The 57,671-nt window shown below is 38.1% G+C and carries 41 protein-coding genes, 1 tRNA gene and 4 pseudogenes (1 of these 46 only partly in view); 25 read left to right on the top strand and 21 right to left on the bottom strand.

Features of this window, described 5'->3' with window-relative positions:
- The 4 genes and pseudogenes from I6852_RS01060 to I6852_RS01045 all read left to right on the top strand — a co-directional run.
- Positions 1-2,317 carry the 3' portion of a TonB-dependent receptor gene (locus I6852_RS01060; protein ID WP_197291640.1) on the top strand. It extends 275 nt beyond the left edge of the window, so only the last 2,317 of its 2,592 coding nucleotides appear in the window; the start codon falls outside the window, past its left edge; it ends in the stop codon at positions 2,315-2,317.
- Between the two features lie 226 nt (positions 2,318-2,543).
- Positions 2,544-3,716 carry an aminotransferase class V-fold PLP-dependent enzyme gene (locus I6852_RS01055; protein WP_197291641.1) on the top strand — a complete coding sequence of 391 codons (1,173 nt, stop codon included), beginning with the start codon at positions 2,544-2,546 and terminating at the stop codon, positions 3,714-3,716.
- A gap of 93 nt (positions 3,717-3,809) precedes the next feature.
- Complete coding sequence (gene nusA, locus I6852_RS01050; RefSeq protein ID WP_197291642.1) at positions 3,810-4,997, top strand: transcription termination factor NusA; 1,188 nt, start codon at positions 3,810-3,812, stop codon at positions 4,995-4,997.
- 56 nt (positions 4,998-5,053) lie between these two features.
- Positions 5,054-5,739 (top strand): annotated as a pseudogene (locus I6852_RS01045) (CAAX protease).
- 871 nt (positions 5,740-6,610) lie between these two features.
- Here I6852_RS01045 and I6852_RS01040 read toward each other — a convergent pair.
- The 6 genes from I6852_RS01040 to recG form a co-directional block, all read right to left on the bottom strand.
- Positions 6,611-7,150 (bottom strand): hypothetical protein, encoded by a 540-nt coding sequence (locus tag I6852_RS01040; RefSeq protein ID WP_197291643.1) that lies wholly within the window; start codon positions 7,148-7,150, stop codon positions 6,611-6,613.
- Positions 7,151-10,723 (bottom strand): type IIG restriction enzyme/methyltransferase, encoded by a 3,573-nt coding sequence (locus I6852_RS01035; RefSeq protein ID WP_197291644.1) that lies wholly within the window; start codon positions 10,721-10,723, stop codon positions 7,151-7,153.
- A 118-nt stretch (positions 10,724-10,841) separates the two neighbouring features.
- Positions 10,842-13,751: a restriction endonuclease gene (locus I6852_RS01030; protein ID WP_197291645.1), complete on the bottom strand. Its 2,910-nt coding sequence runs from the start codon at positions 13,749-13,751 to the stop codon at positions 10,842-10,844.
- A 2-nt stretch (positions 13,752-13,753) separates the two neighbouring features.
- Positions 13,754-14,335, bottom strand: coding sequence for a site-specific DNA-methyltransferase (locus tag I6852_RS07930; RefSeq protein WP_231626075.1), 582 nt, complete (start codon positions 14,333-14,335; stop codon positions 13,754-13,756).
- Positions 14,332-15,795 (bottom strand): site-specific DNA-methyltransferase, encoded by a 1,464-nt coding sequence (locus I6852_RS01025; protein ID WP_231626074.1) that lies wholly within the window; start codon positions 15,793-15,795, stop codon positions 14,332-14,334. The genes I6852_RS07930 and I6852_RS01025 overlap by 4 nt, the downstream gene beginning before the upstream one ends.
- A gap of 43 nt (positions 15,796-15,838) precedes the next feature.
- Positions 15,839-17,710: an ATP-dependent DNA helicase RecG gene (gene recG / locus I6852_RS01020; RefSeq protein WP_197291646.1), complete on the bottom strand. Its 1,872-nt coding sequence runs from the start codon at positions 17,708-17,710 to the stop codon at positions 15,839-15,841.
- A gap of 76 nt (positions 17,711-17,786) precedes the next feature.
- On the opposite strand from recG, the gene I6852_RS01015 reads away from it, so the two are divergent.
- Together I6852_RS01015 and I6852_RS01010 are read left to right on the top strand one after the other, a co-directional pair.
- On the top strand, positions 17,787-18,134 hold the full coding sequence (locus I6852_RS01015) for a hypothetical protein (protein WP_150246371.1): 348 nt from the start codon (positions 17,787-17,789) through the stop codon (positions 18,132-18,134).
- 3 nt (positions 18,135-18,137) lie between these two features.
- Positions 18,138-18,776 carry an outer membrane protein gene (locus I6852_RS01010; protein ID WP_197291647.1) on the top strand — a complete coding sequence of 213 codons (639 nt, stop codon included), beginning with the start codon at positions 18,138-18,140 and terminating at the stop codon, positions 18,774-18,776.
- Here I6852_RS01010 and I6852_RS01005 read toward each other — a convergent pair.
- Positions 18,773-19,525, bottom strand: coding sequence for an exodeoxyribonuclease III (locus I6852_RS01005; protein ID WP_078215287.1), 753 nt, complete (start codon positions 19,523-19,525; stop codon positions 18,773-18,775). The genes I6852_RS01010 and I6852_RS01005 overlap by 4 nt on opposite strands.
- Before the next feature lie 101 nt (positions 19,526-19,626).
- Here I6852_RS01005 and I6852_RS01000 point away from each other — a divergent pair.
- Positions 19,627-19,702 (top strand) — tRNA-Phe (locus tag I6852_RS01000).
- Position 19,703: 1 nt separating this feature from the next.
- Here the strand turns inward: I6852_RS01000 and I6852_RS00995 are convergent.
- Positions 19,704-21,143, bottom strand: coding sequence for a competence protein (locus I6852_RS00995; protein ID WP_197291648.1), 1,440 nt, complete (start codon positions 21,141-21,143; stop codon positions 19,704-19,706).
- Between the two features lie 220 nt (positions 21,144-21,363).
- Positions 21,364-22,737 (bottom strand): chromosomal replication initiator protein DnaA, encoded by a 1,374-nt coding sequence (gene dnaA / locus I6852_RS00990; RefSeq protein ID WP_197291649.1) that lies wholly within the window; start codon positions 22,735-22,737, stop codon positions 21,364-21,366.
- Positions 22,738-22,889: 152 nt separating this feature from the next.
- On the opposite strand from dnaA, the gene I6852_RS00985 reads away from it, so the two are divergent.
- The 4 genes from I6852_RS00985 to thyX are packed head-to-tail and all read left to right on the top strand — an operon-like array spanning position 22,890 to position 26,156.
- Complete coding sequence (locus tag I6852_RS00985) at positions 22,890-23,432, top strand: nucleoside phosphorylase-I family protein (protein WP_197291650.1); 543 nt, start codon at positions 22,890-22,892, stop codon at positions 23,430-23,432.
- Positions 23,433-23,474: 42 nt separating this feature from the next.
- Positions 23,475-23,714, top strand: a complete 240-nt coding sequence (locus I6852_RS00980; protein WP_000461837.1) for a DUF2443 domain-containing protein — start codon at positions 23,475-23,477, stop codon at positions 23,712-23,714.
- Entirely contained in the window at positions 23,715-25,508 is a 1,794-nt protein-coding gene (gene glmS / locus I6852_RS00975; protein ID WP_197291651.1) for a glutamine--fructose-6-phosphate transaminase (isomerizing), read from the top strand.
- Between the two features lie 21 nt (positions 25,509-25,529).
- Positions 25,530-26,156, top strand: a complete 627-nt coding sequence (gene thyX / locus I6852_RS00970) for an FAD-dependent thymidylate synthase (protein WP_000451943.1) — start codon at positions 25,530-25,532, stop codon at positions 26,154-26,156.
- A 33-nt stretch (positions 26,157-26,189) separates the two neighbouring features.
- Here the strand turns inward: thyX and I6852_RS08145 are convergent.
- From I6852_RS08145 to I6852_RS00955, 3 genes and pseudogenes are all read right to left on the bottom strand, one after another.
- A pseudogene (locus tag I6852_RS08145) lies at positions 26,190-26,352 on the bottom strand (cag pathogenicity island protein).
- A gap of 397 nt (positions 26,353-26,749) precedes the next feature.
- On the bottom strand, positions 26,750-27,976 hold the full coding sequence (locus I6852_RS00960) for a restriction endonuclease subunit S (RefSeq protein WP_197291652.1): 1,227 nt from the start codon (positions 27,974-27,976) through the stop codon (positions 26,750-26,752).
- 8 nt (positions 27,977-27,984) lie between these two features.
- A complete protein-coding gene (locus tag I6852_RS00955; protein ID WP_197291653.1) occupies positions 27,985-30,432 on the bottom strand; it encodes a type I restriction-modification system subunit M in 2,448 nt (815 codons plus the stop codon).
- A gap of 69 nt (positions 30,433-30,501) precedes the next feature.
- On the opposite strand from I6852_RS00955, the gene I6852_RS00950 reads away from it, so the two are divergent.
- Both I6852_RS00950 and I6852_RS00945 read left to right on the top strand, forming a co-directional pair.
- Positions 30,502-33,477, top strand: a complete 2,976-nt coding sequence (locus tag I6852_RS00950) for a type I restriction endonuclease subunit R (protein ID WP_197291654.1) — start codon at positions 30,502-30,504, stop codon at positions 33,475-33,477.
- Positions 33,477-34,184, top strand: coding sequence for a YgjP family zinc-dependent metalloprotease (locus I6852_RS00945; protein ID WP_197291655.1), 708 nt, complete (start codon positions 33,477-33,479; stop codon positions 34,182-34,184). The genes I6852_RS00950 and I6852_RS00945 overlap by 1 nt, the downstream gene beginning before the upstream one ends.
- Before the next feature lie 98 nt (positions 34,185-34,282).
- Here I6852_RS00945 and I6852_RS00940 read toward each other — a convergent pair.
- From I6852_RS00940 to I6852_RS00930, 3 genes and pseudogenes are all read right to left on the bottom strand, one after another.
- Positions 34,283-36,808 (bottom strand): annotated as a pseudogene (locus I6852_RS00940) (TonB-dependent receptor family protein).
- A gap of 517 nt (positions 36,809-37,325) precedes the next feature.
- Complete coding sequence (rocF, locus tag I6852_RS00935; protein WP_197291656.1) at positions 37,326-38,294, bottom strand: arginase; 969 nt, start codon at positions 38,292-38,294, stop codon at positions 37,326-37,328.
- A gap of 12 nt (positions 38,295-38,306) precedes the next feature.
- Positions 38,307-39,734: an amino acid permease gene (locus I6852_RS00930; RefSeq protein WP_097639458.1), complete on the bottom strand. Its 1,428-nt coding sequence runs from the start codon at positions 39,732-39,734 to the stop codon at positions 38,307-38,309.
- A gap of 198 nt (positions 39,735-39,932) precedes the next feature.
- Here I6852_RS00930 and I6852_RS00925 point away from each other — a divergent pair, with 198 nt between their 5' ends.
- The 3 genes and pseudogenes from I6852_RS00925 to I6852_RS00915 all read left to right on the top strand — a co-directional run bounded on the left by I6852_RS00925 (position 39,933) and on the right by I6852_RS00915 (position 44,312).
- Positions 39,933-41,075, top strand: coding sequence for an alanine dehydrogenase (locus I6852_RS00925; RefSeq protein ID WP_197291657.1), 1,143 nt, complete (start codon positions 39,933-39,935; stop codon positions 41,073-41,075).
- Positions 41,076-41,344: 269 nt separating this feature from the next.
- Complete coding sequence (locus I6852_RS00920) at positions 41,345-42,442, top strand: NAD(P)-dependent alcohol dehydrogenase (protein WP_197291658.1); 1,098 nt, start codon at positions 41,345-41,347, stop codon at positions 42,440-42,442.
- Positions 42,443-42,587: 145 nt separating this feature from the next.
- Positions 42,588-44,312: pseudogene (locus tag I6852_RS00915) on the top strand (DUF262 domain-containing protein).
- Between the two features lie 10 nt (positions 44,313-44,322).
- Here I6852_RS00915 and I6852_RS00910 read toward each other — a convergent pair.
- Positions 44,323-45,051 carry an outer membrane protein gene (locus I6852_RS00910; protein WP_197291122.1) on the bottom strand — a complete coding sequence of 243 codons (729 nt, stop codon included), beginning with the start codon at positions 45,049-45,051 and terminating at the stop codon, positions 44,323-44,325.
- A gap of 153 nt (positions 45,052-45,204) precedes the next feature.
- Between I6852_RS00910 and I6852_RS00905 the strand changes: the two genes are divergently transcribed.
- From I6852_RS00905 to hcpG, 5 genes are all read left to right on the top strand, one after another.
- Positions 45,205-46,089, top strand: coding sequence for an NAD(+)/NADH kinase (locus tag I6852_RS00905; protein WP_197291229.1), 885 nt, complete (start codon positions 45,205-45,207; stop codon positions 46,087-46,089).
- Positions 46,090-46,110: 21 nt separating this feature from the next.
- Positions 46,111-47,679, top strand: coding sequence for a DNA repair protein RecN (locus I6852_RS00900; RefSeq protein WP_197291123.1), 1,569 nt, complete (start codon positions 46,111-46,113; stop codon positions 47,677-47,679).
- A 2-nt stretch (positions 47,680-47,681) separates the two neighbouring features.
- Positions 47,682-48,989, top strand: coding sequence for an NFACT family protein (locus I6852_RS00895; protein ID WP_197291124.1), 1,308 nt, complete (start codon positions 47,682-47,684; stop codon positions 48,987-48,989).
- Between the two features lie 18 nt (positions 48,990-49,007).
- Positions 49,008-49,304 carry a hypothetical protein gene (locus tag I6852_RS00890; protein WP_000539095.1) on the top strand — a complete coding sequence of 99 codons (297 nt, stop codon included), beginning with the start codon at positions 49,008-49,010 and terminating at the stop codon, positions 49,302-49,304.
- Between the two features lie 137 nt (positions 49,305-49,441).
- Positions 49,442-50,419 carry a Sel1-like repeat protein HcpG gene (gene hcpG, locus I6852_RS00885; protein ID WP_197291125.1) on the top strand — a complete coding sequence of 326 codons (978 nt, stop codon included), beginning with the start codon at positions 49,442-49,444 and terminating at the stop codon, positions 50,417-50,419.
- Between the two features lie 38 nt (positions 50,420-50,457).
- Here hcpG and I6852_RS00880 read toward each other — a convergent pair whose 3' ends face one another.
- Positions 50,458-51,321 carry a 3'-5' exonuclease gene (locus tag I6852_RS00880; protein ID WP_197291126.1) on the bottom strand — a complete coding sequence of 288 codons (864 nt, stop codon included), beginning with the start codon at positions 51,319-51,321 and terminating at the stop codon, positions 50,458-50,460.
- Positions 51,299-51,952 (bottom strand): ribulose-phosphate 3-epimerase, encoded by a 654-nt coding sequence (rpe, locus tag I6852_RS00875; RefSeq protein WP_197291127.1) that lies wholly within the window; start codon positions 51,950-51,952, stop codon positions 51,299-51,301. Before rpe ends, I6852_RS00880 begins: the two co-directional genes overlap by 23 nt.
- A gap of 70 nt (positions 51,953-52,022) precedes the next feature.
- Between rpe and I6852_RS00870 the strand changes: the two genes are divergently transcribed.
- Genes I6852_RS00870 through I6852_RS00855 form a run of 4 tightly spaced genes read left to right on the top strand, consistent with a single transcriptional unit; the run spans position 52,023 to position 54,740 of the window.
- Positions 52,023-52,895, top strand: a complete 873-nt coding sequence (locus tag I6852_RS00870) for a class 1 fructose-bisphosphatase (RefSeq protein ID WP_197291128.1) — start codon at positions 52,023-52,025, stop codon at positions 52,893-52,895.
- Positions 52,895-53,098, top strand: coding sequence for a hypothetical protein (locus I6852_RS00865; protein WP_001882985.1), 204 nt, complete (start codon positions 52,895-52,897; stop codon positions 53,096-53,098). The genes I6852_RS00870 and I6852_RS00865 overlap by 1 nt, the downstream gene beginning before the upstream one ends.
- Before the next feature lie 12 nt (positions 53,099-53,110).
- Positions 53,111-54,016, top strand: a complete 906-nt coding sequence (locus I6852_RS00860; protein ID WP_143425321.1) for an SAM-dependent methyltransferase — start codon at positions 53,111-53,113, stop codon at positions 54,014-54,016.
- The gene (locus tag I6852_RS00855; protein WP_143425320.1) at positions 54,009-54,740 is read left to right on the top strand and encodes a type II restriction endonuclease; all 732 of its coding nucleotides are present in this window, start codon (positions 54,009-54,011) and stop codon (positions 54,738-54,740) included. The genes I6852_RS00860 and I6852_RS00855 overlap by 8 nt, the downstream gene beginning before the upstream one ends.
- Positions 54,741-55,023: 283 nt before the next feature.
- On the opposite strand, the gene I6852_RS00850 is transcribed toward I6852_RS00855, so the two are convergent.
- Genes I6852_RS00850 through I6852_RS00840 form a run of 3 tightly spaced genes read right to left on the bottom strand, consistent with a single transcriptional unit; the run spans position 55,024 to position 57,630 of the window.
- Positions 55,024-55,881 carry a cytochrome c1 gene (locus I6852_RS00850; RefSeq protein WP_197291129.1) on the bottom strand — a complete coding sequence of 286 codons (858 nt, stop codon included), beginning with the start codon at positions 55,879-55,881 and terminating at the stop codon, positions 55,024-55,026.
- Entirely contained in the window at positions 55,878-57,116 is a 1,239-nt protein-coding gene (locus tag I6852_RS00845; protein ID WP_197291130.1) for a cytochrome b, read from the bottom strand. The genes I6852_RS00850 and I6852_RS00845 overlap by 4 nt, the downstream gene beginning before the upstream one ends.
- A 10-nt stretch (positions 57,117-57,126) precedes the next feature.
- The gene (locus I6852_RS00840; protein WP_000763652.1) at positions 57,127-57,630 is read right to left on the bottom strand and encodes a ubiquinol-cytochrome c reductase iron-sulfur subunit; all 504 of its coding nucleotides are present in this window, start codon (positions 57,628-57,630) and stop codon (positions 57,127-57,129) included.
- Between the last annotated feature and the right edge of the window lie 41 nt (positions 57,631-57,671).

Genomic DNA, 57,671 nt, shown 5'->3' with positions numbered 1-57,671 from the left:
AAGGGTAACGATAGATGGCGTCGCTCAAAATGGTAACATTTTCCACCATGACGCTAACACCGTGATCGATCCTAATATGATTAAAGAAGTGGAAGTGATTAAGGGGGCGGCGAACGCTTCAGCAGGACCAGGTGCGGTTGCGGGTAAATTGTCTTTCACCACGATTGACGCTAACGACTTCTTAAGAAAGAATCAAACTTATGGGGCTAAAGCGGAAGCGGGCTTTTATACCAACTTTGGGTATCGCATGAACGCCACTGCGGCTTACCGGGGTAAAAATTGGGACATACTCGCTTATTACAACCATCAAAATATTTTTTATTACAGAGACGGGAACAACGCTTTTAGGGATCTCTTCCACCCTACTTTTGACTTGCAAGATCCGAGCAATAGCGACATTGGCGTAGGGACTCCGAGTGAAGTCAATAGCGTTTTAGGTAAAGTCAATGGCTATATCAACGACACGGATACCATCAGCTTAAGCTACAACATGACAAGGGAAAATTCCACCAGGCTTTTACGCCCTAACACCACTTCAGCCCTCTCCAAAGCCAATGACCCAGGAAGCCAGCCAGCGCCTTTTGTGATTGACTTTGGGAAAGAATTAGCCCATACGATCAACTTCAACCACAATTTGAGCCTGAAATACAAGCATGATGGAGGCACTAGTTTTAGTCAGCCGCGCGTTGAATCCACTGCCTTTTTAGGGGTAAGGGGGGGCGATTATAACCCTGTGGTGAATCCTTTCGCTTACAATTCTAATGAGCCAGCCAACCCGGATTATATCCCTGAAGTGAAAGAGTGGTGTAACAATCCGGATAATATCAGCCAATGCACGCAAGGGGCTATCAGGCCTTCTAATGGAGGCTATCAAATAGGCTATGGGCAGCCGGGTTCGATCAATTGGCAAGGCGCTTCTGCAATTTCCACAGGATCTAGTATTTACCATGGGCTTGTCCCTAAAAATCCTGATTATGACATGACCCCCCCTAACGCTCAAAACCCTAGTGCAAACGATTGGACTTTAGGGAATGCGGACGCTGAGGGGACTTTAGCCAGAAGGATTTTCTTAATCAACTCAGGCGTTAATTTTAAAGTAACCCACCCCATTAGCGAAGATTATGGGAATGTGTTTGAATACGGCATGATTTATCAAAACCTGAGCGTTTTCTCTGGACTGGATAAAGGCAAAAACGGCTATTATAAAAACAATATTGACCCTAACGACCCTAATGGGCCGGGCTTGCCTTACCGCCATTACTACACCGATCAAAGCTCTCAATACCCTCAAAATCTAAACACGCCTAACCCGCTCTATCGTAACATGCCCCAAAATTCGCATGCGATCGGTAATATCATCGGAGGGTTTATGCAAGCGAACTACAATATTTTAAGCAATGTGATCGTGGGTGCGGGAACTCGTTATGATATTTACACCTTGCTAGATAAAAACGGCCGCACGCATGTAACTTCTGGTTTCTCGCCTTCTGCAACCGTGCTTTATAACCCCATTGAAAGCATTGGCTTGAAAGTGAGTTATGCGTATGTAACTAAGGGGGCTTTGCCTGGCGATGGCGTTTTGATGCGCGATCCTACGGTGATTTATCAAAGGAACTTGCGCCCTGCGATCGGTCAAAATGTGGAATTCAATGTGGATTACAACAGCAAGTATTTCAATGTGCGCGGGGCAGCGTTCTATCAAGTCATCAATAACTTCATCAACAGCTACGGGCAAGACACTTCTAAAAATGGTGGGGGTAACGCGACTGCAAAAAACATGTCAGGGAATTTACCCGAAACCATTAATATTTATGGTTATGAAGTTTCAGGGAATGTGCAATATAAAAATTTCGTAGGGACTTTCTCAGTAGCTCGCTCTTGGCCGACAGCTAGGGGGCATTTATTAGCCGATACTTACGCTTTAGCCGCCACGACTGGGAATGTGTTTATCTTAAAAGCCGATTACAATATCCACAAATGGGGGCTTACTTTAACTTGGCTCTCACGCTTTGTAACCAATATGTTCTATGAAGGCTATTCTATCTACTACCCCCAATACGGCTTGATGAAAATCCATAAACCCGGGTATGGCGTGCATAATGTCTTTATCAACTGGACCCCCACTTCTAAAAAATGGCAGGGTTTAAGGATTTCAGCCGTGTTTAACAATATCTTAAATAAGCAATATGTCAGCCAGGCTTCCGTGTGGCAAGCGAGCGCGGACGCTCCAGCGAGCGATATGATCCCTAAAAATAAACGCATGGCGCTCCCAGCCCCTGGATTTAACGCGCGTTTTGAGGTATCCTATCAGTTCTAAAATTAAAGAAATCTTAGGATTTCTTTTTGAATTTTGAACATGGAAACAAACATGAAAAAGCCCTATAGAAACCGCCAAACTCTATGGAAAAAATTCCGCTCGCTCAACAAACTCATTAAGACGCTCTTAAGGATTTTAAAAAAGTAGTTTTATCAAAAATTTAGCGGGTTTAGATTAAAATAACGCTTTATTTTAACTCTCAAAAAAGGAACCAAACGCGCTTATTATGGCTAATATCACGACTAAAGAAACGCTCCTAATAACCCCGGATCTTTTGAAAAGCCCTTATCAAAAAATCATCAACGCGAGCGCGAGCGTTTTTGATGAAAAACATGGGCGATCGTTTTTTAGCCCGCAATTTTATGAAAAAATTGAACCTTATTTAAAAGAAGTTTTAACCCAACCCATTGATTTAGAATGCGATCTCAACACCGCTAAAAAAACGAACCGCTTAACCCCCTTAAAACAGCTTTTTAAGGCGTGTTTTAACGCTGAAGAGGTTTTGATTGTGAATAACAACACCAGTGCGGTATTTCTCATCGCTAACGCTTTAGCGCAAGAAAAAGAAATCATTGTTTCTTATGGCGAATTAGTGGGGGGGGATTTTAACCTTAAAGATATTTTATTGAGTAGTGGGGCTAGGCTGCATTTAGTGGGGAATATTAATCGCACTTATTTAAGGGATTACCGCTTGGCCTTGAATGAAAACAGCAAAATGCTCTTTAAAACCCACAACCCCGCTTTTCAAAAAGACACGCCCTTTAAAGATTTGCAAGCCCTGGCTAAAGAGCATGATTTGATTGATTATTACAATTTAGGGGATGTGGATTTATTAAATAGAACGGCTTTAGAAGAGGTTTTAGCCCTAAAACCATCGCTTTTAAGCTTTAGCGCGGATAAATGCTTTAACAGCGTTCAAGCCGGCATTATTATGGGGCAAAAAGAATGGGTTGAAATGTTAAAAAACCACCCCCTTTATAGAGCCTTGAGAGCGGATAAGATCACGCTCACCTTGCTTTTTTGCAGCCTAAAAGCATGGGTCAATCATCAAGAAGAAATTGCAATCCATGCGTTATTAAACCAAACTAAAGACGCCTTATTGCAAAAAGCCCTCAAACTCTACGCCCTTTTAAAGCCTTTAGAATTGAATGTGAGCATAGCCTCTAGCTTTTCTAAAATAGGGAATTTGCCCGATAGAGAATTAGAATCCTTTTGCGTGAAAATCCAGCCCAAAAACACCCGCGCTTTAAATAGTGAGAAACTTTATTTAAAGCTTTTTCAAAAAGGCGTTATTACAAGAATTTCATGCGAATTTGTGTGCTTTGAAGTCTTTAGCCTGAATGAAAAAGATTTGGAAAAAATCGCTCTGGTTTTAAAAGAAATCCTTAACAAGGCTTAAAAATTCGCTATAATAGAATTTCTTTTAAACGCGCCGCTCCCCCACAACAGAATGACAGAAAACGACAGAACATCAATTTAAAGGAACTTAAGAATGGAAAAAATCAGCGATCTTATAGAATGCATTGCGTATGAAAAAAATTTGCCTAAAGAGATGATTTCAAAAGTGATTCAAGACTGTTTGTTAAAAATGGCGCAAAATGAGTTAGACCCCCTAGCGCGCTACTTGGTGGTTGAAGAAAACAAGCAGCTCCAGCTTATCCAGTTGGTGGAAGTTTTAGAAGATGATGATGAAAGGTTAATTAACGATCCTTCTAAATACATCAGCCTGTCTAAAGCCAAAGAAATGGATCCAAGCGTTAAGATTAAAGACGAATTGTCTTACAGCTTGAGTTTGGAGAGCATGAAACAAGGAGCGATCAACCGCCTTTTTAAAGATTTGCAATACCAGTTAGAAAAAGCGTTAGAAGACAGCCACTTTGAAGCGTTTCAAAAGCGTCTCAACAGCGTTTTAATGGGGCGAGTGATTTTAGTGGATCACAATCAAAACACCTTTGTTGAGATTGAGCAGCAATTTCAGGGCGTTCTTTCCATGCGCCATCGCATTAAGGGCGAGAGTTTTAAAGTGGGCGATAGCATTAAAGCGGTTTTAACGCAAGTCAAACGCACAAAAAAAGGCTTACTATTAGAGCTGAGCCGCACCACCCCTAAAATGCTTGAAGCTTTGTTGGAATTAGAAGTCCCTGAAATTAAAGATAAAGAAATTGAAATCATCCATTGCACGCGAATCCCAGGCAACAGAGCGAAAGTGAGCTTTTTTTCCCATAACGCTAGGATTGATCCCATAGGTGCGGCGGTGGGGGTTAAGGGCGTGCGCATTAATGCGATCAGTAACGAATTGAATAAAGAAAACATTGATTGCATAGAGTATTCTAATGTGCCTGAAATTTATATCACTCTCGCACTCGCTCCAGCCAAAATTTTAAGCGTTGAAATTAAAAAAATCCCTATAGAAGAATTGAGTGCTGAAGAAAAAGAATCCATTCAAGAGCGTTTTATCGTCAATAACCATTTGCAAAGGGCTAAAGTGCGCTTGTTAGACGTTGAAAAATCTAAGGCTATCGGTAAAGGCGGGGTGAATGTGTGCTTAGCGTCCATGCTTACAGGCTATCACATAGAGTTTGAAACCATTCCTAGCGTGAAAGAAAACGCAGAAAATGAAAGCGAAAAAGAAACGCAAAAAGTAGGGGTAGAAGCTTTAGAGTCTTTGTTTAAGAATTAAAATGATTTCTGTGAAACTTATTGAGTCCTTAATCAAAAGGACTTTAAGAAAATACTATGCAAGATTTACAAGATTTTAAAAATAATATTACGCTCATTCTATCTGAAGAAAGATTAGCCGCTTATGACAGCCTAGAGCAATACAAAGAAAATTTAAAACTCATTTCTTTCATCACGCCTAAAATTTCTAATTTAGAGATTTATTTACGCAACGCTTTAGACTATTGCTTGACTCAAATGAAAGGGAGCGAATGGGTGTTTAATGAAAATTCTTTAACAGATTTAATTAACGAACAAAAAGAAAAGAAAAAAGAAATCACGCATTCTTTGATTTTATCTAAAATGTCTTTAGGGGCAGTGATCAGGCTTATTTTTTGTTATACATTAGAGAGGGTAATATTAGATTTGAGAGCGTATCGTTTTAGAGCTTATTATCACGAAAATAAAGATACCTTGCTTATTAAAGGCAAAAAACGCCTTCTTTACAATTATATTAAAGCCCATATTGCTTTAAACTTGTTATGGACGATTAGAAATCGCGCGTATCATTGGGAAAACTTACTCAAAATCCAACCGAACAACCGCCCACGAATAACCCCACACCATTCAATGGAAAAACAGAAAACATTCCAATGGACAAAATTTTAGTGATTGGTGTTGAGCCTAATAAAATTACCTTATTTCTAGATGACTTGATCAAAAGCATTGGGAACAAAGATTTTGAAAATCTAAGTAGTTTGTAAAAAGTGGGCTACTGAAGCCCTTATAATGTAGGTGCATTATAACTCAAAAATCAAAATAAATCAAATTTCTTAAAAGCTTACTCGCTTTTTTCATTTTTTAACAATCCTTTTAACACAAGAGCCACTTTTTTATTTAATTCTTCCACTAACATTACTCTCTTTTTGAAAGTTTTCCTGTTGCCAATATACAGATTCAAAAGCGATTTTATCGTATTTTTTAGTTTTTAAGGCGTTTGCTTTAAACACCACGCCCCCCACTATTCTTTATATGGTTTTATTCCAAAGCCATGCGTTAGAAAAAGCTTTTTTAATCTTTAAATGGCGTTTGATTGTTCTTGCTTGTTTTAAGGGTTAGGATAAAATAATGTTCACCCCCTAATTTTTATTCCACTAGAGATTAGGGGGTAAATTACCTTCAAAGGATTACTATGTCCAAAAAACATGGTAAAAAGCCCTTGTATTATACTTAAAAATACTTTTTTTAAGTATAGGGTTAAAATCGTTGTTAAAAAAACCCATTAAGCCAAAGGTTTCCCCTATTTAAGGGGTTTCCTTTAAGGTAAAGCGTTTTTTATTTCTTGTGAAGTTTTTTAATATGATTTTAAATTAGTGATTTAAAGCTTTTATAAAAATCGTTTTTGTAAGATTAGGATAAAATAACGCTCACCCCCTAGTTTTTATTTTGCTAGAGATTAGGGGGTAAAGTTTGTCTAGGAGACTTCTATGAGAAAAAATCATAGTAAATACTCAAACATTATACCTAAAAATCAGTTTTTTAGGGTTTTGTTTGGAATTAAAAATCAAACGATAGTTTTTCAAGAGTCCCCCTTTTTTAAAGGGGGGTGTTTCTTAGACAAAGAACAAGTGCTTTTTATTTGTTCTGTTGCCAATAGATAGATTTAAAAGCAATTTCATGGTATTTTTTTATAGCCCTTAAAACATCTGGTTTGACAATATAATCGCTTTCTGTTGGTTCAAAAAAATTTCTCAACTTAAAAAAACCTATTAAATCAAGACGACCTATCAAACGATCAAGCTCATCTGTTCTAGGAATTTTATTTTGTTTTTTAGAATAACATTCATAAAGTTCTTTTTTTATCTTATCAGGGAATTGATGAATTTTAAGGGCAATTTTTTGATCTATTAGATCTTGTTCGTATTTTTTAACTTCACACCAACGATATACTTTACCAACAATAAAGAAAAAAGAGTAAAAGAAAAGGAAAATAGAGGAAAAAGAAAAAGAAAAAGAAAGGATTTTGTTTTGAGTGTATTGGAAAATAGACTCAAAAATAAAGTGAAAAACCCCTTTTGGATTTACAATAAAAACAATAAGCGAAACGACAAAAGCAAGCAGAAAAGAAATCCTTGATCTCATTTCATGCAATATCTTTTCAAATAACTTTTCCATTCACTGCCCGTCTTCAATAATTTTAATTTCTTCATCGGTGAGGTTGTAAAGCTGATAGACTAAAGCGTCAATTTCTTTTTCTGATCTTTGAGTGTTGGCTTTAGGATCTTTTTCTTTTAGCGCTAGGATTTGCTTCGTGCAATCGGTGATTTTATCGGCTGTAGGCTTGTTTGATTTGGTGATTTGTGGGATTGGAAGAGTTTCAAGTTCATATAAATTAACATGGTTATTAGTGCTTGTTTTTCTAAATAGCCAATCAAGAAGTCTAGAATTTAGCAACCCAACAAGAAATTTTGCATGCTCTCGCTCTTTACAATATGAAAGATTACAAGTATCCAAAAAAAGCATTTCTTGATTCTTTACTTCTATAAGATTAGCATGAATGCGATAAGCGTCTGAAGTCCCTGTAATATTTTGTGTTACGATGATATTTTGATAGTAATTTTTTTCAAAAATTTGTTGAGTGATCTGATTATCTTTTGCAAATAAATATTGCGTGTCTAAAAAATACCTGTGGCAATTTGCACCCTTGTAAATACGACCATTAGTTTCTTTTTGATCTTGAATATCTTTTAAATGTATGGTGTTAATGTTGCCTTGTAGAGATTTTTCCAATAAATCTCTAAGTAAAATCTTGTCTGTTTTGATCTTTCTAACAATTTCCATTTCCCCGCTTTTAATTAGCGGTATTTCATAAAGTGGGAAAAATTTTAAAATTTCATCTTGCTTGATTTGTTCATATTGAATCTGGTTCATTTGGATTTGAGTGTTATTGATAGCAATTTTAAAGGCATGTTCTTTACTAGGTCTATCTTTTAAAAATTCTAATATGCATACCCCTTGAATCACATTGCTGAATAATTTTTGTTTTTTATTGAACTCCACAAAATAATGTATTTGGCAATATTTTAACAATAATTCTCTCGTAAATTGTGCAGAACAATCACACATGATTGAACTTTGTGTGATAAGAGATATTAGTCCTTTTTGTTTGGTTAGATTAAAACCAAGCTCAATAAAAATTTTGTAGGTATTTTGTTTTCCAATATCTTTTCCCTCACTAAAAGGATAAAAAATAGATGAATACAATCCTTTTTTAACTTGCATATAAGGCGGATTCCCAATGATGCAATCAAAGCCTAAAAAATCCCCCTCATCGTCTAGCACTTCAGGGAATTCAAAGCGCCATTCAAACGCATTGTGATACTCTCTACCACTCAAGGCATCATCAAGCTTTTTCCTCAAAGCTCTAATACGCCCATAAGACGCAAAAGCCTCTTCCTCTTCTTTAGGGCTTAGTTTAAGCGTGCCAAAAAGATTTTTTACTCTCACACCCATGTCTAATCCGTCTAGCAAACTCTTATCGTCTAGGGCAAAATCATTGTATTTTGTGATGTGTTTTTCAATAGCCTTTTCAAGCTCTGCTTTGGTTTTAGGATCTTTAAGCGTGAGGGAAAAAGTGTTTTTTAAGTCTTGGATTTTGTTGATAAGATCTTGCTTATTTAAGGGATAGAGAGGGTTTGGGTCTTTGTATTGAACGACTAGATCTTTATATTCTTGGATTTTTTTCTTAATATTGGGGATCTTTTTGAGATCGTCATTCAAATTAAAGCGTGAGATCAAGCTGTTAGCGCACTTAATGTTAATATCAATGTTGGGGAGGGTTTCAAGATTGTTGGTGTTCTTACCCTCTTCAAAAATATAATAGCTGTATTTTAAAAGCTCTATCCATAGCCTGAGCTTGGTGATTTCGCAAGAATTGGGGTTAATATCCACGCCAAAAAGGCAGTTTTCAATGATGGATTTTTTAAGCTCAAAAAGTTCCTTTTGGATGTGGTGGTGGGGGTCGTTTTCGCTATCTGGTTTTTTGTAGTTAAAGATTTCACCCGTTGGCGTGTAGTGAATGATGATTTCATCGTTTTCTAATTTAAGATCGTAGCGATACAAGGAAGCAATAAGCCCTAACTCATAAGCAATCCACACCATTTCATTGAGCGCTGAAACCAAGAAATGCCCGCTCCCCACCGCCGGATCGCAAACGCGTAAAGTGAGAAGGAGTTGCAAGTATTCTTTAGCTTTTTCATTTGAAAAATTTCTGTCTATTTTTTCTCGCAACGCTTTTAGATTTTCGCAGTCCCACTGATAAGTGGCGTTGAATTTATCCAACACGATGGGCGTGATACTCTCTTTACACATGTAGCTTGTAATAAAGCTTGGGGTATAAAAGCTCCCCTCTTTATAGCCGTTGAGTTTTTCAAAAACAAGCCCTAAAACGCTAGGGTTAATCAAACGGCTTTCGCTAGTATCGGTATTATCTTTAATGTCTTTAGGGGTGGTGGTGAATTTATAAAGACGCAAAAATGCAAAAAGGTATTTTAGCAAGGGTAAATCTTTTTCTTTTTGATAATCTTTATGTTTTTTGAGAACGGATTTAGGATAAATCTCTAAAGATTTGTTACTGAGCAATTTGATTTCATGCCCCTTTAATTCTAAAGGCGTTTGATCAAACAAACTGGAATTCAAATAAGGGATTTTTTCTAAGATCTTGTCTTCTTTAATTTCTTTTAAACGCTCGCTTTTTTTCTTAGCTAGGACTTCAAAAAAGAGGGTGTTTAGGGCGTTGAAATCGTTAAAGTTTTCTGTGGTTAAGAAAGGATTTTCAAAATGCTTGAACGAGATTAAAAGGCTTTCTAAAAGCCGTAAAAACAAGATGCGGTTATTCAAAGCGATGAGTAACGCCATGACTTCTTCATCTTCTAAATTTGTATATGAATATTTTAAAGCAGCGCTTAGGGAGTTTTCGGTGCGGCTGGGCTTGATTAAAATTTTCCCTTTGTCATTTTGCTCTTCTAACCCTAAAATATAGAGCAATTCTTCATAAAAATCTTTGTTAAGCGTGTTAGCGTCAAGGGTTTTCTTTTGTTTTAAAAGGATTTCTTGGCTTAAAACTTGATAAATCAAAGGAAGTTCTTTAAAATCATCGCTCAAATTAAAGTGAGTGTAGCGGAGTTCGCCTTGAAAATCTTTTTGCAAATATTGTTCTAAATCTTTGTAAAATTTTGGTTTTGAAGAGTCTGTGCCTTCTTTTTGAGCGTAATTTTTATAGAATTTTTTGATGCGTTTATCTTCTTTTAAAAAGAGCAAATCCTTACAATCAAAGAGGAAAAATTCATGCGCGTTGCAAATAATGGCGTGTTTTAGGGAGTTGTTGTTTTCTATCTCTTTTAAAAAATAAAAAACCATTTGACAAAAGGCTTTACTGAGCGGGTTTTCTCTGTCTTTGGGGAATTCGTTCCTATTATTTAGGGCTTTGACTTCAATAAGCACCCGAACTTCTTTACCCACATAGATCGCGCTATCCACTTTGTCATAAGTATTGCAGTCATAGCCATAGGCATTTTTTAAAAACTTATTGATTTCATTTTTTTGAAATTCTTCATCATCTTGTCTTGGCACGTTTTCTAGTAAGCTGTTTATTTCTTTTTCAAATTTTTCTATAGTTTCTGTTGTGGGTGTTGGGGGATTGTATTTTTTAATGAAATCCTTGAGTAAAATGCGAGTGAAACTCATCATAAAACGCCTTTAAAATGGGATAAAAACGATTGTAACAAAAGTGGTATGAATTTTAAATAAAACGCTTTTCTTTAAAATTGTTCCATGTGAAACATTAGAGTAATTGAGCTTATTAACTCTAATCTTTACGATTTAAAACTTCATTGATCAACGCGCTTAATTGATCATTACTCAACTTGGTTTGGTATTCAATATTCACGCCTTGCTTTTTTAAAGCTTCAAAAAATTTCTTAGCGGTTGAAATTTTCCGCTCTTCTTCAGGGCGCAATTCGCTTTTTTTATCAACCCCCTTAGTTTCCACCACTAATAACACTTTTTTATCGTTGTTTTCAACCACATACCCAAAATCAGGGCTATAAGTTTGATTTAACCCTATTGGGATTTTAACCTTAGGGAGCTTACCAAAAACAATGATTTTAGTGTCGTTAGATTCTTCAATTGTGTCTTTTTCAATCTCGCTATCCACTTGCATGAAATTTTCATACAGGCATTTTTCTTGAGCGCTTGGATTTTTAATTTCATATTTATCCGCCCCCAAACTCCCGTCTAAAAACTCTCTAATCTCTCCCTTTTCATCATAAAACGCATCGTTTTTTCTGTTTTTAATCGTCGTTTCGCGCATTTGATAGGAAATTTTATCTTCAATATTTTGATAAATGATTTCCAAAAACAGCTCTTCTAAGCGCTTTAAGCTCTCTTGTTCGTTTTTTTTAATTTCATTAAACTTGTTTTCATCAATGTTTTCCAACACTTTAGCCACGCTTTTAAAACTCAATTTCACCTTATTAGACAAGGCGCTGATAAATTCATGCAAGCTCCACACGCATGCGCTTTCTCGCTCAAAAATCTCTGTTTTGGCGTTATTCCCCATCGTTTCTACTTTTTTATGCGTCGTAACTGAAACGATTTTTGAACTAACATTAAAAGAAGAATTAATATTTTTAACAATCTCATCAATCAAGCTCTCGCTATCAATGGCATAAGCGATCCGGGCTTGATGATTCAAACCCGCCCATAAGGTTTCAAATTTTTTAAAATTTTCTTTATTGATTTTGATTTTTTCAGTTTTTCGCTCGTTTTTGTCCCTCACTCTAGAATTACCAATCAAACGATCTTTTAAAAAATCTTTTAATTTTTCAAAATCCAAGTATGTTTCATCTTTTAATGTTTCTAGTTCCGGCACTTTTTTTAAAAATTCGTTTTGATTGAGAGTGAGTTTAAAGCTTTCATCACCTGTTTTTTCTCCAAAACCCAAACCCTCTAATGTTTCAAATAAAACCCCGTAATACCCTTTTTTAACCATGCCGCTTTTTTCTAACTCTTCTGCGCTAAATTCTTGTTTGATCAAGCTGTGTTCGCTTATCTCTTGCTGGATCGCTCCCACAAAATCCCCCTCCACTTGCGGCACGATCACGACTAATTCATTGACAAAATCAAAATCAACATGCTCTTTAGTGATGCGTTCGCCCTTATCATTCACAGCGAGCCTTAGCCCCCTACCGATTTGTTGCAATTTAGTGATATTGGAATGGCTAGGGGCTAATTTGCAAATCGTCATCACATTAGGGTTATCCCACCCCTCTTGCAACGCCCATTGCGAAAAAATAAACCTGAGATCGGAATCAAAACTCAGCAATTTTTCTTTTTCTTTTAAAATGAGTTCAATCGCTTTAGCTTCATCGCTCTCTTTCTTGCTTTTAGCAAAATACCCTCCATGCACTTTGTAAATAGCGTCTTTGGTGCGCTCTAAATACGCCCTATAATTTTCATCTAAAGGCTTTTTTAAGACTTCTTCAAGCTTTTGTTGGTAGAGTTTTTCAAATAAAAGGGCCAATTTAGCCGGCTTTTCATTCTCGCTTAAATAGCTATTCACCCCGCTAATAAACACCATGCACAAGGCTTTAATCCCCTTTTTAAAAAGCCCTTCTTCTCTTTCAAAATGGCTTTTTATCGCTTCTTTCAGCATCACTTCTTGCTCGCCCTCTACAAAATAAGAAAAAGGCTCTTTTTGATCCAGCAACAAATTAACGCCGTTCAAAAAACGAACCTCATTTTTAGCGATGTTTTCTACAATGTAATCTTCTAAAGCGCTGATATGAGTTAGCGCCCCTAAATTATCATGCGTTTTGACTTTGACGCTTTGAGTTTTATTTTCCAAATTCGTGTAATTGATCGTGGCTTCATTTTGTTTTTTGTTAGCCTCTTTAAGCTCTAAAAAATACTCATCACTCTCCCCCACAGACGCCACGCTAATGCTTTTCACTAGGGCGCAATCAAACGCTTTTTTGCTGTCTAGCGCGTAAATCAAATTATTATAATCATCTTTAAAAGTCGCCCCAAACCTGAGCGTGATTAAAGCGTTTAATTGTTCCAAATATTTTTTTGTTTTATCGCCTAAAAATCGGTGCGGTTCGTCTAAGATCACGATAGGGCGGATACTGGCTAAAGCTTGCATGTAGCTTTTTGCGCCATTGAATAGATTCGTGTTTTCTAAGCATGATTGATTGATAGTGTTTTTCTCTTTATTAAAAGCAGAAAAAGTCATCACCAACACACAGCATTTATGGTTGCTCGCTAGAATGAATCTTTCTGCATTTTCATAGCTTTCTAAATGCGTGTTAGAATACTCGCTTTTAAAAAATTCTCTTGTGATTTCAATACTCTTTAAAACCCCTAATTTAATGGCGTTGCTTGGCACTAAAACGATAAATTTTGACAAATGGTAGTTTTTGTGCAAGGCATAAACGCATTCCAAAAAGCAAAAGGTCTTCCCGGTGCCTGTTTCCATTAAAATATCGCAGTTTAACGACTTCTCAATCCCCACGCTTCCCTGGGTTATTTTTTGCTCTGATCGTAAATCCTCAATATTTTCTAATAAAACACCTTTGAGCACCTCTGTTTCAAAAACAGGGTTAGCAATCCTTTGAGCGTCATTTTCTGGCTCCCTCAAATCAATCCCCTTAAACACCCCTAAAATCTGATTCAAGCATTTTTCTTGATAATCCAATCGTTTGAATTTGATTTTCACCTCTACCCCCTAATCTTTAAATCGCCGCTCTCTAATTTCAAATCAAACAAATTACTGCCCAATTCCAAACACAGCCTATCATTACTGATAGCGGGCATATACATGCTAATTTTTTCCACCCCTTTATCTTTCAAGTTTTCTAAAACCTCGCTCATTTCTATATCCCCCACAATGAAAGCCGTATTTTCAGCCAGATACAAGGCGTTTTCAATCAAGCAGGTTATAGGGGTAGTGAGCTCCAAACCCTCGCAACCTAAAAGCTTGATTAAAATCGTTTGGGTTTCCATTTTGTCAGGGTTAGAATAAGCGAATAAATCCTTTTGATTGGCTTCATTAAGATTTTTATCGTTCGTTTCATCATCAATGATTTCAAACGCTCTAAACCCCACATCTAAATACGGACAAGCTTCTTTGATTTTAGCCCCCGCTCTTTTAATCCTTTCTTCGGTGATGTCAAAAATGCTTGGGGATTCAGATTTTAAGGTGTTCAAACAAAAATCATGCGCGCTTTTGTTGTTTTTGGGATCAATTTTTTCATCTAACTGGACGAGAATGAAGCGCCTTTCTTTAAATGCGACATTCAAGCCATTAAATAACCCCCCCCCTCACTTAATTTTTGATAATCGCTCTTATTACTCTCTAACACCGCATGCGCGGTTGTCCCGCTCCCGGCGAAAAAATCTAAGATGAGATCGCCCTCGTTAGTGGATAATTCAATCAGTCGGTTGATGAGTTTTGTAGGTTTAGGGTTATTGAAAATCTTTTGATTAAAAAGATCATTAACTTCTTTTGTCCCATTACCACCGCCGATATTTTCTATCACATTTCTTGCGGGCGATGACTTGTCTAAAATAGCATAAAATTCGCCGTTTTCATTTTGTTTGACTTGGTTTTTATCTAAAAATTCTTTTTTACAAATTACATATTCATTTCTACTATTTTTTTTAATAGAAATAATATTTTTATTACTATTAAAAGTATCCAACGCCCAAGTCCAACGCCCAAGTCCAACACCCTTTTTTGGAGGTCTTATAATTTCATAACCTTGTTTTAATAAGTCTTGTCTATCACTATAAACTAAATTTTCATCATTACTACTTTTTGCTAATTCTTTATCATAATCATCTACACCTAAAAAATCTAGCGTTTTAGGATTATAGTAAATACTATAACCTAAATTTGCTCGTGCGTTTAAAGTCCCTCCAGCTCCGCCTGTTGTAAGCCCAGCCCCTTCATAATAGTATTTATCATTTTCACAAAATATTTTGACTTCTTTTTTTGAAGTCATGCGATTAAGACTGAGCGCTTTAACATGCTTTGCATAAACAAGAATATTTTCGTAATTGTTTTGAAAATATTGGGCATCATTTTGAGCGTTACCTTTAAGCCAAGTCAAAGATGATAAAAAATTCCCCTCCCCAAAAATTTCATCGCATAAAAGTTTGAGTTGGGCGGCTTCGTTATCGTCAATAGAAATGAAAATCACGCCGTCTTGTTTGAGCAAATCTTTAGCGAGCAACAATCTAGGATACATGAAACTAAGCCACCCGCTATGACATTTTGACCCAAAAAGATTCTTGATATAATCCAGCTTTTCTTTAGAATAATCCAATGTTTTCAAAATCTCTTCATTGGATTGCGAGAAATCATCGCCATAGATAAAATTCTCATTTTTAGTGTTGTAAGGCGGGTCAATGTAAATCATTTTGATTTTTTCGCTATAACTTTGTCTTAAGATTTTGAGAGCGTCTAAATTATCGCCCTTGATGAGAATGTGCTTGCTAGTGGATTCGTTTAAGGACTTTAAAATCTTATTACTTTTCTTAAAAGCTTGATTTAAGGCGATTTTCTTACCCACAAAATCCAACCCATAGCCCTCTTCTTTTATTTCGCTAAAATCCCCTAATAACGCTTTTAATTTTCTTGTATCCAGCGTGAGTTGGTTGTCATTTTCTATACTCAAGCAACCGGGAAAATAACGATTAAAAATTTCTACATTTTTTTCATTAACGCTTTTTTCTCCACCAATTTCTTTATTTTGCATCTCTATCCTTTATTTTAAATGGTTTAAATTACCCAATTCCACCTTAATTTTCAAATGTTCCCCGTGAAACGCTAGCGGCCTTTAAAAAATCCTGTTTCACTTCAGCGATAATGCTTTCATCTCTGGCTAAGTCAATGTATTCAAAACTATTCCCGCTCTGCTCCCCTCCCTGAAGTAAATCCCCGCTTTTTCTGTATTCTAAATCCAATTCAGCGATTTTAAAGCCGTCTAATTCATCAGCAAACTTTTCCAATCGTTCGTTTTCTTCTTGGATCGTGCATAAAAAACAATAGCCTTTCAATCCGTTACGAGACACGCGCCCCCTTAACTGGTGTAAAGTCGCTAAGCCTAACCTTTCGGGCGCTAAAATCACCATCACGCTCAATCGTGGTAAAGAAATGCCCACCTCAATGAGCGTGGTCGCTAAAAGAATGCTCCCTAATTCTCTAAATTCTTCAATCACTTCTTCTTTATTTTTATCTTGCCCTGAAGTGGTATAAACGTTTTTAAAGCGTTTTTGCCAGAAACTCGCCCCCTCACTGAGCGATAAATACGGGATTTTTTCGCTCTCATTCACCAGCGGATAAACGACAATGACTTGGTGGTTTTTAGCGATTTCTTCGCTAATTTTCTCCATCACTATTTTAAATTCTCTTTTATGCAAGACTAGAGTTTCAATTTCTTTAGGGTAAGGGATTTCTCTAATCATGGTCGTTTTCACAAACGCGCTTTTGGCTAAAGCCAGAGTGCGAGGAATGGGGGTAGCGGAAAATTGCAAGGAATGGGGTTTATTGCCCTTACTGCTTGCCATTTTTTCTAATTGGTAGCGCTGCTTGGTGCCAAATCGGTGCTGTTCATCAGTGATCACTAAAGCGAATTCATCTAAATCGCGCTTATCAAACAACAACGCTTGCGTGCCTATAACAACATGCGTGATTTTTTCAAACAAATGATTGGATCGCTTTTTATGGCTCCCGCCGAGCAGTAATTCCACTTCAAAATAAGGGGGTAAAAATTTTAAGGCTTCGTTATAAAGCTGTTTAGCGAGAATGGAAGTGGGTGCCATTAAAAGGGTTTTATTAGGGTAGGCTAATACCATGCTCGCTAAAATCACCATCGTTTTCCCGCACCCCACATCGCCTATAATCAAACGCTTGCACGCTATGGGGCTGGTGAGATCGTTTTGGATTTCTTTAATGGCGTTTTGTTGATCGCGCGTGAGCTTAAAGGGTAAAGAAGCGATAAAATTATCCAAGCGTTCGCTGTTATTGGGGCATGCGATTTTAGCGTTGAATTGCAATTTCTTACGCTCTAAATTTTTCATATAAAAAAGCATTTCAATGTATTTTAATGCATTTAAATGTTGCGAAGGAAAATTTTTATTCGTTTCAAAATCCTTGACAAAATGCGGCGTGGGGAAAAAGATTTCTAACAACAAACGCGCGATATTTTCTTTAACGCCTTCCTTTTTTAAATTTTCTAATGAAATGAGTTTTTGTAAATTTTCTTGTATTTTTTTATGATTTTTAACTTTTTTAAAAATTAAAGAAATTTTTCCAAATTCGGTAAGGATTTTAGGCGTGTTAATGATATAAGCTTGATTAAAAGAGCTTTGCTCTAATTTACCATAAATGAACAAATTCTCGCCGGTTTTAAACTGGTTGTAATAAAACGCGCTGTGATTGAAAAAAACAAGCTCTAAATTTTTGTAAAATCGTTTGGAATAGGCAAAAATCTTTAAAACTTTGGCGTAGTTCCTTTTTTCTAAAATACCCACTTCTAAAACGCCGCTCAAGCCCGTTTCAAAACGCTCTAACAAATTTAAATCCTTATAACCCTTAGGCGTATAAATAAGCAAGGCTTCTAGAAGCGATTTCACGTTCAATGTTTTTAATAAATGATTTATTTCTTGCAATTTGTTCTTAGTCAATCCTTAATCGTTTTTATGATAAAATAAACAAATTATACATTGACTTAAGGAAATTTAATTGATGAAATCTAAAATCACTCATTTTATCGCTATCTCTTTTGTTTTAAGCGTGTTGAGCGCATGCAAAGACGAGCCTAAAAAATCGTCCCAATCGCACCAAAACAACACTAAAACCACTCAAAACAATCCAATCAATCAAGCGAATAAGGATATAAAAAAGATTGAGCATGAAGAAGAAGATGAAAAAGTCACTAAAGAGGTGAATGATCTGATCAATAACGAAAATAAAATTGATGAAATCAATAATGAAGAAAATGTTGATCCTTCGCAAAAAAGAACGAACAATGTTTTGCAACGAGCCACTAACCACCAAGACAATCTTAACTCCCCACTCAACAGGAAGTATTAAAGTGTGAAATTTTTTTCAAAGGATTTTTTTAAAAAAGTAGCCCCCTTATTTTTAAGCGTTTATTTTTTAAACCCTACCATTATGATGCAAGCCAAAAGCCGTTTTTATGTGGCTTCTCAATATCAGGTAGGGAAAATGATCATGAAAAAATACAACGATCTTAAACGCACGATTGAAGGGGCGAGCTTTTCTTTAGGCTGGGAGATCAACCCCACTAATTATTGGTTTTATTCTCGCTATTACTTTTTTATGGATTACGGGAATGTCATACTCAATAAAAGAACGGGCGCTCAAGCGAACATGTTCACTTATGGCTTTGGGGGGGATTTGATCGTGGAATACAATAAAAACCCCTTGTATGTATTTTCTCTTTTTTATGGCATGCAAGTTGCCGAAAACACATGGACGATTTCCAAGCACAGCGCGAATTTCATCATTGACGATTGGCGCAGCATTCAAGGGTTTTCGCTCAAAACTTCCAATTTTAGGATGCTAGGTTTAGTGGGGTTTAAATTCCAAACCGTGCTATTCCACCATGACGCTAGTATTGAAGTAGGGATCAAATGGCCTTTTGCTTTTGAATACGACTCACCCTTTGTAAGGCTTTTTTCTGTCTTTATTTCGCACACTTTCTACCTTTAAACTAATTCCAACCCCACCGGGCAATGATCGCTCCCTAAAATATCTTTATAGATTAAAGCGTCTTTTAAGCGCGTTTTTAAAGGATTAGAGCATAAAAAATAATCAATGCGCCAACCAATGTCTTTATCCCTCGCTTGTTGCATATAACTCCACCAGGTATAAGCCTTTTCTTTGTTGGGGTAAAAATAACGGAAAGTGTCAATAAAACCGGCGTTCAAAAGCTCGTTGAATTTTTCTCTCTCTTCATCGCTAAAGCCCGCGTTTTTTCGGTTGGTTTTGGGGTTTTCTAAATCAATTTCATTGTGGGCCACATTCAAATCCCCGCACACAATGACCGGTTTTTTCAATTCTAAAGCTTTTAAAAATTTTTTAAATTCCATTTCCCAACTCATGCGGTAACTGAGCCTGGATAGGGCTTGTTGGGAATTAGGGGTATAAACATTCACCAAATAAAACGACTCAAATTCGCAAGTTATTACGCGCCCTTCTTTGTCATGCTCTTCCATATTAATACCATAGCTCACGCTTAAAGGCTCTTTTTTAGTGAAAGTTACCACCCCAGAATAGCCCTTTTTAATCGCGCAATTCCAAAAATCAAAATACCCTTTAAATTCAAAAGTGTTTTGTTCTTGCTGCATTTTAGATTCTTGAATGCAAAAAACATCCGCATCAACGCTATTGAAAAAATCCATAAAACCCTTAGTCATGCAAGCCCTTAACCCGTTCACATTCCATGAAATCAATTTCATTTCAATCCTTGTTCCCTTTTGAGTAAATTATATCTTTTTAGTTATTTTTTTAAAAATTAAGCTTTATTTTACCTTTTTTATGTAATAATTGTCTTTTGCTTGGCTTGATAGCTCAGTCGGTAGAGCAGAAGACTGAAAATCTTCGTGTCGGTGGTTCGATTCCGCCTCAAGCCACCATTTAAACTTCGTTGAATAAATAATTCCCCTTTTTGACACACACAACACGAGAGTTTTCAATACTCAAAGGCGTGCTTTTGGCTCGTGGTTGCTCTTCTATTTCTAAAACCATGCACACCCCTTCTTTAAAACGCACATGGTTTTTAACCCATTCTTTATACTCACTGCTCTCTTTGATTATATCGTTTAAATAATGCCCCTCATACACTTCCACAAATTCCATGAATTTTTCATTCAAATTCAATTCGTTTTGCGTTATTTCGCTTTTTCGTGTGGAAGAATAAGCCAATTCGCTGGTTTCATAAAAAGTTGGCTCTTCTTGATCGTCTTGTTTGGGGCGCTCATAAATGGCTTTCACTAATTGCGTGGTGATTTCATACTCACTCTCCCATGCTTGTTTTAAAGGCTCTTCTATCAGATAGCATTGCCTGGTCGTGCCGTCTTTTCTCGCTCTAGCCCTTTTACACTTTTCTGTAGAGCTTCTGGCTTGGAGAATGGCGAAATTATTTTTAGCTTCAAAAGTTTGAGGGTCTTCTAAAGGCTCTGTTTTATGAACAGAGATTTTAGTATAAGGGGTAATGATCTTACCGCTTTTATTTTCAGCGGTGCTGTAATCGCAAGGGGTAATATCTGTCGCAGTTTGTTTGTCTTCATCAACGCGTTTTAAAATGCTTGGGCGATAGGCTTGTAAATTTTCATCGTCATAAACCCACTTCCCACATGCGAATTCTTTGATATTAGGATCTCTAATCGCTTGTTTTTCCACATTGTCCCTATTTTCGTTATTTTCATTGTTTTCACTCGTATCAGCGTTAGGGGTGTTGTTAGGGAGCGTTTTTTCAGTGGGTGGCGCTACAAAAAGGTTGTTTTCTTGATCTTCTGAAGAAGGCTTTAAAGGGGGATTAGTGTCGTTTGTTGGCGTTTTAACTTCGTTAGTGTGGCTTATTTTATTAGGAGTTACTAAAGGCTGTAAAAGGCTGTTTTTAGAATTTTTAGAGCCTAGTTTGGACTCTAGATAAGAAAAGTTTTGAGGAGATTGTTGCGATGAGCTGGGTTTGTTTTGTGGCTTTTGCATGGGTGCGTTTAAAGAAGGCATTGGGCTTGAGTGCGGTTCTTTCAATTCCTTTGAAGAAAAAACGATTTGGGTGTTTCTAGGGATAGTAGGGCGGTTAGGGCTTAAGGTCGTTTCTAAAGAAAGTTTTTCATCAAGGGGTTGATAGACGATTGCAGTGGATATGTGAGTGATTGTGAGCGTGAGTTTTTTGTTTGAGGAGATATTATAAATGCCTAAAACCTGTTTGGGTTTTTTAGAATCAAGGACTTTAGCCTTAAAAGTGCCTTTATGTGGCGAAGTTTTGATTTCTTCTAAAAGCTCGATCACAAGGGCTTGAAGAGGGTTAGAGAAAGTCAGAAAGAAAGACAGACAAAGGGTTTTTTTCATGTTTGTTCCTTTTTATTTTGGATTATAGCTTAAAAAAAGGTTTAGTAAAAGTCATCAATAAGTTATAGATAGGTAACACTTTAATTAATAATAATTAGTAACAGTAGTAGGGGCGTGAATGGATGGAATGAAACAATAAAAAGCTTTAGAGGTGCGCGTTTTTATAGGGGTTGTGGGATTTGAAAAAAAGTGAATGAAACGCTTTTTCATAGGCCTTTTTTCATTCACTTGAATTGAAAGCGGTTTTTTTATCATTCAATTCGTTCAAGCGGTTTTTGATTTCTTCTCTAAGGCTTAAGACAAAAGGGTTTTTTTCTTCTTCAAGCATTTTTTTAACGCTAGAATACATTTTAGAAATGCTTGAATGATCCTTTAAATCCAAAAATTGAGCGAGCGAAAGCGTGGGGTTAGGGGTATAAAGCCTGGCGAAATACACGACTAATTTTCTCGCTAGAGCGACATTTTTTTGGCGCGAAGAGACTTTGATTTCGCTGGATTTGAGATTCAGGCTTTGCGCGACAGCGAGCAGGATATTTTCCAAGCTTGAGCCTTCGGCATGATCTTTTTGCAAATCTTCTAAAACGGTTTTAGCGAGATTCAAATCAATGGGAGCGTTCATTAAGTTCGCGTTCACGCTGATTTTAATGATCGCGCCTTCCATTTGGCGGATATTGTCGCTGATGTGTTGGGCGATGTATTCCATCACCTCTTCAGGCAAAGTGATTTGATTGAGCTGGCATTTTTGTTTGACAATGGAGAGCTTGGTTTCTAAATCAGGGGGCATGACTTTGGCGGTTATCCCCCATTCAAAGCGCGATTTTAAGCGATCTTCTAAGCCGGCGATGTTTTTAGGCGACCGGTCTGAAATCAACACGATTTGTTTGCTGTTGGCGTGCAATTCGTTGAAAGTGTGGAAAAATTCTTCTTCTAGCTTGGGTTTTCCTTGCAAAAATTGAGCGTCATCTAACAAGAAAAAGTCGCAATGGCGGTATTTTGCTTTAAAAGAATCCATGGTTTTGTTGTCTAAATGCTTTAAAAAGTCTGTCAAAAAGTCTTCTGAAGTGACTAACACGACTTTTTTATGCTTTTCTAGGGCATGGTTGCCGATAGCGTTTAAAATGTGCGTTTTGCCTAACCCTGTGCCGCCATAAAAAAGCACCGGGTTATAAGGGGGGGTATCGCTTTGGGCGACTTTTTTAGCGATTTCATAAACGGTGTTATTGCATGAGCCTACGACAAAATTTTCAAAAGTGTAAGAGTCTTTGACGCTCGTTTTTACCGCTTTATAATTGATATTAGATTGGGCGCTAATTTGGATTTTAGGCACCACTTCAATACGCACATCCACGCTATGGGCTAAATGCATGCCGACTTTATTCTGGCTTAAAATTTCTTTAAGCAACGCGCCGTATTTAGCTGTAATCGTGGTGCATAAGACTTTGTTGGGGGCATAAAAAAAGGCAATATCGCTCTTGCTCGCGTTAGGGTTGTATTTGAGCTGGCTAAAGTAATTTTCATACTCTATGAGACTAACTTTAGGATTTTGTTTGACTAGCGCCAAGATTTCTTTTTCAATATTGTTGTTGGTATCCATGGCGTTATTATAGCGTGAATAAGTGGTGAATGAAAAAGGAATAACATGTGAATGAAATGTGAATGAAGCCTTAAAATTAAGGTGTTTCTTTTAAGGGTTTGTCTATAATGCTTGCTTTATAATAAGCTAATGGATGCGAAAAAAGGATTTTCATGCTGCTTTGCGCGGGAAGGAATGAGACTTTAAAAGGAGCGACGCCTATTGGCGTGGGCTTGATAGAGAGTGCGATTAATTTAACGAGAATGTGCCTAAAAAACCCTGATACAGAAAGCCTTATTTTTATAGGGAGCGCGGGGAGTTATAGCCCAGAAATTGAGCTTTTAAGCGTGTTTGAAAGCATTCAAGGCTATCAAATTGAAGAGAGTTTTAGCCATTTAAACAGCTACACGCCTTTGGACAATTCCATTCACATAGAAACTAAAGAGCAGGCTCTTTTTGAAAGGGTGGGCGTGAATAGCAGTAACTATATCCACACGAGCGAAATGTTTGCTAAAAAAATGGTCCAAAAGGGCGTTTTATTAGAAAACATGGAGTTTTTTAGCGTTTTAAGCGTGGCTAAAATTTTTTCTTTAAAGGCTAAAGGGATTTTTTGCGTGAGTAACCATGTGGGGCTTAACGCGCATAAGGAATTTAAAGAAAACCACGCCAAAGTCAAACAGATTTTAGAAAACATCATTGATAGTTTAATAATTTAATAGTTTAGCTATCATGGAGCATTCTAAATTAAAGGCGGTTGAATGTTTGAAAAAATACGCAAGATTTTAGCGGATATTGAAGATTCGCAAAATGAAATTGAAATGCTTTTAAAATTAGCGAATTTGAGTTTGGGGGATTTTATTGAGATTAAAAGAGGGAGCATGGACATGCCAAAGGGCGTGAATGAAGCGTTTTTTACGCAATTAAGCGAAGAAGTGGAACGCCTAAAGGAGCTTATTAACGCTTTAAATAAAATCAAAAAAGGGTTATTGGTGTTTTAAATGTGCGGGATTGTAGGTTATATAGGGGATAGCGAGAAAAAATCCATTCTTTTAGAGGGATTAAAGGAATTGGAATACAGAGGTTATGACAGCGCAGGCTTAGCCGTATTGAGCGCTAATCGTTTGGAAGTGTTTAAAACTCAAGGGAAATTAGAAAACCTTAAATCAGAGCTTAAAAATAAAGAGTTTTTAAATTTTGGCGTGAGTATCGCTCACACCAGATGGGCCACGCATGGCAAGCCAAGCAGCGCAAACGCCCACCCGCATTTTACAGAAAATTTAGCCTTAGTGCATAATGGCATCATTGAAAATTACGCGAGCTTGAAAAAAGAATTGGAAAGTAAAGGGCATGCGTTTTTGAGCCAAACGGACACGGAAGTCATTGCGCATTTATTAGAAGAAACGCTTAAAAGCGAGAGCGATTTATTGAAAGCCTTTGAAAAAAGCATCAGCCTTTTAAAAGGGAGTTATGCGATTTTAATGCTCCATAAAAGGGCTAAAGAGAGCTTGTTTTACGCTAAATCTTCTTCGCCTTTAGTCGTGGGTAAGGGCAAAGAGGGGGTGTTTTTTGCGTCCAGTTTGAGCGTGTTAGCCCCTAAAGTGGATCAATTTGTCATTTTAGAAGAAAACAGCGTGGGGCGGATTTCTTTAGAAAATTTTAAAGATTTAAACAATATTGAAAACATGAAAGATTACGCTTTTGAAAATAAGGATTATTCTAAAGGGGATTTTAGGAATTATTTAGAAAAAGAGATTTATGAGCAGCATAGCAGTTTGTTGGAGTGTTTAGAGGGGCGCTTGGAAGCCTTGAATGTGTATTGCGAGATCGATCCTGAATTTTTAGAGAATGTGAATGAAATCACGCTGTGTTCTTGCGGGAGCAGTTACCATGCGAGTTTGGCGAGCGTGTATTTGTTTGAAAGATTAGCCAAAATAAGAGCGAGGGCCATTTTAGCGAGCGAATACCGCTACGCCAATTTCAAAAGCAACCCTAACGAGCTTTTTATAGCGATTTCTCAAAGCGGTGAAACCGCTGACACTTTGGAGGCTTTAAAATTAGCCAAAACCCAAGGGCTTAAAACCATTAGTTTGTGTAACGCTCCCTTTAGCATGATGAGCCGCATTAGCGATCACACGCTTTTGATCAGAGCGGGGGTAGAAAGGAGTGTGGCATCCACTAAGGCGTTTTCTTCGCAAGTGATGCTTTTATGGCTTTTGAGCGTGTATCTAGGCAAACAGCTAGGGACCATCTCTAAAGAAGAAGAAAAAATCCAGGCTAAAAACATGCTCAATAGCGTGAATGCGATGAAAGTAGAGCCTAAATTGCATGAAAAAATCAAGCGCTTATCCAAACGCTATTTGCATGGGCATGGCTTTTTTTATATCGGGCGCGATGTGTTTTACCCTCTCGCTTTAGAAGGGGCGCTAAAACTTAAAGAAATCAGCTACTTGCACGCTGAGGGGTATGCGAGCGCGGAAATGAAGCATGGGCCTATTGCGTTAGTGGATTCCAATCTTTTTACCATTGCTCTATTGTCTAAGCACTTGTTATTTGATAAAACCAAAAGCAATATTGAAGAATTGAGCGCTAGGGATTCTACGATTTGCGTGTTAAGCTCTGAAATTTTAGAGATCGCTGATGATTTTATCCAATTAGAAAAGAGCGAAAGCTACATGGAAGAATTTTTCCGCATGAATTTAGCGGTGCAGCTTTTAGCCTTAGAAATCGCTATGCGCCTAAATCATGATGTGGATCACCCAAGAAACTTAGCTAAAAGCGTTACTGTGGAATAAAAAGCGATTAGGAGTCAAATAATGGAAGTGATTTGTAAGCACTACACCCCTTTAGACATTGCGAGCCAAGCGATCCGCACTTGCTGGCAGAGCTTTGAATACAGCGATGATGGAGGCTCTAAAGATAAGGAACTCATCCACAGGGTGGGGAATATTTTTAGGCATTCTTCCACTTTAGAGCATCTTTATTACAATTTTGAAATCAAGGGTTTGAGTAGGGGGGCGTTGCAAGAATTGAGCCGGCATCGAATAGCGAGCTTGAGCGTGAAATCAAGCCGTTACACTTTAAGGGAATTGAAAGAAGTGGAGAGCTTTTTACCCCTTAATGAAACGAATTTAGAAAGAGCCAAAGAGTTTTTAGTTTTTGTGGATAATGAAAAAGTGAATGCAATGAGCGTTTTAGCTTTGGAAAATCTCAGGGTTTTATTGAGCGAGCATAACATTAAAAACGATTTAGCCAAATACGCCATGCCTGAAAGCTATAAAACGCATTTAGCCTATAGCATTAACGCTAGGAGCTTGCAAAATTTATTGACTTTAAGAAGCAGTAATAAAGCCTTAAAAGAAATGCAAGATTTAGCCAAAGCCTTATTTGACGCTTTACCTGGCGAGCATCAGTATTTGTTTGAAGATTGTTTGAAGCATTAGATTTAAACAATACCGCTTAATAACGCTCATTCTTTAATGTTTTAAAAACGCCTTGTTTTTGATTAGATGAGATTTTAAGGGGGTTTGTTGTAGAATCTCATCACGCCCCATAGTTGCGATATGGGGCAAATCTGTTCTTAAAAGGGTTTATCATGCGAAGAAAACATGATAAAAACTCTTGGTTAGTATTATACATTAAAATCTCTTTTAAGGGGTTTAAAGTGGTCTTTTCTACAGAAAAGTAATGCATTAGCCAAAGTTCCCCTGAGTTTAAAAGCTTAGGGGTTTCCTTTAAAAAGCGGGTTTGCCCTTGACTTTTGGGGCGTTTATTATTTCTTTATCTTTTCATTCAATTTTTTAATCTTATTTTTGCGTTTGATGAGATGAAGTTTTAAGGGGGTTTGTTGTAGGATTCCATCACGCCCCATAAGTGGCTTTATGGGGCAAACCACATAAAGGAGCATGTTATGCCAAAGACACATAACAAACGCTCTTGGAGATCATTATACTTTGAGTTTGCTTTTTTGGGGCTTAAAGTGATCGTTTCTGTGAAACGATGATTTTTCTAAGAGCGTTCCCTTAAGCTTAAAAGCTTAGGGGTTTCCTTTATAAGCGGGTTTGTCCTTGACTTTTGGGGCGTTAATTTTTTTTAAAACCCTGATTTTAGCGCTCATTAAATCGTGGTTTAAAGCTTTTTTGATGTTTTCAAATTGGCGTTTTTTGTTTTTAAGGCTAATGATTTCATTATCCAAAGCGCTTAAAATGTTAGCGATAGCGGCTTGTTCGTCTAAATCTTTAGGGACAAAAAAATCAATTTCTTCAAAAACTTGTTTTGATATTATATAAGTAGCAGTAACTCCTGCTTTTCCTAATAAATATTGTTTATTATTTTCCATCAAATAATAAATAAAATCTGCATTAAAATCTTTGTTAGGAATAATAGCGTTTATCTGTTGATTACAAGCCCCATTAACTCTTAAAATTGCATTTTTCCCAATACTAGCAATACAAGTAACCAAAACACTATTTTTTGGTATCATTCTTATCGTATCCAATCCTTTTTGCGTGATTTTTCGCTCTGAGTTAAAAATATCTTTATTGTCATTTATATCTGTTGGTGTGATCCAAGAAATTGTTCCATTCCAATACTCGCTAATTTGTGTTAAAGGTGTAGAGCCTGTGATAATAATTCCAAAATCTTTAACTTTTACTTTTTGCCAAGCTTGATTGAAGCCTTTCAAGCGTTTCCTTTGGCTCAATAGTTCAAAGCTTAAAGCTTTTTTAACGCTTTCTTTTTTAAGAATGAGGGCGTCTAAAGAATAAAGATAACGATCCAAATCGCTTAAAACGTTAGCGATAGCGATTTGTTCGTTTAGAGGGGGTAGGGGGATTAAAGTATTTCTAAAATTATCATTATAAAGTCTTAAGATAGTTGTATGCTCTGTATTCCATTTGACATTAGAATAAGCATAAAATAAAAAATCATTTTTTACTAATGTTTCATCGTTGTCAATCCAAACAATATTTGAGTCTTGAAAATAAGCGGGTTTTCCGTCATAAATGACTGCCCTACCAATAGTTCCGGAAGCCGAAACTAAAATATCGCCTTTTTTTGGAAAAGAATATTTTGTTTTGTATTCTAAAAATAGCTTTTTTGAAATAAAGGCATCAGCAGTGTTGCCAAATGTGCCTATTTTATAGAATGGAATTTCACCATATCGTGTTGTTTGGTGCTTCATAACTCTTTTACACATGCATGGTTTGCCAATATCCCCAAGCCTCACTCTTTGCCAATTTGAGGGCGTTGTGAATGCGTCCATGCGTTCTATCACCCCATTAACCCCAAATCTTTCAAATGTTCTAAAACTTTTGATTCGCTCTCTTTGACTTCTTTATTTAATTCTAACAAGCTGTTAGAGTAGCTTGAAATGATTTCATTAAGAGCACTTGTAAAAGCGTTGATGCGTTTTTGGATCTTGTTTTCTAGGGCGTTTTTTAGGCTGTTAAGCCATTTGTCTTGGATGATGAGATCTTTAATTTCATTGATTTCAAGGTTTTTATACTGGTGGAACGCTTTTAATTCCAGCTCCTCATAAGCTTTATTTTTCATTTTTAGCGCCTTGTTTTTCGCTTCTAGCCATTCTAAAGCGGTTTTTAGGATTTGTTTATCTTCTGGGTCAGTGGCGTTTTTTAGCTCTTTTTTCAAAACGCTTTCATTGATTTTCAATCCATCAAAAAGCCCCTCTTCGTTAGAATGCTCTTCTATAAATTCATCTAAAAGGGCCTCTTTTTCATTGAGGGCGTTTTCTAATTCTTCTAATTCTTTCGTTTCTTTTTCAAAAAAGCGTTGTTTGATCAAATGTTTAGGGATTAGATCGCTTTTATAGTAGGTTTTTTGAATGACAAAATCCGGCTCCTCTAAATAATTGGCTTTTTTGTTTTTGTCTTTTAGGGGAGTTAATTCCCTTAAATTTTTAGCACTTATAAAGCCATTGAATGAAAGAAGGAACCAATCGTCTTGCAAGACTTCGTTGTAGTAATCTTTGAAGAGCTGATACACGCCGTATTTGTCTAAAATTCCCACTTTTTCAAATTCTTTTAAAACCTTTGAGCAAACGCTTTCTATGAGGGTTTTTGGGTTAAAACCTGGCTCTAAATCATTAAAAGTTTCAAATAAATCCAATCGGTCAAAAGCGCTCAAAACAGAAGCGTGGAAGGTTTGGTATTCTAAACTTTGAGTGATTAATTCTTTAATGTTTTCGCATTCTGTTTTTAAAGCGTAATAACCCTCTTTATCGCTCTTTTTAAACAGCGTGTTTTTAAGCTCTTTAAACACTTGAAAATAAGGGGTGTAGGCTTCAATTTCATTTTTGGGCAAATAACTAGGGCTGTTGATTAAAGCGAACAAGTCTTTTTCCAATTCTTGCTTGGAGGCAATGTAGCGTGGGATATTCAAGTTATAGTCGTTAGCGCTGATTTCTTCTAGGCTCACCATTTTGGAATAATAAGGGATTTCTTTGTAAGCGTTAAAAGTGTCTATCATTTTTTGGACATCTTGATCCCTTAAGCGGTTTTTATTGCCGTCTTTTTTAAAATCCTTGCTCGCATCAATCATGAAAACGCCCTTTCTGGCGCGCGCGTTTTCTTTGTCTAAAACGATCACACATGCAGGAATGGAAGTGCCATAAAAAAGATTAGGGGCTAGGCCTATCACGCCTTTAATATAGCCTTTTAATAAAAGATTTTTTCTAATTACTCCCTCAGTATTCCCCCTAAATAGCACCCCATGAGGTAAAATCACTGCCCCTTTGCCTGTGGGGTTTAAGGATTTGATGATGTGGAGCAAAAAAGCGAAATCGCCATTTTTTTCAGGGGGCGTGCCGTCTTCAAAGCGATTGAAATGATCATTAATGACTTGCTTGCTTTTGGGGTCTATGCTTAGCCCATCAGTCCAGTTTTTCAAGCTAAAGGGAGGGTTAGCCACGACATAGTCAAAGGTTTTTAGCATGCCATTTTCAGTAGTAAAAAGGGGGTTAGAAAGGGTGCTAGAACCCCCTTTAGCAATATCAGCAGTAGCGCTATTGTGTAAAATCATATTCATTTTACAAAGGGCTGTCGTGGAAATGTCTTTTTCTTGACCATAGATAGTTAAACCCTTTTTGCCGGCCAAACTAGAAGCTTTTAATAATAACGAACCGCTCCCGCAAGTGGGATCATAGATGCTTTTATCTTGTCTGGTGTTTTCATCAATGCCAAGCAAAAGGGACAATAAAAGCGAAACTTCGCTAGGGGTGTAAAACTGCCCTTTGGATTTACCGGACTCGCTGGCAAAATGGCGCATTAAATATTCGTAAGCATCGCCCAGTAAATCATCGTCTAAAGCCCCATGCGCGCCCAAACTCAAATCCGCAAAGATTTTAACCAGATTAGAAAGGGTGTCAATCATCGCCTTACCCTCGCCTAGCTTAGTGTTATCGTTAAAATCCACGCTGTCAATCACGCCTTCTAATTCGTTTCGCTTTGCGATCTTGGCGATGATTTTATTGAGCTTGTCGCCTATTTCCTTATCGCCCTCTAAAGCGAGAATGTCTTCATAAAAACACCCTTGTGGCACTTCTATTTCGCTAAAGTTATTGTTTCTGGCTTTATCGCTGATGTATTTTAAAAAAAGCAGGTTCAAAACATAGTTTTTATACTCGCTCGCATCCATTCCGCCCCTTAAGCTATCCGCCCCAGCCCATAAAGAGCTATACAATTCGCTTTTTTTGATCGCCATTTTAATTACCCTATTTTGTTTTTAGGATTATAATATAAAGCGGTAAAAAGCGTTCTTAAGGGGTTTATGATGAAAACAGAAAAAGAAGTTCAAAAACAAGTCATAGAAACTTTTAAAAGCATGGGCTATGCGTATTTAGGGGATTTAACAAAGAGCGATAACGAAAACATCAATAAAGAAAGCTTGAAAGCATGGCTAATTAAAAATCAAAAAATCAATGATGAAAGGTGGCATAAAATTGAGCAGAAAATCCATAACGCTTTAAAAAACGATTTATACGAAGCGAATCAAACATTTTACGAGCTTTTGATTTATGGCATGAGAACTAAAATAAGCCAGAATGAAAACACTCAAACGACTTATTTCATTGATTGGAAAGACGTTTCTAAGAATGAATTTAGCGTGGCTGAAGAAGTGAGCGTTAAAGGGCCAAACGCAAAACGGCCGGACATCGTGCTTTATGTTAATGGGATCGCTTTAGGGGTGCTAGAATTGAAAAAATCCAGCGTGAGCGTAGAAAGCGGTATCAGGCAAAATTTAGACAACCAGAAGAAAGAATTTATTAGAGATTTTTTCAAAACGATCCAATTGGTTATGGCGGGCAATGAAAGTCAAGGGCTAAGATATGGCGTCATAGAGACTGAAGAAAAATACTACCTTTCTTGGAAAGAAGAGGGCGTTTTAAAAAATTTGTTTGAGACGATTGAATGCTTTTTAGAAAAAGAAAGGTTTTTAGAATTTATCCATGATTTTTTGATTTTTGATAAGGGGCAAAAGAAATGCGCCAGGTTCCACCAATATTTTGCAATTAAAAAAACGCAGGAATTTATCAAAAGAAAAGAAGGGGGGATTATCTGGCACACGCAAGGCAGTGGTAAGAGCCTTACTATGGTGTGGCTTACTCAATGGCTAAGAATGAATATCCAACAAGCGAGGATTTTAATCGTTACAGACAGGAGGGAATTAGACGCTCAAATTCAAGGCGTGTTTAAAGGAGTAGGCGAGGATCTTTATCGCACAGACAGCAAGAAGGATTTGTTGAGCGTGCTGTTTGAAAATAAGAAATTTTTGGTTAGCTCGCTTGTGCATAAATTTGATGACAACGACTTAGAAGATTTAAAAAAACAACCTGTTTTAAAGGAATGGGTTGTTTTAGTGGATGAATGCCACAGAACCCAAGGCGGTAAATTGCATAAAGCCATGAAAAGCCTGCTCCCTAATGCGATTTTTATCGCCTTTAGCGGCACGCCTTTATTGAAGCAAGATAAAAAGACAAGCCAAGAAGTGTTTGGGAATTACATCCATTGCTATAAATTTAATGAAGCCGTTAGCGATAGGGTGGTGTTAGATTTAAACTATGAAGCCAGAAGCGTGGATCAATATGTCAGCAACCCTGAAAAGCTAGACGAATATTTTGAATTGAAAACCCAAGGCTTGAATGAGGCGGCTAAAACAGAGCTTAAAAAGAAATGGGCTAATTTGCAAAAAGTTTTTTCCACTAAAGACAGATTAGCTCGCATTGTGCAAGATATTGTATTGGATATGGCAAAACTCCCACGATTAAGGAGTGGAAAGGGGAATGCCATGCTGGTGGCTGAAAGCGTGTATAACGCATGCCGGTATTTTGAACTCTTTTTAGAAACAGAATTAAAGGATAAGGTGGCTGTGATCACAAGCTATGAACCCAATATCGCTGATCTTAAAGATTGCGGGAGCGATGAGAGCGAAGAGAGTTATCAATACCGCATTTATTGCAAAATGCTGCAAAACTTTTTTGATGAAAAAGATGAGAAAAAAGCCCTTAATCAAATTAAAAAGTTTGAAGAAAAAGTTAAAGAGCGTTTTATTAATGAGCCTAATAGAATGAAACTATTGATCGTGGTGGATAAGCTATTGACCGGTTTTGATGCGCCAAGTCTCACTTATTTATACATGGATAAGAAAATGCAAGATCATGGGCTTTTTCAAGCGGTGTGTAGGGTGAATAGATTAGATAGCGAAGATAAGGATTTTGGCTGTATCATAGACTATAAGGATTTGTTTGATAGCCTACAAGAAGCGCACAGCGATTACACTAATAAAGCGTTTGAAAACTATGAAAGAGGAGACATTCAAGGGCTAATCTCTGACAAAGCCCAAAAGATTAAGAAAAGATTAGAAGAAACTAGAGATCAGTTGGAATCGCTTTGTGAAAGCGTGAAAGAGCCAAAAGATGAAGAGGATTATATCGCTTATTTTTGTGGGAACGATTTAGAAAAAAACGCTCAAAAAAGGCGGTTGTTTTACCAGCTTGTTGGCGCGTTTTTAAGAATGTTTGTGGAATTGAATAACTTAGAAAAGCCCATTTATTCTAAAGAAGAAATGCAAACAATCAAACAAGAAGCGGAATTTTATAGGCATTTACAAAAGATGATTGGCTTAAGCAGTGGGGATAGCGTGGATTTAAAAAGCTATAGCGAAGAGATGCGTAGGATCTTAGACGCTTACATTAAAGCCACGGATAGCGAGACGCTAATCAAAATAGAAGATCAAGGGCTGTGCGAAGTTTTAGCCCAAATGAATGTTAATGATTTTAATAAGGCGTTGTCTCAAGTATTCAAAAATGAAAGCTCTATGGCAGAAAGCATCGCTAACAACACCAAAAAACGCATTATAGAAAAAGAAGCGAGCGATCCTAAGTATTACGAAAAATTATCTTCGCTTTTAAACGATTTGATTCTCCAATTTAGAGAAAAGAAATTAACCTATTTAGAATACTTGCAACAAATCCACGACTTAGCCAAAAAAGTTATTAATAAAGAAAATAGAAATTACCCTAAAAAGATCAACACTAACGCTTTAAAAACCCTCTATGATAATTTAGATGAAAATGAAGCCTTAGCCCTAGAAATAGACGCATGCATAAGGGGTAATAAAAAAGATGGTTGGGTGGGGCACAATCAAAAAGAAAAAAACCTTAAAATCGCTTTAAGAAAAATCATAAACGATGAGGTTTTGTTAGAAAATGTCTTTAATTTAGCCAAAAACATAGAAGAGTATCGTTAATGAACGCTTATTGTTTGACTTTAAATAATACCAACATCGCTATAGAAAAAAAGGATATTAAGCATTTACACGTTAGCGTTTGCCCGCCTGATGGCTTTGTGCATGTGTCTTGCCCTTTAAATTTAAACGATGAGAGCCTTAGGCTTTCTTTGATTAAAAGACTCCCTTGGATAAAAGAACAGCAACAAAATTTTTTAAACCAGAACAGACAAAGCCAAAGGGAAATGCTAGAAAGAGAAAGCCATTATCTTTTTGGGAAACGCTATTTGCTAAAGATTGAACACACTATAAAAAAACACTTCGTCCTCCAAAGCCCTAAATATTTAATCTTGCATGTCCATCAAAAAACAAGCTTAGAAAACCGCTTAAAAGTGTTAGAAAACTATTACAGACAAGTTTTAAGAGAAAAAATACAAACCTACATCAACCAATACGAAAAGATTTTAAACGAGAGCATACAAAGCTTTAAAATCCAAAAAATGAAACGGATATGGGGGAGTTGTAATATTGCTAAACGCACCCTGCTTTTTAATTTGGAATTGGCTAAAGCGCCTAGAAAGGGCATTGAATATGTGGTTGTGCATGAATTATTGCATTTAAAAGCGTGCCACCATAACGAATATTTTAGGGATTTGCTGAGTTTGTATTTACCTGATTGGCAAAGGGCTAAGGCCAGCCTCAAAGAAACTTATTTGAAGCGTTCTTAAATGAATGTTCCACAATATTAGTGAAATTAGTGAAAACGCTAAGCGGCCAATTTGAGCGGCTCATCATAGCGCAATAACCCCCCTCCTTTTTAAAGCCTTTAGAAAGTGTAGTTCAAATACGCTGTAACCGATCTTCCAGGTGCAGGTTGCAAGCCTGCAGGGCTAGAGCCAATCCCGGTAAAATAATACTTCATGTTGAAGATGTTATTGATTTGCAAGCTTCCTGTAACTCTGTGTCGTCCGTTTTCCCAGAAAATTTGGCTCACTTGGATATTCCACACCCAATACCAAGGCAAGAGTCCTTCATGTTGGGTCATACACCAAGCTTCGCATTGATAACCGCTATTAAGAACGCTTTCATAGTTGTTCCCCCCACTATAATATTGCATCCCATAATAGCCTCCTGCTGCACTGTTGCTAATCCCACTATAAGCGCGGCTATAAAAATAGCTAGAAATACCGATGGTGGTTTTACGCCAGTTGTAGCGAGCGTCAAGAATGAACTGGAAAGGGCTTACAAATGGGAAATGCTTGTTGTAGCTAGTCCCTTTTAGCACATCCCCGTTCAAGTCGGTTAAAGGGCCATGGCTGGTTACACGAGTGTCAATGTAGTTGAAAGCGGCATGGAATTGCAACCCTCTAATAGGCCTGTAATACAATTCCAGCTCCACGCCTTGAGAATAGCCATTAATGGGGCGCACATTACCTTTCATGGGGCCGCTTGTATAGACTGAATACTGCCCGGTGGCAAAATCGCGCGCCCAAATCCTAAAGTAGTCTGCATTGAAGCTGAATTTATCCTTGTAGGTGTAGCGCGCTCCTGCTTCCACCGTGTCAAAGTGTTGGGTAAAATACTCCGCTCCTCCATAGCTCAAAACGTCTAATTGAGGCGGGACGAAAGAGCGTTGGTAGTTGAAGTAGGTAAGCACATTGTGATCGCCTTGCACAGGGATAAAGCCAATGTTGGTTGAGGGCATCCAATTGTTCATGTGCTTGATTTTTCTTAAATCCTTCTCAGGGATTTGCGCCCAATTAGCCGCATTTTCGTTGTTGTATTACACAAAAGCGTAGCGCAAACCAGGCACGATGAAAAAGCGCCCGTCCCAAGCTTCAATGCGATCGCTCAAATAAACCGCTGTGTAATTGTTACGCCAGTTATTCCAGTTTCTATAAATGCCATGCTTGATGTGGGGTTTCCAACCGCTCATCACATTAGGGCCCTCACACAAGAATCCTGCCCCCTCACCGCTCGTTTTGGTGGCGCATTCATTGGTGTTTAAGTATTGGCGCTGTAAAAAAGTGGTGGTCATGAAACGCAAGCCCATGATAAAGGTTTGCTTGACTTTCCCGGTATTGACGATCAGATTCACTTTAGGCTCAAAAGCGTTGTTAATGGAGCGCACAGGGTTTTCTACCTCTGCCCAGCCATTGTAGTTAGTGGCATAATAAGGCACAGCCAAGTTATACCCTGCCGGAAGTCCCGCCGCCCTGCATGCCGCTTCGCTAAAACAAGTAACCATGTTGGCGCTATTATAACTAGAGCTCACTTGAAAGTCCCTAGTCATCAACTGCCCATAGTAGGTGAAGCTAAAAGTCCCGCCCACTCTGTCTAAATCCCCGAAGCGGTTTTCATACACAGCCCCAAAGCGTTGTGAGCGCCCGCCTTTTTGGTTTAAGGGGCGCAAATTAGCGAAGCGGTTTATTTTGTAATCTTGCTCGCTGAGTGATCCCGGTTGAGCGATAGCAAAATCGTAGTATTGGTAATAGGCTTTAATCCCATTGCTTTCATTGATGTCATAGATCCCATCTAGCCAATAGTTTGAAATATTAGAGGGGCTATTGTCCCTAAAGCCTTGGCCTCTAACCCAGTTAGCTTGCGCTTGGATACCCACATGCTTATTGATCATCCCTCCGCTTCTCACGTAAGTGTTATAGAGGAGGTTATTGCCTAAAGACTTGATAAAAGAAGGATCGCCGGTTTTATCAGGGGGAGCGGCAAACCCGGCGTTTCTAGCCTTAGCCCAATAAGTGATCCTTTCAGCCGCTTGGTTTTCCCATTGAGTAGGGATAGGCTTAGTGATGATATTGACAATACCCCCATAAGTGTTAGGCCCATACTGCACGCTGCCTCCACCTTTGATCACGTCAATGCGATCAATGGCTTGGAAGGTAACAGGGAAAATGTCTAGCTCAATGTGGGCGTAGGGGGCCATATAAACAGGAATACCATTAACTAACATCAGCGTCGCATCGCTATGCCCTGAACCTCCCGCTCCAAAGCCACGGATTTGGATAGTAGGCATAGCCCCTACGCCTGTGGCATTCCTAATTTGCAGACCGGGGACATTCTGTAAAGCTTCTTCAATGCTTTGGTTAGCTTGTTGGGTGAGCGCTTTGTTAGAGATCACCGTGCGGCTTCCTGTGTATTTTTTCACTTCTTCATCTTGCCAACTCTTAGGCACGGTAATCCCGCTATAACCCAAATTGACCTGCCCAGAATAATCAGATCTATCCTTTTTGCCGGCAGTAGAAACCTTGCCTAAAGTGTAATCTTTTTCCTTAGCGAACAAAGACTCTTGGCAAATCAAACTGGCAGTTAAAGCCAACAGAACTTTTTTATGCAACGCTAACTCCTTATGTTTTGAGAGATTAAAAAATGGTTTAAATTTTTTAAGTAAAATCGCACCAATAACGAACGCCTATTAAGTAATAAAAACAAAAAAAAATTAATAATGCACGGAATTTATCATAAAAATTCTTAAAATTTTATTAATCCTACGAAAATCTTTTTTTTTTGATTTCGCTTGGTTTTAGTAGAAAATACCCATTTTTGACACAAAACGAGCTTGCATGCGTTCTCAAAACGCACAAGACATTTTTTGACGCTCAAAGCGGTTTAACTTTTCAAAACACTGCCCCTTATAGAACAAAATCCATAAACTGATAATCTGGGCCTAAGCTTCAAGTGATCTCAAAAGTGCTAACGCCCTAGATTATTACTTTTTTGTGTTTGTGTGTATACCATTTTAGCCTTAAAATCCTTGATCAAAAGGATTTTGTGTTCATTCTTTCTTGGCGCCTCTTGTTGTTGGTTTCATTTTTCAACTTTTTCAACCTTTTATCGTTTGGCTTGAAAAGCGATCAGCGACTCATTGCAAAAGATCGCTCCTTGTCTTTAATTTTACAGCTATTAATGATGAGATCCAAGATTTCTAAAACCTGCTCTTCTTCTTCGTTATTGTGTTTGGTGCTCACCGTGGGGTTGTATTCGGTTACCTCAAGCGCTTTTAATCGGTCTTTAAAACTTTCTAAAAGCAAGCCCAGTAATTGCTTTAATTCATCAAAACTCAGCCCGTTATTTTCACGCACGCCGGTAGAAGTGAAAAGCTTGCCATCCATAATGTCTAAATCCAAACTGAGATAAATAATATCCACCGCTTTTAATAATTCTTTGGTTTTTTGAACCACTTCTTGCATGTTTTCTCTTATCGCACCCACGCTAAATAAAGGGATTTCTAATTCCTTAATCACATCTCTTTCGCTCTGTTCGGTGCTTCTTACCCCAAAATACACCAAACATTTAGGATCAATTTCTAACCCTCCCTTTTCTAACCCCAAAGAGCAAAGCTTTTGCCATGCCTTTTCTTCGCTCTCGCTCATGCGATTAAACCCGCTACGGACACGATTTAAAACCATGCCTAAAGGCATGCCGTGAATGTGCTTTGTATCGCTGTCATAAGCCGTGTGAATATCCGCATGCGCGTCTAAATACAAAATCCCTATTTTTTTGTCTTTATGAACGCTCCTAAAGGCTTGGAAAATCCCAAACATGTTCGCATGCTCTGAGCTTAAAATCAAAGGGAATTCTTTTTTCTCAAACACTTCTTTCATGCAAGGGATCAGATTTTCTTTACAAAAAAGGTAGTAATCTTCAAAATTCTTAGCGTATCTAAACTCTTTATAAAGCACGCACCGCTCTTGAGTGATCGTTTGCATGCCTTTAATCACATCGCCATGCGTTTCGCTCAAAACCTCCCTCAAACGCCTAACCCCTTTATCGGTGCCTCTTTTTGACGCTCCTAATTCCGCTTCTAATCCTACTAAAATCATTTTATAACTCCTTCAAATTCCTTTTTCTTGCTGATAGCCCCATTTGTCCTTACTCAAATAATACGCTCCATAGCAAAGCCCCATAAACACTAGCGTGAGATACCCTCCAATGCGTTCATTCGCATCCATATACGCCCCTATAAGCCCCACCAAGCACCCGCTGATGCCAATGATTTGGATCAAAGGATTAAGGGGGGCTTTATAAGGCAGATCTTTTAAGGATTTCCCCAAAGCTAGATACTCTTTCCTGAAGCGGTATTGCGCTACGCTGATACTGATCCATACAATAATCACCATAAAACTCACCACATTGATCAAACTTGCCATGATTTTTTCTGGTGCAAACGCTTCGGTGAGCATGCCAATAAGTGTAACCCCTAAAGATAAATACAAAGCATAAGTGGGCGTGCCAGAGGCGTTAAGTTTAGCAAAAAGGGGGAAAAACATCTTTTTTTGGCTTAAGCCATAAATCATCCTCCCTGAAGCGTATAGCCCAGAATTAGCGGTGGATAAAATCGCGGTGACAATGACAAAATTCATAATATCTGCCGCATAAGGGATACCCACGCCCAAAAAGGGTAAGGGGATCTTTTCTAAAGCGCTCACAAAAGGGCTTTGCGTCAAACCACTATCCGTCATGGGCAAAAACACCGATACCACAAACACCGCCCCTAAAAAGAAAAACACGATCCGCCATAAAGTCGCCTTAATCGCTTTAGGCATGACTTTTTTCGCGTCTTTAGTTTCTCCTGCTGCAACGCCGATAATCTCTGTGCCCGTGTAAGCAAAAATCACCGCTAAAATCGCCCCAAAGAACGCCCCCACGCCTTTAGGGAAAAAGCCTTTTTCTAACCCTTGAGTCTCCCCATTAAAATAGAAATTAGCAAACACGCCTTCAAATCCATGCAAATAAAACGAATAAACAATGCCAATGCCCCCAAGCACAATGAACACAAAAACCGCTAAAACCTTGATGGTGCTGAGCAAAAATTCGCCTGTGGCAAAAATTTTAACCGAAAAGAAATTCAATAAAAATAAAAGTGCAATGCATGCAATGACCCACACATACACAGGAATAGTTGGGAACCATCGTTGCATAAGCAAGCCTATGGCGATGTATTCCACGGCCACGGTTAAAACCCAACTCAGCCAATACATCCAAAAGACCATATACCCGGTGCTTGGGTTAATAAAACGGCTCGCATAATCCCCAAAACTCCCTGTGGTGGGATACACACTCGCTAATTCCCCCAAAGACAAAACAATAGAATAGACAATAATCCCTCCAATCAAATACGCTAAAAGCGTAGCTAAAGGGCCCGCACTAGCGATATTTCCCCCTGTGCCTACAAAAAGCCCGGTGCCAATCGTCCCCCCTAAAGCGATCATCATCAACTGGTTGAAGCCAATGTCCCTGCTTAAAGTCGTGTTGTCTTTCATAAACGCATCCTTTAATCGTAAGTAAATTCTATTTTAATCCCAACCAACAATTACAAAATAATAAGAAAATGAATAACAAACAAAAATTAATTTCATTGTGTAAAAGAGTAAGACTATTTAGCTTTTTAAAAGAAAGATACCTAATCGTTTAATGGAGTGAGTATAATCATAACTGACACTACTATTTAAAGGATTAACATGACTATTGGGCTAGTCAAAGAAAGCATGGATTTGGAATCTCGAGTGGCTTTGGTGCCTGATGATGTGGCGCTAATTATTCAAAAGGGCGTGGGGGTTTTGGTGGAAAATAGCGCCGGCGCTAATAGCGGTTATAGTAACGAAGCGTATGAGAGCGTGGGGGCTAAAATCGTGGATACTAAAACAGCGTGGGGGCAGGATTTGGTGGTCAAATGCAAAGAGCCTTTAGAGCATGAATACCCTTTGTTGAAAGAAAAAGCCACGCTGTTTAGTTATTTGGATTTAGCGTATCAAAAAAGCTTGTGCGAAATGTTTATAGATAAAAAAATCACTTCCATTTGCACTGAAACCATTGCTGGGCCTAAAAACGACTACCCTATTTTAGCGCCTATGAGCGTGGTGGCTGGGAGGTTGGCCGCGCATTTAGTCCAACATTATTTACTGGCTTTAGAGCATGTTAAAGGGTTTATGGGTAAGGGGGTCATGCTTGGGGGGTTATCGGGTGCGCAAAGGGCTAAAATCGTTGTGGTTGGAGGCGGTGTGGTTGGCATGGAGAGCGCGAAAGTCTTAAGCCAAATGGGGGCTAAAGTAACGATTTTAGAATTGGACTACGCCAAATTGCAAAACCACCCCTATTATCATTTGTATGATTTAGAAGTCTTAAGCGTGAATGAAGCCAATATCATTCAAGCCTTAAATGGGGCGGTAGGGCTAGTGGGAGCGGTGCTGGTTACAGCGAGCCAAACCCCTAAAGTGATCTTAAGAAAGCATTTAAAATACATGCAAAAACAAGGGGTAGTGATAGATGTGGCTTGCGATTTAGGGGGGTGCATAGAGACCATACACCAAACAAGCCATTCTAACCCGGTGTATGTGGAAGAGGATTTGTTGCATTATGGCGTGCCGAACATGCCAGGGATTGTCGCTAAAACGAGTTCTACGGCTTATAGCCATGCGAGCGTGCCGTATTTGTTGTATTATTTAGAGCATGGCTTAAGGGGTTTTTTAACAGCCAACACTAAAATCGTGGCGAATACGCTTGGAGGCTTGAGCGCTTATAACGGCTATATCACCCAAGAAGGCATCGCTAAAGCGTTCAATCTGGCGTTCAAATCGCCTCTAGAGATTTTAAAGGAGCTTTAAAAAAATAAGCTTTAGCAAGGGTTTTTAAGGCCGCTTTAAGGTAAGGGTTTTTCTTTAGCTTAAGAAAGCTTTAAGCATAAATCCCTTAAAATCCTTTCACATTTAGCCTTTAATAGTTTTTGTTAAATTTTTGACGGTTACAGAAACACACAAACACTCTTCTTTTGAACCTATTTGACGGTTACAGAAACACACAAAAATCCCTTTTTTCCTTGTTGTTAAAACTACAAATAAGACTGAATGATACTTTGATGTTTTAAGGAGTTTTTATGCATAACGCTTGCAATTGTAACAACCAACGAGTGCCTTTTAAAGGTTTTGCGATAGACAGCAAAGACGGGAAGTTCCACGAATGGGAGCATAGCCGCCATGCCATGGGCGAATACGATGTTGTCATTGACACCCATTTTTCAGGAATTTGTCATACGGATATTCACTTCGCTCATAGCGATTGGCTGCCTGGAATTTATCCTATGGTGCCTGGGCATGAGATTGCTGTGGTAGTGAGCGCGGTTGGCTCTAAGGTAACGAAGTTTAAAGTAGGCGATCACGCTGGAGTGGGTTGCATGGTAAATTCTTGCGGTGAGTGTCATACCTGTAAGCATGAACACCAAGAACAATGGTGCGAAAACAACAAAACCATTTACACTTACAGCTGGGAAGATTTTTTCCACAATAATGAGCCTACTTATGGCGGGTATTCTAACAATATCGTGGTGAGCGAAAACTTTGTGATTTCTATCCCTAAAGAAGCCCCATTGGATAAAGCAGCCCCCTTGCTTTGTGCGGGCATTACCGTGTATTCGCCTTTAAAATTTTCTAAAGTTACTAAAGGCTCTAAAGTGGGTATCGCTGGCTTTGGCGGGTTAGGGCATATGGCTTTAAAATACGCCGTGGCTATGGGAGCGCAAGTGAGCGTGTTCGCAAGGAACGACAAGAAAAAGCAAATGGCTCAAAAACTAGGCGCGACTAACTTTTATACAAGCGTGGGAGAATGCAAAGAAAAATTTGATCTAATCGTTTCTAGCATTCCCACGCAATATGACTTGCTCGCTTACACGAAATTATTAAAATATGGCGGTGAAGTGGCGATTGTGGGTATCCCCCCAAAAGATCCGCAAAGGAATTTGGATTTTGGCGATTTGGTGCTGTTTTCAGGCAATCATAAGATTTATGGCTCTTGGATTGGGGGCGTGAAAGAAACCCAAGAAATGATGGATTTTTCCGTCAAGCATGGCATTTACCCTGAGATTGAGCTAGTTACCGGTCAAGAAATTGATGCGACTTGGGACAAACTCTTAAACGGGCAAGGGAATTTCCGCTATGTGATTGATATGAAAAAATCCATGGAAAATTTTAAGAAATAAACCCCAAAAACCCCTAAATTAGGGGTTCTTTTCTGTCTGTTCTAACAAAAAACCATGCGTCTTCATGTGTGGAAATATTTCAAAAAAAAAAAAAAAACACTTTTTAATGTTATAATCTATCCCAAAAACAATATAAGGGGTTTTTATGGCAAAAATTGATAGCTATGAGTGGTATCTAAAAGATACTTTAAAAAAAGGACTCTATCACCAAATCCCTATCTACCAACGCCCTTATCAATGGACAGAAGAGAACTGCGAAAAGCTTTTAGACGATTTGTTTTTTAATTATGAAGATGACAGAGAAAGCGATTATTTTTGCGGCTCATTAGTATTAGTCAAATCCGATCCCAATTCCAAAACCGAAACCTATGATATTGTAGATGGCCAGCAACGCTTAAGCACTTTCATTCTGCTGGCAAAAGTTTTATCCGCTCTCTATTCTGAGCGTTTAACCGAAGAGAGCAAAGACTATTTGCAAGAAAGCTTGATTACTAAGTATGGGAAAAAAGATCGGTTGAATTTTAGTGCCGTAGGGTTTAATTCTAAAAAAGATTTTCAATGCGCTTTAACTTCTTTCAATGATGTTCCCATAAGCAACAATAAGAATAATTACCTAAAAAATGCGATCTGTTTAAAAAACTATCTCAGGAAAAAAGAAATTGAAGACATTAACGATTTCATTGAGTGGCTGTATTTTAAGGTTGTCTTTATCACCATCACTTGCCCTGATGCAGACAAGGCGTTAAGGATTTTTAATGTTTTAAACGCTAGGGGTTTGCCCTTGCATGCGATAGATGTTTTTAAGGTGGAGTTGCTAAAAAAAACTCGCTAAAGAAAAGGATCAAGAAGAGTTTGTGTCTCGTTGGAACGCCTTGCGTCAAAAATGCTCAGAGAATGAGTCAAAATTTCCAAAGAGAAAAGAGAACAAGCGAGAGAAGAATGCCACAGAAACCTTATTCAGCTGGTATTTAACCTATCTCAATCCGGTAACTAGTGGGAAAAGCATGGAAGAAAGACTTGCCGATCAGTTTGAAAGGCTTAATAAACTCCCTTTAGAATACCTTAAGGGCGTAGAGGATTTTTACAACGCTTATTGTAAGGTATTGGAAATGCAAGATTGGCATGCTCATTTGCTTTCTTATCTAGCCTCTGATTTTTGGCGCATTATTTTGTGCACCAGCATATTGCACCATTATAGCCCTCAAGATGATATAGAGGCTTTAAAGGAGTTGTTAGTCAAGTTTTACTACCAAAATTGGGTTGCAGAGCAAAAAGAACCTAAAAAACAAACTAATTGCAACATTATTAAAGCCCTAAAAGAAAAGCAAAGCGTAGAGAACATCGCTTCTATTGTGAAAAAATATTTTAAGGATGAAAATACCACGCAACGCTTTAAAGAAAACCTGCAAGATGACCATTTGTATGAAAAACACAAAAAGGCTTCAAGAAATTCATGGCTCAAGCCCATTCTCATTCTAGTGGAATATTTCATAAGCGATGATTCCAGACCTAAACGCATTGAAAAGAACGATTTTCATGTTGAACACATCTTACCCAAAAACCCGATCCTTCAAGCCAGTGGATGAAAGACTTTAGCGAAGAACAAAGAGGATTATACACGCATTCTTTAGCCAATCTCACGCTTTTAGGGGGCAATAAAAACTCTCAAGCTTTAAATTTGGATTTCAAAGATAAAAAGAAAATCTACATGGGAGAAGAAATCAGGTCAAGAAAAACGAAAACTTCTAATGTGATGACTTGTTATAAGACGACCATAGATGTTGCGCAATACACAGAATGGACGCCCAAAAGCTTAGAAAAAAGAAAAGAAGAGTTGATTCAAATCATTGAAAGCGTGCTTAAGCTCTAGGGAAGTGCCCCTAGAAAGTGAACACATAATTCACATACCACGAATACACGCGCCTAAACCCTATATCCAAATTTTTTGCAGTGATGTAGGGGTTTTTCTTTAGCATGGGGAATTTCACGCCCGCTTCAATGCTAGAATGTTTTAAGATTCTTAAGCGAGCCCCCACATTGAATAAAAATTGGAAAGAAGTGGCTTTTTTGCTCACCAAAGCTTGTTCCACTAAAATGCCCTCAAAACTCGGCGTCGCCATAAGCCATGAATTGCCGGCTAATTGTATCCCGCCAAAAGCCCCCAAACTCATGATGCCATTATTAATGACATTAACCATCACATCCATAGCCCCCCCATAAGTGAGCATGTTTGGCTCAAAGGTTTTGGGATCAGCAAGGCTCGTTAAACGATTGATTTCTTGTTTCCCAAGAACTTGACCCGCCAATTGCACCACTTCGTTGTTATAATTAGGGTTTTTAAGCCTAATAGAATTGGCATGAGCGTAGTCAAAAAACCCATAAGCACGCAAGCCAAAGTATTTTCCAAAGAAAAATTGATACCCCAAAAGTGCATCAAAGCCCTTGATGGTAGTGTTAGTGGCTTGTTTTTGAGAATTAATATCCGCATGCATTTGGGCTTGCCCTTGCAAATAACCCGCTCCTAAAAAAACGCCATTATTATCCATCGCTGATAGCGCGTTCATAGAAGCAATCAAAGCTAACAAAGATTGAGAAAAAAATTTTTTCATGGATAATTCCTTAACATAGTGCTTAATTCTTAAAAAGAATACCCAAAAAATAATTAAAAAAGTTTAAAAAATGAAACATTGATCAAAATAAAAACTTTTAAGAGTTTTACATAAGATGATAAAAAAGTGGCTAAAACCCCCTTTTTTAAAATTTTGTTTCAAGCTTTAAGCTACAATATACGCATGAAAGATTTAAACAAGACTATCGGCGTGTTTGTGCGGCCCACTCATCATCAAAACGCTCTTTTTAAAGAGCTAGAGCAGGCTAAAGAATGGGTTTTAACGCTTTTAGAAGATGAGGGGTTTGAAAGCTTTATGATTGATAGCCTTGATGGATCAAAAGACGAACGATTGATAGAAAAAGCTTACGCGTTTTTGTGTTTAGGGGGCGATGGCACGATTTTAGGGGCTTTAAGAATGACGCATGCTCACAATAAGCCATGTTTTGGGGTGAGGATTGGGAATTTAGGGTTTTTGAGCGCGGTTGAATTGAACGGGTTGAAAGATTTCTTACAAGATCTCAAGCAAAACAGGATCAAATTAGAAGAGCATTTGGCTTTGGAGGGTCGTATTGGAAACACTTCTTTTTATGCGATCAATGAAATCGTGATCGCTAAAAAAAAAGCTTTAGGGGTTTTAGACATCAAAGCATGCGCGGGCCATACGCCCTTTAACACCTATAAAGGCGATGGGCTTATCATTGCCACGCCCCTAGGCTCAACCGCTTATAATTTGAGCGCTCATGGACCCATTGTGCATGCTTTAAGCCAGAGCTATATTTTAACGCCCTTGTGCGATTTTTCTTTAACGCAACGCCCTTTAGTGCTAGGAGCGGAATTTTGTTTGAGTTTTTGGGCTCATGAGGACGCTCTTGTAGTTATTGATGGGCAAGCCACCTACGATTTAAAAGCCAACCAACCCCTATACATTCAAAAAAGCCCCACGACCACCAAGCTCTTACAAAAAAATTCAAGGGATTATTTTAAGGTGCTTAAAGAAAAGCTGTTATGGGGGGAAAGCCCTAGCAAAAAAAGATAAAAAGATAAAAGGGTAAAAAACATGCGAGATTTCAATAACGTTCAAATCACACGCTTAAAAGTGCGTCAAAACGCCGTTTTTGAAAAGCTGGATCTGGAATTTAAAGACGGATTGAGCGCGATTAGTGGGGCTAGTGGGGTGGGGAAAAGCGTCCTTATTGCGAGCCTTTTAGGGGCGTTTGGGCTTAAAGAGAGCAACGCTTCAAACATTGAAGTGGAATTGATCGTGCCTTTTTTAGACACGGAAGAATACGGCATTTTTAGAGAAGATAACCACGAACCTTTAGTCATCAGCGTGATTAAAAAAGAAAAAACGCGCTATTTTTTAAACCAAACAAGCCTGTCTAAAAACACGCTCAAAGCGTTATTAAAGGGGCTTATTAAACGCTTATCTAACGACAGATTCAGCCAGAATGAACTCAACGATACTTTAATGCTCTCCTTATTAGATGGCTACATTCAAAACAAAAACCAGGCGTTTAGCCCCCTTTTAGGCGCGCTTGAAGAAAAATTCACCCAATTAGAGAAGCTAGAAAAAGAAAGGCGATCGTTAGAGAATAAAAAGCGTTTCCAAAAGGATTTAGAAGAGCGTTTGAATTTTGAAAAAATGAAATTAGAGAGGCTGGATTTAAAAGAAGATGAATACGAACGCCTTTTGGAGCAGAAAAAATTGCTCTCTAGTAAGGAAAAATTGAATGACAAGATCGCCCTGGCGTTAGATGTGCTAGAAAATACCCACAAAATCACGCATGCTTTAGAGAGCGTGGGCCATAACGCGGAGTTTTTAAAAAGCGCTTTATTAGAGGCGAGCGCTCTGTTGGAAAAAGAGCAGGCTAAATTAGAAGAGTGCGAGCGTTTGGATATTGAAAAGGTGTTAGAAAGGCTTGGCATGCTGAGCGGGATCATTAAGGATTACGGGAGCATTGCGCATGCTAAAGAACGCTTAGCACATGTTAAAAACGAACTGCATAACTTAAAAGAAATTGACCATCATTGCGAAACTTACCACAAAGAAATAGAGCGATTGAAAACCGAATGCTTGAAATTGTGCGAAGAAATAGGTGGCTTTAGAAAAGAGTATTTAGCCGGTTTTAATGCCCTTTTAAGTGCTAAAGCTAAAGATTTGCTCTTAAAAAGCCCTAGTTTGATCTTAGAAGAAGCCCCCATGAGCGAAAAAGGCGCTCAAAAACTCGTTTTACATTTGCAAAATTCCCAATTAGAAACTTTAAGCTCCGGGGAATACAGCCGTTTGAGGTTGGCGTTCATGCTTTTAGAAATGGAGTTTTTGAAGGATTTTAAAGGCGTGTTGGTGTTAGACGAAATGGATTCCAATTTGAGCGGCGAAGAGAGTTTGGCGGTCTCTAAAGCCCTTGAAACCTTAAGCAGCCATTCGCAAATCTTTGCCATTTCGCACCAAGTCCATATCCCAGCGCTCGCTAAAAACCATATTTTGGTGTTTAAAGAAAACCACAAAAGCCTTGCAAAAACCCTTAATAATAAAGAAAGGGTTTTAGAAATCGCGCGCATGATAGGGGGGAGCGAAAACATAGAGAGCGCGATTTCTTTCGCTAAGGAAAAATTAAAGGTGTGATGATGAAATTTTTTCTTTTAAAGAAATTCAGCGAATTTTTAAACACTCAAACGCATTTTAATCTCAAACGCTTGAGCGCGTCTGGCTTTTTATTAGAGGCTTTTTCTAAAGAAAAACACGCCTTTATTGTGGATTTGAATGCGCCTTATATCGGTTTGTCCAAAAAACCCCCAGAAAGCGTTTTAAAAAACACTTTAGCGTTAGATTTTTGTTTGAATAAATTCACCAAAAACGCCAAAATTTTACAAGCAAACATCATTGATAACGATCGGATTTTAGAAATCACAGGCGCTAAAGATTTAGCTTATAAGAGTGAAACTTTTATTTTGCGTTTAGAAATGATCCCTAAAAAAGCCAACCTCATGATTTTAGATCAAGAAAAATGCGTGATAGAGGCCTTTCGTTTTAATGATAGGGTCGCTAAAAACGATATTTTAGGGGCATTGCCTCCTAATATTTACGAGCATCAAGAGGAGGATTTGGATTTTAAGGGATTGTTAGATATTTTAGAAAAAGATTTTTTATCCTATCAGCATAAAGAATTGGAACACAAAAAAAATCAAATCATCAAGCGATTAAATATTCAAAAAGAACGCTTGAAAGAAAAATTAGAGAATTTAGAAGATCCTAAAAATTTACAATTGGAAGCGAAAGAATTGCAAACTCAAGCCTCGCTATTACTCACTTACCAGCATTTAATCCATAAGCATGAAAGTCGCGTGGTTTTAAAGGATTTTGAAGATAAGGAGTGTGCGATTGAAATTGATAAGAGCATGCCCTTAAACGTTTTTATCAATAAAAAATTCACTCTCAGTAAAAAAAAGAAACAAAAATCGCAATTTTTGCATTTAGAAGAAGAGAATTTAAAAGAAAAAATCGCTTTTAAAGAAAATCAAATCAACTATGTTAAAGGAGCGCAAGAAGAAAGCGTTTTAGAAATGTTTATGCCGGCCAAAAATTCTAAAATCAAACGCCCGATGAGCGGGTATGAAGTGCTGTATTATAAGGATTTTAAAATTGGTTTAGGGAAAAACCAAAAAGAGAATATCAAGCTCTTACAAGACGCAAGAGCGAATGATTTGTGGATGCATGTAAGAAATATTCCTGGATCGCATTTGATCGTTTTTTGCCAAAAGAATACGCCCAAAGATGAGGTCATTATGGAATTAGCCAAAATGTTGATTAAAATGCAAAAAGATGCGTTTAATAGTTACGAAATTGACTACACGCAACGAAAATTTGTCAAAATCATCAAAGGAGCTAATGTCATTTACTCAAAATACCGAACTATTAGTCTAAAGGACACTTAAACACTTAAGGAGGTTAGCATGGGTGTTTCCGCTTTAGGCAATGTAACTTATATCAACCAAAACGCTCCTTTAAATTCTGCTATCCAACAGGGTGCAAGAAGTGATATGCTGGATTTAGCGCAAAGCTTTCAAAGCAAGCTTGAATTAGCCCAAGAAACCAGGGCGTTAGAAAACATGCAAGCCATTAGCGATAAAGATCCTAAAGAGGGTTCCAAAAACCGCTATCCAAACAGACAAAGGGCTAAGGCGTTTGGCTTGGAAGAAGAAGAAATTGAATTGTGGCATGAAGAGCATTTGTTGGATATTGTGGGGTAGGGTGTCGCGAATAACCCCTATCCTTTCATGAGTTTAAAATAAAATAATCAAGTCCCTGTTTTTGAAACATTAAAAGATTTTAGCTATCAATATCAATCACAATAGAATCTTATATTTTTAACAAAAGGGAATGCGTCATGTTAAGGGGTGTCAAAAAAGCGGTTTTTAGGGTTTTGTGTTTGGGAGCGTTGTGTTTAGGGGGGTTAATGGCAGAGCAAAACTCTAAAGAGCTTATATTTTCAGGTATCACTATTTACACGGATAAAGATTTCACTAGGGCTAAGGAATACTTTGAAAAAGCTTGTAGATTAAACGATGCTGATGGTTGCGCGATCTTAAGAGAGGCTTATTCTAAAGTCATCCTAAAAGGAAGTGCAAGAGAAAGCATTGAAAAAGCTCTTGAACACACCGCTACTGCTAAAGCTTGCAAATCAAACGATGCTGAAAAATGCAAGGACTTAGCAGAGTTTTATTTTAATGCAAACGATCTTAAAAATGCTTTAGAATATTACTCTAAATCTTGTAAGTTAAATAATGTTGAAGGGTGTATGCTGTCAGCAACTTTTTATAACGATATGATAAAGGATTTGAAAAAAGATAAAAAAGATCTAGAATATTATTCTAAAGCTTGCGAGTTAAACTATGGCGATGGCTGTGCGATTTTAGGGGATATTTATCATAATGGTGAAGGCGTAACACAAAATTTTAAAAAAGCTTTCAAATATTACTCTAAAGCTTGCGAGTTGAATAATGGTGAAGGGTGTTCTAAATTAGGAGGGGATTATTTTCTTGGTGAAAGCGTAACGCAAGATCTTAAAAAAGCTTTTGGATATTACTCTAAAGCTTGCGAATTAAACGAGGCTCTAACATGCACGCTTGTAGGAGAGTTTTATCGTGATGGTGAAGGAGTAACAAAGGATCTTAAAAAAGCTTTTGAATATTCTGCCAAAGCTTGTGAATTGAACGATACTAAAGGGTGTTACGCTCTAGCAGCGTTTTATAATGAGGGTAAGGGCGTGGCAAAGGATGAAAAGCAAACGACAGAAAACCTTGAAAAGAGTTGCAAGCTAGGATTAAAAGAAGCATGCGATATTCTCAAAGAACAAAAACAATAAAATCCTAGCCCTATTAAGCCCCATTAAACAGCTTTCGTTTAACTGGTCGCTTTTATGATATTGAACAAGCCCTTTGTCCTCTCAAAAAGAGAAAACGGCGGTGGAATCTCTTGGTATCTGGATCTTGGGGGTCTTTTGATCAAGGTGTTAGCGCATTTGGAAAAATCAATCAAATCCATTGTCGTTTTGATGTAGCTAGGCAAGTTTAACAAGCATATTTCAAAGAGTTTATAGCTCGCTAAAGCGTCCGCATAGGCTCTGTGGCTGACTTCTATGCCAAATCCTAAAAGCTCTTTTAAAAAACTCAAAGAATAGCGCATGGACAAAATAGCGCGCTTGGATAAATCCAAAGTGCAAAGCTTTAAATTCAATAAAGGGCAATGCAATTTCTCTACAAAATAACGCCCTAAAAAGTTGTAATCAAAATTAGCGTTGTGGGCCACAAACACGCTATTACCTAAAAAAAGCCGCAATTCTTGCAAAGCTTCATGCACGCTTGGAGCGTTTAGGGTGTCTTCATAAGTGATGCCTGTAAGCTCAGCGATATAATCAGGAACGCTTTTGACTTTCACAAGGGTTTCAAAACGATTAATAATTTCCCCCCCCCTCACTTGCACGGCCCCGATTTCTAAAATCTCATGTTTTATTGGGCAAGAGCCGGTGGTCTCTAAATCAATAAAAGAAAAAACCTCATCTTTAAGGGGGGTTTTAAGGTTTTTGAGTGTGATTAAATTTTCGCTCGTTTCTATGAAATTAAGCCCGCACGCTTTTAAATATTCCAAATTGATTTCATCATAAATAAGGCGAGAGAGCGATTTTTCTAGCATGCTTAAGCTTAAATCCTGGTGCTTTAAGCGAGCGATTAGGGCTTGAATATCTTTATGCAAGAGGCTGTCTGACATTCTGTAAGCCTTCAATAGCCAGCTTACGATCTTTGGATTTAAAAATATAACTCCCTGAAACCACCACATCCACGCCCGCTTGTTGGAGTTCAAAGATATTTTTATCATTCACGCCCCCATCCACTTCTAAAAGACAGCTAGGGTTGTAGCGTTTGATCAATTCCTTGACTTTCAAGCATTTTTCTAGCACCAGATCTAAAAACTTCTGCCCGCCAAAGCCCGGATTCACACTCATTAAAAGCACTAGCCCCACGCTTTCTAGCAAGTATTTAACGCTTTCTTCATGCGTGTGGGGGTTTAGGACAATGCCTGGCGTGATGCCTAAATTTTTAATGAGTTGCAACACCCTGTGGGGGTGCTTTTCATTTTCTGCATGAATGCTGATGATTGCTGGGTTTAAAGGGGCGAACAATCCCACAAAAAAGCTCGCATTTTCTACCATTAAATGCACATCTAAAGGCACTTTGCTTATTTGGGTAACCTTCTCTAAAACCACAGGCCCCATGGTTAAATTAGGCACATAATGCCCATCCATCACATCCACATGCAAAAAATCAGCGTTACTCACGCTCTCTATCTCTTTGGCTAAATGCATAAAATCAGCGCTCAAAAGGCTCGGAGCTACTTTCAAAATACTTCCCTATTTTCAATGTTTTCAAGTAAAATATTAGCATCTTTAATCAAATCATAAAAGGGTTTTTATGGATTACAAACATTTTAAAGGCAAGCATGCAAACATCGTTATAGAAATCATCAGTCTTTTAGAAAAAGGGGTTAAAAAAGCCCAAGAAATTTTAGAAAAGCCGGACGCTGGGAGTTACACTAAGTTAGAAAACAGCAGCGGGGATACGCCTATTAAAGCGGATTTAGCCCTAGACCAATTTTTAGAAGAAAATTTTTTGAGTTTAGAAAACATCAAAAGCGTTTTTAGCGAAGAAAAAGAAAAACCTGTTACTAAAGAAAACGGCTCTTATTTGATCGCTTATGATCCCTTAGATGGGAGTTCAGTCATGGAGTCGAATTTCTTAGTAGGCACGATTATAGGGGTTTATGAAAAGGATTATAAGGCGCAAAATTTAGTTGCAAGCCTTTATGTGGTTTTTGGGCATAAAATTGAATTAGTGGTGGCTTTAGACAAGGTTTATCGTTACGCTTTTTATCAGAACAAGTTCCATTTTATAGAAACCATCGTTTTAGAAAATAAGGGTAAAATCGTCGCTAGCGGAGGCAATCAAAAGGATTTTTCTTTGGGCTTGAAAAAGGCTTTAGAAGGGTTTTTTGCAGAAAATTACCGCTTACGATACTCAGGATCTATGGTGGCTGATGTCCATCATGTGTTGGTTAAAAGAGGCGGAATGTTTTCCTACCCGCAAAAGAAATTGCGAAAGCTTTTTGAAGTCTTTCCTTTGGCCTTGATCATTGAAAAAGCTAAAGGGGAAGCGTTTTATTTTGATAAAGGGGTTAAAAAGCGTTTGCTAGAGCAAAGCGTGGAAAGCTACCATGAAAAAAGCGAATGCTATTTAGCTAGTCCGCATGAAGCTCACATTTTAGAAAAATATTTAAAGGGAGAATGATGCAAAATAGCGTTAAAAAATTAGAATATGAAGAGCGTTTTAATGACGCTCTTTTGAAATTACAAGCATGCCAAGAGGAAAAGCAAGTAACAAGCTGCTTGAAATGCGAGAAGGTTTTAAAATGCGAAATCCGCAACAGCTATGTGGATGCGGCTTATGAGAGCATGAGTTTGGGCGAAGCGGGCGGGTTTGATTTCAACTAAAATGGGATTAAAATGGTTAGTAATGCTACCTTGGCTACCTTGCAAAAAAATTTAGACGCTTTTTACACCCACCCCAAAATCGCACGATTTTGCTTGGATTTATTAAGAGATCTCATCAATCAAAATCTAGGGCTAGACTTAAACGCATTCCATTTTTTAGAGCCAAGTGCAGGGAGTGGGAGCTTTGTTGATGCATTAAAAGAATTAGGGATTGCTGATTGGGACGCCCTTGATATTGCCCCTAAAGCTCAAGGCATTCAAAAAAAAGATTATTTGTTGGAATTGATTGAGTTTAACAAAAAGCGTGTTATTATTGGCAACCCTCCTTTTGGGCATAGAGGGAAATTAGCCCTAGATTTTTTAAACAAATCTTTAAACGAAGCGCCTATTGTAGCGTTTATTTTGCCTAATTTATTCAAACGCTATTCCATTCAAAAACACATTGATAAGCGTGCAAAATTGGTTTTAAACGCCCCTTTAGAAAAAAACGCTTTTATTTTTAATGAACGACCCTATGATGTGAAATGCGTTTTTCAAATCTATATGCATAAAAATATCGCCCTAAATCTTAAAGACGAACGCATCATTGCGCCCCCAAAAATCCGCCATAATGACTTTATCACTTATATCCATAACAACACGCCACACACCCTAAAATATTTCAACAAAGAAAAATACCAATGGGATTTTGCGGTGGTGAGACAAGGCTTTTATGATTACAACGAAAAGATCACCAATGCAAATTTACTGATTAAAAACCGACAATATTTTTTCATCAAAGCCCATTCTAAAGAAGCTTTAAGGATTATCCATAAAATTGATTTCAACAAACTCGCTCATAAAAACACGCAAGTTTTAGGGTTTTCTACTTATGATTTTGTGGAAGAATATTGCAAATTAAAGGAAATGCATGCTTGAAAAAGTGTTCCAAGAAATTACCAATAAGAGAAAGTTTTTTGCTAGTTCTAGCACAGGGGAGCAGTTTGAAAACCAATTTAGGAATGAATTAAAAAAACACTTTAGCGAAATCAACGGCGATTTAACAGAAAAATTAAGCCATATTGAAGAAAAGCCTAATAAAGAAATCAAAACCACTTTTAACCAACTCAAAAAGCAAGTTTTAGAAAAAAACCACCCAGACACCCTTAAAAACCCTTTTTCAAACCTTACAAGCCATTTTTTATACCAGCCTTTTGGCTCACAAAATTACCCTGATTTTTTGGTTTTTATTTTTGATCATGTGGTAGGGATTGAAATCAAGTTTTCTAAAAACGATAAGGGTGAAAAAAACCTTCAAACTTCTCGCCCCATGTGGAATTCAAACCTGCCTAAACCCAATGCGATTTATGTGTATGGAGTCGCTAATGCAGACATCACTTTTTTTAAAGGCTCAGATATTTTGAGTTATGAAACCAGAGAGGTCTTGCTCAAGTATTTTGATACTTTAGATAAAGATGAAGAAAGTTTGAAAAACGCCTTAAAAGATTTAGAAAACCCCTTTGGGTTTGCCCCCTATATCAGAAAAGCTTATGAACATAAAAAGGAATTTTCTAACCACCACCAGATTGAAAGCTTCTTTTCGCATAATCACATTTTAAGAGAGCAAAATGTCTTGCAATTTTTGAAAACGCTCACTCATTAGCATATTTGCGTTCATTTATCTATTTCTTGTAAAACACGAGTTTATTTTTAGTGTAAAGAAATTGATGATTAGTCTCATAGAAAAAGCCCCTTACATTCCTTGCCCCCGGCTCTAGCTTTTAGAATTTAGTTAAACCACTTAAAAAGCTTTGTAGCCATAAAATCTTATAGGGGTATTAGTAATCATAAAATTCTAAAATAAAGGTCGTTTTGAAAACGCCATTCAAACACCCCACCACAGATCAAAAATCATAAAACCATGCCCTCCCCCCTTTTTTTTTAATTCAATGCACTTCGCTCCAAACTTTTCTTTTCCACGCATAAGCCAAGAACGACAGCACCGCAAAGAAAATCATGATTTTTATCCCTAAGGTATTCCTTTCATGTTTTTTCCTATCGCCCGCTTTTTCTAAATATGCGATGACTTGTTTTTGAGCCTTTTCGCTCAACCCCACTCTAGGCATAGCCGTGCCAGGCAAAAGCTTTTGCGGGTCGTTGATGAAGATATTCAAGCCATGTTCGCCTTTAGCTCTAATCATCATGGACAAATCAGGCGCATGAGAGCCTAAATAATTGGCTAAATCTTTAGGATCACTAAAGGCCTTATCTTTAGCATAATCCAGGCTATGGCACCTTTGACAGCTTTGCGCAAACACTTCCTTATCGCTCAAATTTTTAGGCAAAATAGAAGTGAGATACGCCACAATATCGCTCAAATCTTGATCGCTAAATTGAGAAAAGGCCGGCATAGGGTAGGGCCTTTCATCGTTGAATTTATGGCTCAATTTCGCCGTTTTCACGGGGTCTTTGATGAAGTGGGCTAAGAAATTCGCGTTCAAAACCCCCGCCACATGGCTTAAATCCGGTGGCACGACCCCAAAAGAGTTGCTCGCGATAAGGCTATCCATAGGGGCTGGAATGTTTTGGGATTTAATGCCATGGCAAGCGGTGCAGTTTTCGGCTACAAGCTGTTTGCCCTTATTAGCGTCGCCATTTTTTAAATCCATAGGCTCTAAATCCTTGAAAGCAAAATCCGCCGGAGCGACTTTAGGGTGCATCACCGAATGCGCATAAGGCTCAACCCCATAATAAATCACGCCTATCACCACAATAAGGATAATTAGAATCTTGAATTCTTTCATCTAACACCCCCTTGTTTCTTGCTCTCAGCGATAGTGATAATGGGCAATACCACAAAGAAAAGGGCCAAAAAAGTGATTGAACCCACTAAGCCAATGTATTTGCCAATCCCAAGCGGAGGCAATTTACCATAGATCGTTAAAACAATCATGTCAATGATTAAAAGCCAAAACCACACCATAAACGCTGGCCGTTTGTGCGCGGGAGCGATAACTGGGCTTCTGTCTAAGAAAGGCAGTAAGAAAAAGATCACTTGCGCCACGCCAAAGGCCATTAACCCTAAATCAGCGCTGAAGAAAAAGCCTCTTAAGACTTCATAGCTCCATAAGAAATACCATTCAGGGTAAATGTGAGGCGGCGTTTTAAGGCTGTTAGCCCTTTCAAAGTTGATAGGATCCATCGCAAAATCATAGTGGTAACACACCAAGTAAAAGAAAAAGACCATGAACGCGCAAACCACAAAAATATCTTTAGACAAGAATACCGGCCAAAAAGGAATGACTTTGGATTCTTTTTTCTTGCCTTCAATGAATTTCTTTTCTTCTGATTCAAAGTCAATCTCTTCGCCTTCTTGATTATTGACATGCGGGATGCGTAAAGAATAAAAATGCACCCCAATGAGTAAAATGATCGCAATGGGCAGTAAAAACACATGGAGCATGAAAAAGCGCGTTAAAGTGGAATCCGCCACAACATAATTGCCCCTAATCCACTCCACCACATCAGCCCCAATGAAAGGAATGCCCCCAAATAAATTCGTGATAACCGCTGCGGCCCAATAGCTCATCTGCCCCCAAGGCAGCATATACCCGCTAAAGGCCTCTGCGCTAAAGACCACAAACAAAATCATCCCGCTAATCCAAATCATCTCACGGCCCTTTTTGTAAGAGCCATAATAGATACCGACAAACATGTGGATATAGATGATGACAAAAATCATGCTCGCTGCCGTGGCATGCATGTGGCGCCAAAGCCAGCCATAAGCCACTTCTTGCATGATGGTGAAATTCACGCTATCAAACGCCATTTTCGCATCAGGCTTGTAATACATGAGCAAGAAAATCCCTGAGATCACAAGCACGCCAAAAAGGGTGAATAAAGTCACCCCCATAGCCCATAAGAAATTGATGTTTTTAGGGATCCAGTATTCTGTCATTAGCACTTTAACAAGCTTGTTGGTGCCAAGACGCATGTCCAGCCATTCGCCTAAATTCTTCGCTTTTTTTATCTCTGCCATGGAACTCTCCTTACGCTTTAGCCATCATTTTCTTGTATTCAGCCCCGGCTTCACCAAAAGTGATTTTAGTGCCTTCAATTTTAAAGGGCGGAATATCAAAAGGGCGTGGAGGGGGGGTGCCGGCAATATTCACGCCATCAGCCGTGAAACGCCCCCCATGGCATGGGCATAAAAAGCCTTTTTCTTCATCTTGATAAGTGGGGATACACCCTAAATGCGTGCAAATTTGAATGGCTGTGGTAAAAACGCTCTCGCCAACTTTAAAATCGCGCTTTTCATTAAAGCCCTCTTTTTTAGAACGCTTGAGGATATAGACCGGTTTCCCACGCCACTCCACCGTGGAAAACTGCCCTTCTTGCATGTTCGCCACATCTATGGTCGTAAAACCAGCTGAAACAACGCTTGGAAGCGGATCCCAAGTCTTTTTCATCGCTACTAGACTCGCTATAGCCCCTATAGCTGTAACGCTAGCAAGGCTCATTCCTAAAAAATCACGCCTTTGAATATCTGCCATGATTAAAAAACTCCTTAATGATAATTACCTTTTAACGACTA

It is taken from the genome of Helicobacter pylori (genome assembly GCF_015904775.1).
GTDB classification, from domain to species: Bacteria; Campylobacterota; Campylobacteria; order Campylobacterales; family Helicobacteraceae; genus Helicobacter; species Helicobacter pylori_DM.
Note: the sequence above shows the minus strand (reverse complement) of the source record. Positions and strands in the feature narration are given on the sequence as shown.

Coding starts and splice junctions, on each gene's coding strand:
- I6852_RS00860 (WP_143425321.1), top strand. CDS start 53,111: ATGGTTAGTAATGCTACCTTGGCTACCTTGCAAAAAAATTTAGACGCT.
- I6852_RS01005 (WP_078215287.1), bottom strand. CDS start 19,525: ATGAAATTGATTTCATGGAATGTGAACGGGTTAAGGGCTTGCATGACT.
- I6852_RS00900 (WP_197291123.1), top strand. CDS start 46,111: ATGCGAGATTTCAATAACGTTCAAATCACACGCTTAAAAGTGCGTCAA.
- I6852_RS01040 (WP_197291643.1), bottom strand. CDS start 7,150: ATGGAAAAGTTATTTGAAAAGATATTGCATGAAATGAGATCAAGGATT.
- I6852_RS01015 (WP_150246371.1), top strand. CDS start 17,787: ATGAAATCTAAAATCACTCATTTTATCGCTATCTCTTTTGTTTTAAGC.
- I6852_RS00985 (WP_197291650.1), top strand. CDS start 22,890: ATGCTGCTTTGCGCGGGAAGGAATGAGACTTTAAAAGGAGCGACGCCT.
- I6852_RS00855 (WP_143425320.1), top strand. CDS start 54,009: ATGCTTGAAAAAGTGTTCCAAGAAATTACCAATAAGAGAAAGTTTTTT.
- dnaA (WP_197291649.1), bottom strand. CDS start 22,737: ATGGATACCAACAACAATATTGAAAAAGAAATCTTGGCGCTAGTCAAA.
- I6852_RS00920 (WP_197291658.1), top strand. CDS start 41,345: ATGCATAACGCTTGCAATTGTAACAACCAACGAGTGCCTTTTAAAGGT.
- I6852_RS00995 (WP_197291648.1), bottom strand. CDS start 21,143: ATGAAAAAAACCCTTTGTCTGTCTTTCTTTCTGACTTTCTCTAACCCT.
- I6852_RS00950 (WP_197291654.1), top strand. CDS start 30,502: ATGAAAACAGAAAAAGAAGTTCAAAAACAAGTCATAGAAACTTTTAAA.
- I6852_RS00890 (WP_000539095.1), top strand. CDS start 49,008: ATGGGTGTTTCCGCTTTAGGCAATGTAACTTATATCAACCAAAACGCT.
- I6852_RS00850 (WP_197291129.1), bottom strand. CDS start 55,881: ATGAAAGAATTCAAGATTCTAATTATCCTTATTGTGGTGATAGGCGTG.
- I6852_RS00945 (WP_197291655.1), top strand. CDS start 33,477: ATGAACGCTTATTGTTTGACTTTAAATAATACCAACATCGCTATAGAA.
- I6852_RS00925 (WP_197291657.1), top strand. CDS start 39,933: ATGACTATTGGGCTAGTCAAAGAAAGCATGGATTTGGAATCTCGAGTG.
- rocF (WP_197291656.1), bottom strand. CDS start 38,294: ATGATTTTAGTAGGATTAGAAGCGGAATTAGGAGCGTCAAAAAGAGGC.
- I6852_RS01025 (WP_231626074.1), bottom strand. CDS start 15,795: ATGCAAAATAAAGAAATTGGTGGAGAAAAAAGCGTTAATGAAAAAAAT.
- I6852_RS00895 (WP_197291124.1), top strand. CDS start 47,682: ATGAAATTTTTTCTTTTAAAGAAATTCAGCGAATTTTTAAACACTCAA.
- I6852_RS00880 (WP_197291126.1), bottom strand. CDS start 51,321: ATGTCAGACAGCCTCTTGCATAAAGATATTCAAGCCCTAATCGCTCGC.
- I6852_RS00910 (WP_197291122.1), bottom strand. CDS start 45,051: ATGAAAAAATTTTTTTCTCAATCTTTGTTAGCTTTGATTGCTTCTATG.
- glmS (WP_197291651.1), top strand. CDS start 23,715: ATGTGCGGGATTGTAGGTTATATAGGGGATAGCGAGAAAAAATCCATT.
- I6852_RS01035 (WP_197291644.1), bottom strand. CDS start 10,723: ATGATGAGTTTCACTCGCATTTTACTCAAGGATTTCATTAAAAAATAC.
- I6852_RS00870 (WP_197291128.1), top strand. CDS start 52,023: ATGGATTACAAACATTTTAAAGGCAAGCATGCAAACATCGTTATAGAA.
- I6852_RS00845 (WP_197291130.1), bottom strand. CDS start 57,116: ATGGCAGAGATAAAAAAAGCGAAGAATTTAGGCGAATGGCTGGACATG.
- I6852_RS00960 (WP_197291652.1), bottom strand. CDS start 27,976: ATGGACGCATTCACAACGCCCTCAAATTGGCAAAGAGTGAGGCTTGGG.
- nusA (WP_197291642.1), top strand. CDS start 3,810: ATGGAAAAAATCAGCGATCTTATAGAATGCATTGCGTATGAAAAAAAT.
- I6852_RS00840 (WP_000763652.1), bottom strand. CDS start 57,630: ATGGCAGATATTCAAAGGCGTGATTTTTTAGGAATGAGCCTTGCTAGC.
- I6852_RS01055 (WP_197291641.1), top strand. CDS start 2,544: ATGGCTAATATCACGACTAAAGAAACGCTCCTAATAACCCCGGATCTT.
- hcpG (WP_197291125.1), top strand. CDS start 49,442: ATGTTAAGGGGTGTCAAAAAAGCGGTTTTTAGGGTTTTGTGTTTGGGA.
- thyX (WP_000451943.1), top strand. CDS start 25,530: ATGGAAGTGATTTGTAAGCACTACACCCCTTTAGACATTGCGAGCCAA.
- I6852_RS00930 (WP_097639458.1), bottom strand. CDS start 39,734: ATGAAAGACAACACGACTTTAAGCAGGGACATTGGCTTCAACCAGTTG.
- I6852_RS00980 (WP_000461837.1), top strand. CDS start 23,475: ATGTTTGAAAAAATACGCAAGATTTTAGCGGATATTGAAGATTCGCAA.
- I6852_RS00955 (WP_197291653.1), bottom strand. CDS start 30,432: ATGGCGATCAAAAAAAGCGAATTGTATAGCTCTTTATGGGCTGGGGCG.
- I6852_RS00865 (WP_001882985.1), top strand. CDS start 52,895: ATGCAAAATAGCGTTAAAAAATTAGAATATGAAGAGCGTTTTAATGAC.